This is a genomic window from Bdellovibrio bacteriovorus, from assembly GCF_001592735.1.
Classification (GTDB): Bacteria; Bdellovibrionota; Bdellovibrionia; order Bdellovibrionales; family Bdellovibrionaceae; genus Bdellovibrio; species Bdellovibrio bacteriovorus_D.
On the sequence record NZ_LUKE01000002.1, the window covers coordinates 1 to 57671 of the forward strand.

At 45.5% G+C, this 57671-nt stretch carries 58 protein-coding genes and 1 tRNA gene (1 of these 59 running past the window's edge); 23 read left to right on the forward strand and 36 right to left on the reverse strand.

Annotated elements, in window-relative coordinates; all coding sequences use genetic code 11:
• Positions 1–431: 431 nt before the first annotated feature.
• Positions 432–935, reverse strand: coding sequence for a pyridoxamine 5'-phosphate oxidase family protein (locus AZI86_RS10515; RefSeq protein WP_061835152.1), 504 nt, complete (start codon positions 933–935; stop codon positions 432–434).
• A gap of 151 nt (positions 936–1086) precedes the next feature.
• On the opposite strand from AZI86_RS10515, the gene AZI86_RS10520 reads away from it, so the two are divergent.
• Positions 1087–1599 (forward strand): peroxiredoxin, encoded by a 513-nt coding sequence (locus AZI86_RS10520; protein ID WP_061835153.1) that lies wholly within the window; start codon positions 1087–1089, stop codon positions 1597–1599.
• Here AZI86_RS10520 and AZI86_RS10525 read toward each other — a convergent pair whose 3' ends face one another.
• Both AZI86_RS10525 and AZI86_RS10530 read right to left on the reverse strand, forming a co-directional pair.
• Complete coding sequence (locus tag AZI86_RS10525) at positions 1600–2133, reverse strand: lipocalin family protein (RefSeq protein WP_061835154.1); 534 nt, start codon at positions 2131–2133, stop codon at positions 1600–1602.
• A gap of 87 nt (positions 2134–2220) precedes the next feature.
• Positions 2221–2706 (reverse strand): hypothetical protein, encoded by a 486-nt coding sequence (locus AZI86_RS10530; RefSeq protein ID WP_061835155.1) that lies wholly within the window; start codon positions 2704–2706, stop codon positions 2221–2223.
• A gap of 199 nt (positions 2707–2905) precedes the next feature.
• Between AZI86_RS10530 and AZI86_RS10535 the strand changes: the two genes are divergently transcribed.
• Positions 2906–5041 carry a hypothetical protein gene (locus AZI86_RS10535; protein ID WP_061835156.1) on the forward strand — a complete coding sequence of 712 codons (2136 nt, stop codon included), beginning with the start codon at positions 2906–2908 and terminating at the stop codon, positions 5039–5041.
• Between the two features lie 51 nt (positions 5042–5092).
• Here AZI86_RS10535 and AZI86_RS10540 read toward each other — a convergent pair whose 3' ends face one another.
• From AZI86_RS10540 to AZI86_RS10565, 6 genes are all read right to left on the reverse strand, one after another.
• Positions 5093–5713 (reverse strand): hypothetical protein, encoded by a 621-nt coding sequence (locus AZI86_RS10540; RefSeq protein ID WP_061835157.1) that lies wholly within the window; start codon positions 5711–5713, stop codon positions 5093–5095.
• Positions 5714–5835: 122 nt separating this feature from the next.
• Positions 5836–6921, reverse strand: a complete 1086-nt coding sequence (locus tag AZI86_RS10545) for a reprolysin-like metallopeptidase (protein WP_081111881.1) — start codon at positions 6919–6921, stop codon at positions 5836–5838.
• Positions 6922–7011: 90 nt separating this feature from the next.
• Positions 7012–7761, reverse strand: a complete 750-nt coding sequence (locus AZI86_RS10550) for a lysophospholipid acyltransferase family protein (RefSeq protein ID WP_061835159.1) — start codon at positions 7759–7761, stop codon at positions 7012–7014.
• A gap of 72 nt (positions 7762–7833) precedes the next feature.
• Positions 7834–8241, reverse strand: coding sequence for a nucleoside diphosphate kinase regulator (gene rnk, locus AZI86_RS10555; protein WP_253715876.1), 408 nt, complete (start codon positions 8239–8241; stop codon positions 7834–7836).
• A 290-nt stretch (positions 8242–8531) separates the two neighbouring features.
• Positions 8532–8804 carry a hypothetical protein gene (locus AZI86_RS10560; protein WP_061835160.1) on the reverse strand — a complete coding sequence of 91 codons (273 nt, stop codon included), beginning with the start codon at positions 8802–8804 and terminating at the stop codon, positions 8532–8534.
• Positions 8805–8827: 23 nt separating this feature from the next.
• Positions 8828–9376 carry a hemerythrin domain-containing protein gene (locus AZI86_RS10565; protein ID WP_061835161.1) on the reverse strand — a complete coding sequence of 183 codons (549 nt, stop codon included), beginning with the start codon at positions 9374–9376 and terminating at the stop codon, positions 8828–8830.
• Positions 9377–9729: 353 nt separating this feature from the next.
• On the opposite strand from AZI86_RS10565, the gene AZI86_RS10570 reads away from it, so the two are divergent.
• The 3 genes from AZI86_RS10570 (at position 9730) to AZI86_RS10580 (ending at position 11407) form a co-directional block, all read left to right on the forward strand.
• Positions 9730–9909 (forward strand): hypothetical protein, encoded by a 180-nt coding sequence (locus tag AZI86_RS10570; protein ID WP_061835162.1) that lies wholly within the window; start codon positions 9730–9732, stop codon positions 9907–9909.
• Between the two features lie 68 nt (positions 9910–9977).
• Positions 9978–10190, forward strand: a complete 213-nt coding sequence (locus AZI86_RS10575) for a hypothetical protein (RefSeq protein WP_061835163.1) — start codon at positions 9978–9980, stop codon at positions 10188–10190.
• A 32-nt stretch (positions 10191–10222) separates the two neighbouring features.
• The gene (locus AZI86_RS10580; protein ID WP_157684683.1) at positions 10223–11407 is read left to right on the forward strand and encodes an MFS transporter; all 1185 of its coding nucleotides are present in this window, start codon (positions 10223–10225) and stop codon (positions 11405–11407) included.
• Between the two features lie 7 nt (positions 11408–11414).
• Here the strand turns inward: AZI86_RS10580 and AZI86_RS10585 are convergent, their stop codons facing one another.
• Both AZI86_RS10585 and AZI86_RS10590 read right to left on the reverse strand, forming a co-directional pair.
• Complete coding sequence (locus AZI86_RS10585) at positions 11415–12242, reverse strand: SDR family NAD(P)-dependent oxidoreductase (protein WP_061835165.1); 828 nt, start codon at positions 12240–12242, stop codon at positions 11415–11417.
• Between the two features lie 162 nt (positions 12243–12404).
• Positions 12405–13064, reverse strand: coding sequence for a JmjC domain-containing protein (locus AZI86_RS10590; RefSeq protein ID WP_061835166.1), 660 nt, complete (start codon positions 13062–13064; stop codon positions 12405–12407).
• Positions 13065–13460: 396 nt separating this feature from the next.
• On the opposite strand from AZI86_RS10590, the gene AZI86_RS10595 reads away from it, so the two are divergent.
• Complete coding sequence (locus AZI86_RS10595) at positions 13461–14480, forward strand: hypothetical protein (RefSeq protein ID WP_061835167.1); 1020 nt, start codon at positions 13461–13463, stop codon at positions 14478–14480.
• Positions 14481–14560: 80 nt separating this feature from the next.
• On the opposite strand, the gene AZI86_RS10600 is transcribed toward AZI86_RS10595, so the two are convergent.
• The 4 genes from AZI86_RS10600 to AZI86_RS10615 form a co-directional block, all read right to left on the reverse strand.
• Positions 14561–15526, reverse strand: coding sequence for a S8 family peptidase (locus tag AZI86_RS10600; protein ID WP_061835168.1), 966 nt, complete (start codon positions 15524–15526; stop codon positions 14561–14563).
• Between the two features lie 81 nt (positions 15527–15607).
• A complete protein-coding gene (locus AZI86_RS10605; RefSeq protein WP_061835169.1) occupies positions 15608–15877 on the reverse strand; it encodes a hypothetical protein in 270 nt (89 codons plus the stop codon).
• Positions 15878–15918: 41 nt separating this feature from the next.
• Complete coding sequence (locus AZI86_RS10610; protein WP_061835170.1) at positions 15919–16293, reverse strand: hypothetical protein; 375 nt, start codon at positions 16291–16293, stop codon at positions 15919–15921.
• An 87-nt stretch (positions 16294–16380) separates the two neighbouring features.
• On the reverse strand, positions 16381–16572 hold the full coding sequence (locus tag AZI86_RS10615) for a hypothetical protein (protein WP_061835171.1): 192 nt from the start codon (positions 16570–16572) through the stop codon (positions 16381–16383).
• Positions 16573–16842: 270 nt separating this feature from the next.
• Between AZI86_RS10615 and AZI86_RS10620 the strand changes: the two genes are divergently transcribed.
• Positions 16843–17106, forward strand: coding sequence for a SemiSWEET family transporter (locus AZI86_RS10620; RefSeq protein ID WP_061835172.1), 264 nt, complete (start codon positions 16843–16845; stop codon positions 17104–17106).
• On the opposite strand, the gene AZI86_RS10625 is transcribed toward AZI86_RS10620, so the two are convergent.
• Both AZI86_RS10625 and AZI86_RS10630 read right to left on the reverse strand, forming a co-directional pair.
• Positions 17090–17554, reverse strand: a complete 465-nt coding sequence (locus AZI86_RS10625; protein WP_081111883.1) for a DUF4112 domain-containing protein — start codon at positions 17552–17554, stop codon at positions 17090–17092. The genes AZI86_RS10620 and AZI86_RS10625 overlap by 17 nt on opposite strands.
• Before the next feature lie 21 nt (positions 17555–17575).
• Positions 17576–17842: a hypothetical protein gene (locus AZI86_RS10630; RefSeq protein WP_061835173.1), complete on the reverse strand. Its 267-nt coding sequence runs from the start codon at positions 17840–17842 to the stop codon at positions 17576–17578.
• 227 nt (positions 17843–18069) lie between these two features.
• Between AZI86_RS10630 and AZI86_RS10635 the strand changes: the two genes are divergently transcribed.
• Positions 18070–19125, forward strand: coding sequence for a hypothetical protein (locus AZI86_RS10635; RefSeq protein WP_157684684.1), 1056 nt, complete (start codon positions 18070–18072; stop codon positions 19123–19125).
• 76 nt (positions 19126–19201) lie between these two features.
• Here the strand turns inward: AZI86_RS10635 and AZI86_RS10640 are convergent.
• The 3 genes from AZI86_RS10640 to AZI86_RS10650 form a co-directional block, all read right to left on the reverse strand.
• Positions 19202–19277: transfer RNA gene (locus tag AZI86_RS10640), tRNA-His, on the reverse strand.
• A gap of 52 nt (positions 19278–19329) precedes the next feature.
• Positions 19330–20301, reverse strand: a complete 972-nt coding sequence (locus AZI86_RS10645; RefSeq protein WP_253715878.1) for a hypothetical protein — start codon at positions 20299–20301, stop codon at positions 19330–19332.
• Entirely contained in the window at positions 20282–21043 is a 762-nt protein-coding gene (locus tag AZI86_RS10650; protein ID WP_253715881.1) for a glycosyltransferase family 2 protein, read from the reverse strand. Before AZI86_RS10650 ends, AZI86_RS10645 begins: the two co-directional genes overlap by 20 nt.
• Positions 21044–21147: 104 nt before the next feature.
• Here AZI86_RS10650 and AZI86_RS10655 point away from each other — a divergent pair, with 104 nt between their 5' ends.
• Positions 21148–21774, forward strand: coding sequence for a hypothetical protein (locus AZI86_RS10655; protein ID WP_061835176.1), 627 nt, complete (start codon positions 21148–21150; stop codon positions 21772–21774).
• Between the two features lie 2 nt (positions 21775–21776).
• A complete protein-coding gene (locus tag AZI86_RS10660) occupies positions 21777–22820 on the forward strand; it encodes a rod shape-determining protein (protein ID WP_061835177.1) in 1044 nt (347 codons plus the stop codon).
• Here the strand turns inward: AZI86_RS10660 and AZI86_RS10665 are convergent.
• Entirely contained in the window at positions 22817–23782 is a 966-nt protein-coding gene (locus AZI86_RS10665) for an aminotransferase class IV (protein WP_061835178.1), read from the reverse strand. The two genes, AZI86_RS10660 and AZI86_RS10665, sit on opposite strands and share 4 nt — an antisense overlap.
• Before the next feature lie 130 nt (positions 23783–23912).
• Between AZI86_RS10665 and AZI86_RS10670 the strand changes: the two genes are divergently transcribed.
• From AZI86_RS10670 to tsaA, 4 genes are all read left to right on the forward strand, one after another.
• Entirely contained in the window at positions 23913–24668 is a 756-nt protein-coding gene (locus tag AZI86_RS10670) for a carbonic anhydrase (protein ID WP_061835179.1), read from the forward strand.
• Between the two features lie 35 nt (positions 24669–24703).
• Positions 24704–26779, forward strand: coding sequence for a methionine--tRNA ligase (gene metG, locus AZI86_RS10675; RefSeq protein ID WP_061835180.1), 2076 nt, complete (start codon positions 24704–24706; stop codon positions 26777–26779).
• Positions 26780–26931: 152 nt separating this feature from the next.
• Positions 26932–27558: an RNA methyltransferase gene (locus AZI86_RS10680; protein ID WP_253715884.1), complete on the forward strand. Its 627-nt coding sequence runs from the start codon at positions 26932–26934 to the stop codon at positions 27556–27558.
• Positions 27543–28310 (forward strand): tRNA (N6-threonylcarbamoyladenosine(37)-N6)-methyltransferase TrmO, encoded by a 768-nt coding sequence (gene tsaA, locus AZI86_RS10685; RefSeq protein WP_061835502.1) that lies wholly within the window; start codon positions 27543–27545, stop codon positions 28308–28310. Before AZI86_RS10680 ends, tsaA begins: the two co-directional genes overlap by 16 nt.
• Here the strand turns inward: tsaA and AZI86_RS10690 are convergent.
• Complete coding sequence (locus AZI86_RS10690; protein WP_061835182.1) at positions 28303–29778, reverse strand: SpoIIE family protein phosphatase; 1476 nt, start codon at positions 29776–29778, stop codon at positions 28303–28305. The two genes, tsaA and AZI86_RS10690, sit on opposite strands and share 8 nt — an antisense overlap.
• A 24-nt stretch (positions 29779–29802) precedes the next feature.
• Between AZI86_RS10690 and AZI86_RS10695 the strand changes: the two genes are divergently transcribed.
• Positions 29803–30585 carry a hypothetical protein gene (locus tag AZI86_RS10695; RefSeq protein ID WP_061835183.1) on the forward strand — a complete coding sequence of 261 codons (783 nt, stop codon included), beginning with the start codon at positions 29803–29805 and terminating at the stop codon, positions 30583–30585.
• On the opposite strand, the gene AZI86_RS10700 is transcribed toward AZI86_RS10695, so the two are convergent.
• The 5 genes from AZI86_RS10700 to AZI86_RS10720 are packed head-to-tail and all read right to left on the reverse strand — an operon-like array spanning position 30586 to position 35014.
• Positions 30586–31188 carry a hypothetical protein gene (locus AZI86_RS10700; protein ID WP_061835184.1) on the reverse strand — a complete coding sequence of 201 codons (603 nt, stop codon included), beginning with the start codon at positions 31186–31188 and terminating at the stop codon, positions 30586–30588.
• Positions 31185–32912: a hypothetical protein gene (locus tag AZI86_RS10705; RefSeq protein WP_061835185.1), complete on the reverse strand. Its 1728-nt coding sequence runs from the start codon at positions 32910–32912 to the stop codon at positions 31185–31187. The genes AZI86_RS10700 and AZI86_RS10705 overlap by 4 nt, the downstream gene beginning before the upstream one ends.
• On the reverse strand, positions 32909–33496 hold the full coding sequence (locus AZI86_RS10710) for a PEGA domain-containing protein (RefSeq protein ID WP_061835186.1): 588 nt from the start codon (positions 33494–33496) through the stop codon (positions 32909–32911). Before AZI86_RS10710 ends, AZI86_RS10705 begins: the two co-directional genes overlap by 4 nt.
• Positions 33489–34229, reverse strand: coding sequence for an OmpA/MotB family protein (locus AZI86_RS10715; RefSeq protein ID WP_061835187.1), 741 nt, complete (start codon positions 34227–34229; stop codon positions 33489–33491). The genes AZI86_RS10710 and AZI86_RS10715 overlap by 8 nt, the downstream gene beginning before the upstream one ends.
• A complete protein-coding gene (locus AZI86_RS10720; RefSeq protein WP_061835188.1) occupies positions 34229–35014 on the reverse strand; it encodes a motility protein A in 786 nt (261 codons plus the stop codon). The genes AZI86_RS10715 and AZI86_RS10720 overlap by 1 nt, the downstream gene beginning before the upstream one ends.
• 157 nt (positions 35015–35171) lie before the next feature.
• On the opposite strand from AZI86_RS10720, the gene AZI86_RS10725 reads away from it, so the two are divergent.
• Genes AZI86_RS10725 through AZI86_RS10745 form a run of 5 tightly spaced genes read left to right on the forward strand, consistent with a single transcriptional unit; the run spans position 35172 to position 44635 of the window.
• Positions 35172–39530, forward strand: a complete 4359-nt coding sequence (locus tag AZI86_RS10725; RefSeq protein ID WP_061835189.1) for an IPT/TIG domain-containing protein — start codon at positions 35172–35174, stop codon at positions 39528–39530.
• Positions 39527–41095 (forward strand): hypothetical protein, encoded by a 1569-nt coding sequence (locus AZI86_RS10730; RefSeq protein ID WP_061835190.1) that lies wholly within the window; start codon positions 39527–39529, stop codon positions 41093–41095. Before AZI86_RS10725 ends, AZI86_RS10730 begins: the two co-directional genes overlap by 4 nt.
• Positions 41092–42741 (forward strand): twin-arginine translocation signal domain-containing protein, encoded by a 1650-nt coding sequence (locus tag AZI86_RS10735; RefSeq protein ID WP_061835191.1) that lies wholly within the window; start codon positions 41092–41094, stop codon positions 42739–42741. The genes AZI86_RS10730 and AZI86_RS10735 overlap by 4 nt, the downstream gene beginning before the upstream one ends.
• The gene (locus tag AZI86_RS10740; RefSeq protein ID WP_061835192.1) at positions 42738–43514 is read left to right on the forward strand and encodes a hypothetical protein; all 777 of its coding nucleotides are present in this window, start codon (positions 42738–42740) and stop codon (positions 43512–43514) included. The genes AZI86_RS10735 and AZI86_RS10740 overlap by 4 nt, the downstream gene beginning before the upstream one ends.
• Positions 43511–44635, forward strand: coding sequence for a hypothetical protein (locus tag AZI86_RS10745; protein ID WP_061835193.1), 1125 nt, complete (start codon positions 43511–43513; stop codon positions 44633–44635). Before AZI86_RS10740 ends, AZI86_RS10745 begins: the two co-directional genes overlap by 4 nt.
• 11 nt (positions 44636–44646) lie before the next feature.
• Here the strand turns inward: AZI86_RS10745 and AZI86_RS10750 are convergent, their stop codons facing one another.
• From AZI86_RS10750 to AZI86_RS10760, 3 genes are all read right to left on the reverse strand, one after another.
• Entirely contained in the window at positions 44647–44949 is a 303-nt protein-coding gene (locus AZI86_RS10750) for a KH domain-containing protein (RefSeq protein WP_061835194.1), read from the reverse strand.
• 119 nt (positions 44950–45068) lie between these two features.
• Positions 45069–45701 (reverse strand): hypothetical protein, encoded by a 633-nt coding sequence (locus AZI86_RS10755; RefSeq protein ID WP_061835195.1) that lies wholly within the window; start codon positions 45699–45701, stop codon positions 45069–45071.
• Entirely contained in the window at positions 45688–46857 is a 1170-nt protein-coding gene (locus tag AZI86_RS10760; RefSeq protein WP_061835196.1) for a hypothetical protein, read from the reverse strand. The genes AZI86_RS10755 and AZI86_RS10760 overlap by 14 nt, the downstream gene beginning before the upstream one ends.
• Before the next feature lie 140 nt (positions 46858–46997).
• On the opposite strand from AZI86_RS10760, the gene AZI86_RS10765 reads away from it, so the two are divergent.
• Genes AZI86_RS10765 through AZI86_RS10775 form a run of 3 tightly spaced genes read left to right on the forward strand, consistent with a single transcriptional unit; the run spans position 46998 to position 50007 of the window.
• Positions 46998–47774 (forward strand): TIGR02147 family protein, encoded by a 777-nt coding sequence (locus AZI86_RS10765; protein ID WP_061835197.1) that lies wholly within the window; start codon positions 46998–47000, stop codon positions 47772–47774.
• Entirely contained in the window at positions 47774–48817 is a 1044-nt protein-coding gene (locus tag AZI86_RS10770; RefSeq protein WP_061835198.1) for a hypothetical protein, read from the forward strand. The genes AZI86_RS10765 and AZI86_RS10770 overlap by 1 nt, the downstream gene beginning before the upstream one ends.
• 38 nt (positions 48818–48855) lie before the next feature.
• On the forward strand, positions 48856–50007 hold the full coding sequence (locus tag AZI86_RS10775; RefSeq protein ID WP_061835199.1) for a hypothetical protein: 1152 nt from the start codon (positions 48856–48858) through the stop codon (positions 50005–50007).
• Here the strand turns inward: AZI86_RS10775 and AZI86_RS10780 are convergent.
• From AZI86_RS10780 to AZI86_RS10805, 6 genes are all read right to left on the reverse strand, one after another.
• Positions 49929–51161, reverse strand: a complete 1233-nt coding sequence (locus AZI86_RS10780) for a permease (RefSeq protein WP_216635906.1) — start codon at positions 51159–51161, stop codon at positions 49929–49931. The two genes, AZI86_RS10775 and AZI86_RS10780, sit on opposite strands and share 79 nt — an antisense overlap.
• 190 nt (positions 51162–51351) lie before the next feature.
• The gene (locus AZI86_RS10785; RefSeq protein ID WP_253715886.1) at positions 51352–51954 is read right to left on the reverse strand and encodes an exopolysaccharide biosynthesis protein; all 603 of its coding nucleotides are present in this window, start codon (positions 51952–51954) and stop codon (positions 51352–51354) included.
• Between the two features lie 84 nt (positions 51955–52038).
• Entirely contained in the window at positions 52039–53184 is a 1146-nt protein-coding gene (locus AZI86_RS10790; RefSeq protein ID WP_061835201.1) for an alpha/beta hydrolase, read from the reverse strand.
• Positions 53165–53674: a hypothetical protein gene (locus tag AZI86_RS10795; RefSeq protein WP_061835202.1), complete on the reverse strand. Its 510-nt coding sequence runs from the start codon at positions 53672–53674 to the stop codon at positions 53165–53167. The genes AZI86_RS10790 and AZI86_RS10795 overlap by 20 nt, the downstream gene beginning before the upstream one ends.
• Entirely contained in the window at positions 53671–56079 is a 2409-nt protein-coding gene (locus AZI86_RS10800; protein ID WP_061835203.1) for a DUF1402 family protein, read from the reverse strand. The genes AZI86_RS10795 and AZI86_RS10800 overlap by 4 nt, the downstream gene beginning before the upstream one ends.
• A gap of 298 nt (positions 56080–56377) precedes the next feature.
• Positions 56378–57671, reverse strand: partial view of a sodium-translocating pyrophosphatase gene (locus AZI86_RS10805; RefSeq protein WP_061835204.1) — the 3' portion only. The gene runs 776 nt beyond the window's last position; the window shows 1294 of its 2070 coding nt (coding positions 777–2070); its start codon lies beyond the right edge, outside the window — the gene reads right to left on this strand; its stop codon occupies positions 56378–56380.

The window sequence follows — 57671 nt, forward strand, 5'->3', positions numbered from 1 at the left end:
TCAGTTTTCAAAGAGCGAATTCTTACTCATCATTAATGTTTCGTAATGACGAGGTAGTGTTTTTAACTAAGCCGTTAGGCCTTGTCAACACCCAAAAAATCTTTTTTCAAATTATTTTTAAAATAGTTTTAAAAAAGATTTCTCGCGTTTCTTACGCACCAAAACGCAAAAGCACCCGCTCGAATACAAATCGATTAAGGTAGCTTCTACATCACTTGTTTGGATTCAAACTCGTCGGCGGAAGAGACACGGTTATAAGGGAACTGGGGTTCGGTTGGCAAGAATTATTTATGCTTATATTAATCGCAATAACATGGCGCTCTCGCCGCAGATTTAGGCAAATGCGTGATTTGAGGGTGTTTTTGCCTAAAATAAAGGCCCTATCTCTTTTACAAGACGGGCCCGGATACAGCCAAAGGCGATTTAATTTCTTAATTGAGGTGCACTTTATGGTGCTCTCCCAGAGCTCGGGGGTCTCCAGTAATATAAGCTTTCGCAAAGGCGGCCATTTTAACAACCGTAGAAGACGGAGAATCCCAGTACTCGGCATCCGTCACATCTATCTTTAAAAGAGCGATGTTCGGATCATCAATGCCGCCAGAGAACCACACCTTGTAAGCTTCGCTCCAAAGCTCCTCAAGCTTCGCTCTGTCTTCAACAAGAGCGGCCTTCCCAGAGATAGAAACGTAATGTCCCTTCGGCGAGGCAAAGCTTGCATTTATCTGCGGTTGGGATTGAATATTTTTAGCTAGCTCACAAGAGCGACCAATAATGAACCACAGGTCGCCATCAAATTCCACGTCTTGAGTGGTTAGAGGACAGCTCTGCAAGGAGCCCTCGGCATTCGTGGACGTTACCATCGCAAACTTGATGTCTTTAATGATCTCACCTAGCTTCTTAATATCTTCAATAGCAGTCTGATTTGTTGCGATCATAAAACCTCCCCCTTTAGAACAACTTAAAACAGGGTGGGAAGAAATCAAAGACGCCTTGTCTTGTGAAAAACCATAAGAATTGATGTTATAAGGCAAAGATTCTTTCCTTTGGAGTTGAACTTAAAGCCCAAAGACTTCTACAATTTCTTTCATGAAAAACATTATTTTGACCACATTATTTAGTTCTCTTTTAGCAACCTCTGTTTTTGCCAAAGATCTGGCGGTGGGCTCAACGGCTCCGCTTTTTAAGGCCACTCTTCATGATGGGAAAAGTTTTGACTTAAGACAGCGCCGCGGTTCTTGGACCGTGCTTTATTTCTATCCTAAGGCTGGCACTCCTGGTTGCACCAAGCAAGCTTGCGCGTTTCGCGATAGCATCGACATCATCCGTAAAGAAGGTGCCGAGGTTTATGGTTTAAGTGCCGACACCAAAGAGGCTCAAGCCGCTTTTCACAAAGAGCATAATTTGAACTTCAGCTTAATCGCCGATCCTCAGGGAGAAGTGGTCAAAATGTACGGCAGTCAGATGGAAGGCAAAGAGATGTCCAAACGTTGGACTTTCATTTTGGATCCCGCCCTAAAAATTCGCGCTATTGAAAAAGACGTGGATCCAGCTTTGGATGCTGAACGTGTCGCTAAAAAAATCGCAGAACTTAAAAAGTAATCACCACACCTGCGGAACTTTGCGCAGTTTTGAAACATCAAAACCCAAAGCTTCCGCACGACTGACAAGCCGGGTGTAAATCTCTTCTGGCATTTTTGGCTGACGTGACATGATCCATACATACGAGCGATCTGGCACGCCAACAAGACTGTAAGAGTAATCTTGAGCGACATCTAAAATCATATAATCAAATTGCAGTGGCCATATCGGCCGCACCTTCCATTCAGAGTTGGAACGCCCATCGGAAATCCACGCTTCTTGTAAAAATGAAGTCACTTGCCCTTCAGGACTGGAGTGATGATGACTGTAGTCGATGTAAATTCTTTTTTCAGCGTCATCCCAACGATAAGACTCTATGGCGTTAACCGCCTCACGTTCGATCATAGTGGGGATATTGGCAATCACATACCAATCACCCATATAGCGATGGATCTCTATCGAGGTGCTGGGTTTAAGTTCTTTATGTTCTTGCAAAGAAGACGTCGCGCATCCCAAGATCAACGACGACATCACCAAAAGAGCCATCAGTTTCATATTCAAAATAATACCTGAGGAGATGAGTTCCTTCGAAGAAATCCAAGGGAATTCAGACTTAGGCCCTAACGCTCAGCTGCAATACTTTTATTTAACACATTCAAAACTTAAATCTGAATACACGGTGGCCGCAGTGCCTTCCGTTTTACCCAGCTGAGTTTTGAGAATTTTGTATCCGGTCATTTTTCTTTCGCGACAGAATTGCCCCATCACAGCTTCAATATTTTCCTGGGACGCTTCACCTTCAACTCGGACCGTTCCTCCTGCAGGAGACGTCGTATTTGCTGAAAGGATCTTGATTGAAGTCGCTGCCGGGGCTTCGCTGAGCTTTGATTTTTCAGTCTCTACCTGTAGGTCTCTTTTTTTCTTTTCGATGCGTTCTTTCAACGAAACAAAGTTCGGATCGGTCTTCCCCGCCTCTTCAATACACTCAAGTTGTTCTAAGGAAAGATCTTTCAAATAATAAGTGTCAATATCGATATGACATTGGTTCACGGCCTTTTTATTGGCTTTATAGCTCGCGCAAGAACTTAAGAATAAAAACAACGGCAAGAGCAGAACAAGATTTCTCATGGAGTCTCCTTACTGTTGATTTAACGATAGTGAAAAATCCGGGTCAAGGAGTGCGCTTTATCACCCCGACCAAGTATTTCACGCCTAGAAACAATATTAGTCACTGAGACTTGGGGGTCTCAATATGAAACAGTGCCCGCGATTTAGATGACTTTAAGTGGGCCTTAGCTTTGCACCATAAGGCCTTAAGGAGTCATTTATGAAATTCAGGGAAATCAAATGGTTCGTGGTCATTCAAGCCCTTGCTGCCCTGTTTGTATTTTGGGGTGCTCGCGCTGAAGCCCAAAGCCAAAGCGGTGAACGACGCCAATTCCTTTTTAATTTGGGCTTTGAGGATTATTCCAAGCAGATCCGCGAGGCTTTAGATAAAGGCGCTTTTGAGCATGAACTCAACCGTCGCCAGATGAATCGTAACGCATTAATGTATGAGTCAATCAACGCGTCCCGCGAATTATCTATTTTTATTTGGAACGCCTTAGACTCTCAAAACTTAACCGAGCAAAAGCTGGAAGTCCTGAGCCAGTTCACAGCCAAAATGCTGGCTCTAAAGCCTTTGGCGCCAGAAACAGACTTCCCCATCGAGATCATGGAACTTGCCGACAATGAGCGCGATATCGAATTGGCGAAGTGGCTTGATAAACAACGCCGCCTGCAAATGGAAACTCACACTCGCAAAATAGTGGCTGATATCGGATTTCTTTTAGCTGAACCAGGAAAAGAGCTTTCGTCTCAAGAACTTTCCAAAGTTTATAAATTAGCTTCCGTCATCGTGGAGCGCACCTATTTAGACGAACTTATCGGCAACACCCGATTTTTTGGTCGCAGTCTTTTAGCGCTTTTAGCCCGTGAAGAAAAGATCGGTCGCTTGGTAGCCAAAGATACTTTAGCTCGCGTGGGAGCTCTGTTAAAAAAAGCCTATGGTCTAAGAGTTGAGAATTTTATCGGCGACACCATGGTGATGGACGGTAAAGACGGCGATAAATTAGTAAAAATCAAGGACGGCACGCAGATGTTAACAAAAAACCTTTCTGCTGAATCATTGACGATTTCTATTGCCGCAATTCCTAAGAATCTTATTTTGCGCTGGAAAGCTCGTTTTAAAGGTTTAGTGGGGAATCCTTTATCTTCTCCGTTTTACGTTTCGGCACATGATGTAGCCTCGGGGATTACTTTAAATCATCGCGTGCGCGATTTAGTTTCACAAAGCGATACCATGATTGAAACCGGACTTTCCCATATCGTTTATTATCAAATAAAAGAAGATCCCCGCACCGGCATTAAAATGCCACGCGTGATTCACAACTATCCAAGTGCTGTGGCCGATGCTTCGGAAAAAACAGCCAACACGGGCGGTGTCATCATCACTTATCCTGAGCAAGTGATCGATCGCTCCCACCATTCTCAAGTTTATTTTGCACACTTCAATGAAGAGCGCTTTAAAACCGAGGCACAAAAATATATCGCGGCTCACGGGTATTCGCCGGAGTTCTTTAAAGACACCATTCAGTTAGAGCTTTCAGCGGACGGAACACCAACAAAATCCGAAAATGCGGTTTCTAAACCTTGGAAGACAAAAATTTCTGAAAATGATTTCCGTGATCTTCATGCTGAAACTGATGCCAAGGTATGGAGCGAGAAAGTCCTAAAGCGCTTTACGAAAACATTAGAGAATTTTTCGTTACGAGGTGTCACCTTTCATTGGCCGGACCCCTATGATTTTTATATCTTAGACTCTGCTTATTGTTCACAAACCGGCGAAATGGCCATGCAGGAAGCAGTGAATTTACCGCTAGAAATGCAAAAATCATCTTGGCACTGGGGTTTAAAGGCCTTGGCTAAGATTGGTGCTTTGGGTGAATACTTAGAAAAATCAGAGCGCTGGGCCGCCTTAGGAAAGAAACTAAAATCTTTGCCCGGCGTTGAGAAATCTTTAAAGATCACTCAAATCCGCATTATGGCTCCGTCAAATCTTGTGATTCAAAAATACATGGATGGCGAACGCATCCCCTTGCGCAGCTTAAACTTAGAACAAAGATTTTCGACTTCATATGGAAGCTATCGTGAGTTTAACGAAATGCGTGTTCGTCAGCTAGAAAATATTTTGCCCCGCTCAAACCCCGAATTTAAGGTTCTTGAAACTAAATTCATTGATCCCGTTCGCAGCTTTGCCGCTTCGGTCCGGGACATTGAGTATTCATTTGTGATGAGAGCTTCGCGAGGATTAACGACTCATATCGATGTCAGCCATATTGCGGCTGAAGGTGGTCGTTTGGGAGATCAAAATCTCAATCGATATAATCACGGCCTATTACAATGTAAGCGTGTGTTTCAATAATTAATAAACCCACGAGATATCTCCCGTGGGTTTATTTTTAACTGCTAAAAACTAATAACAGAATTTTGCGCCTTCTTTAGGACTGCAACCTGGCCAATTTAAGCTTTGGCATGAACTGTTTCTTTCCGTTTTCCAGCTGCCATCCGCTGTACAGTACTGCCAATATTCACTGTTAACATCGGCGGCCTGGGCGTTGAACTCGCGAGTCATCGCTACCAGCAACGCACGACCTTGTTTTTCAGACAGATCGAGTTTTTGTGAAGCTGTTTTCACACTTTGTTCTGACGGTGGTTGGTGATTCACCATGGCTTTAAAGTCGTCGTCATTTAAACCTAGCGCGCGGAACGGTGTCAGACCTTGGGTCTCTGCTTTAGCAAAAGCATCCACGAGTTTAGCCGCTGTTGCCGTTGGGATTTGGTAACGAGATGCCAGATCACTGGCATCAGACGCGGCCGTGGCATTTGCTTGCTCCATATCCCCCCAGCATCCCCAACGATCACAACGGTGATGTGGTGGACGGCGATGACGGTGATGATCGCCATGATGATGACCGCGACCAATACCGATCCCGATACCCACGCCGATAGCACCCGCCCCGATTTCACGAGCGGTACAGCCCGTTCCGAAAATACCCGCACAAATAACCAATGCATAAAGAATCAAATTTTTCATATGAAAAATCCCCTTTCAAATTGGCACCAAGTAAACCCGACAATGAGGTGTCTGACGAGAAGACTTTTAACAATTTTTTGCGCGGGGTTATCCTAGGGGATGCAAAGATTTTATTTTCGCAATTAACGAAGGGCGGGGCTTAAGCGCAGCATCTGCTTTTGTTGCTTAGAGAAATGCGGGGTTTCATCATGAATTCCCGGATCCATCATGTTAGCACCAGTGATGATTTCAGAGGTGTCATCCAATTTATCATACACCGCACCGATTCCGTAATAGCCGTCATCTTTGGTATGAAACAATCCCAAGTAATGGCCAATTTCGTGAGCTAAGATTTTACCTTGGTTTTCCAAACTGATTTCATCTCCACGTTGATCGGCATACATTGAAACAAAGCAAGCATGTCTTGTTTTTAAATCAATAGCCCCACCAATACACGCCAGACCATTAATAGGCTTATTCTGGTATTGCATGGAAGGCATCATGTACACATTGACGGCATCCGATTGGTTTTTAGACTCTGCAATGGCGACCATTTCAGAGGGCAAATCCATGGGTTCTGGTGTTTTTTGAGCGAGCATGGTGATTGAAAGAGTTCTTAAGTTTAATCCAGCTTCAGCAAGACTTTCTTTGGCCCGAGCGATGACTTTTTCAACATGTCCCTTTTCTCGCGTCCAATAACTGTCTGGTGAAATAAGCACTCGAATATCGACATTGTTTTTTGCAAGCTCTTCTTGAGACTTCACGACAATTTCAAAAGACACCGATTTCATCAACGGCTGATAGTGAGTGAGTGTGCGCATCTTCCACAATCCGGCCCGAGGCGCCCCGAGGATGGGGTTATTAGGAACCAAGGTAGAACTCATACCTTTAATGACGGCCAAGGTGCGATTAAGGCTTAAAACATTTCTTAAGATGGGTTGACTGTATGGTGTCAGTTTTTTTCCCGAATCACTTTGCACAAAGTACGTTCCATCCGGTGCAATCAAATCTGTCACTTGAATAAATTCTTCAGGAGAACTAAAGGCGTTGATCTGAAAACTGGCTGTGTTTGCGGGTATTTCAAAATCCACCCACTCACTCACCCAGTAGGACCCTTCTTTAACAATTTTGATGTCTTTTATGTCTTGGTAGGTGGCCGCTAGAACGAAAGAACTTTGCAGTCCGAGGGTAAGTATAAAAATATATAGAATTCTTGCAATCGACATCATGGCCTATGATTAGCAATTCCAGGTCCACATTTAACGGCGCTCTAGAGGGCCTTTAATCCTCTTTAAGCGCTGGTGACCATTAATGTCTGGTCAGGGTTGCAAAATTGGAACTGCGACCGAATCTTCTAGCAATTTAGAGGGCATGCCTTCTTCGCACCATTGCTGAATAAATGTCGCATCTTGAGGGGCATCCGAGATATACCGGGGACTCCCAAATTCAACCTCCACTTTCAAAGGAGCCCCCTTCATCAGCGTGAAAAGATGCAAAACTAAATTGTCCTTATCGATATAAGCCGCTTTTCTAAGTGGCGCATACATTATGCGGATGGGTATGACTGGAATTTTATATTCTTGAGCTATTTCAAAAACACCGCGACGCCAAGATTCGGACTTCACGATTTTCGTGGTGCCAGAAGGAAAGACGGCGATACTTTTTCTTTCTTTAATAATGGCTTGCGCGATAGATTCTCGCACGGCTTGACGGGATTTTTTGCATCCGCGCCTTACAAAGACGGTTCCAATTCTTTGCGCGGCTCTGCCGATCAAAGGCCACGCGGCGACCTCGGCCTTACTGACAAAACTGGCTTGCGGAACTTTGCACATGATCACTGGAATATCCAGATAGCTAATATGATTACTAACGAAAATGGTGGGAGTTTTCTCTGCCGCCGCCCCGGGATTTTTAACTTGGATCTGAAGTCCTAGATGTGTCGTGAGCTCGCGCATGTAGCGGGTTTTAAGCTGCTCGTAATCAGCCCCTTCGATATCGGAAATTTTTAGATATCGCATAAGCTTCGAAAAGACGTGAATGGTTTTTTTGGATTGATTCAAAAAATTCATAGGCTCTCCTCACGAAGAGCCTATTACGAATTCATTTCTTTAAATGACAAGATTTTGTTAGGCCGTCAGATCTTAAAGATCCCAATCGCCCGCGGCCTCGGGTTGGTAACGAATGCCGGTGACTTGAAGTTCACGCTTTTGTCCGTTGGGCATGGGCCACTGAATTGTTTGCCCCACTTTTAATCCAATCAAGGCAATTCCCACCGGAGCCAAAATAGAGACTTTCCCCTTGGTCACATCGGCGTCTTTAGGAAAGACTAACGTGATCTGAGACTCTTTATGGGTGTCATGGTCGACAAACTGCACGGTCGAGTTCATGGTGACGACATCATGAGGCACTTCTTTTTGAGGCACCACCGTCGCCCGCGCAAGTTCTTCTTCTAAAACTGCCGCATTGCTACTTTCTGTGTGCTGCAAAAGAAGCGCTAAACGTTCGTAGTCTTGATCTGTAATAACTAAAGATGAGTTTTGAGCCATCATAAGGACCTCCTTAAAAAATACTGTGAATCAATTGTAAAAAAAACCTGTGAGCTAAGTCAGCCGTAGCTGACTTAAATAATAGAAGCCGTCACCCGATCAAGAAATCGCGTGTGAGCGGTGAAATTAGAATGAAGAAAGGACTTTGAACACTTCATCAGTGATGAGTCTATCGAAAAACTCCGAAAAAGACAAAGGCCAATCGACTTTGGTCTCAAAAGAGTTCCTTGTGAAGAGTTCAATAATGGGCGGCAGGCGTTAGATAAAAAGGGCGGGTTAGACCGCCCTTTTTATTAATGTAAATTTGCGATCCCCTCACCCTTAAATGGGTTGGGGTCTTTTTTATTAAGCTTTGTATATCCCCAATAAGCGCCGGCCGCTAGAAGTCCTAGCATGCTGGCTCTTGGAAATCTTTTTAGCAAGAATCCCCCAACCATCATCGCTGCCGGCGTTTTCCAGTCAAAGCTATTCACAAGAGATGAATTTGACGTTGAAGGATGGATATCCGATGCCATTGATGGAGAAACGAATCCGCGAGTGCGTGATAGTTTTTCGCTTGTTTTCATTATTATCCTCCTAAAATGCGATTCTAATGTTTTTGTTCTGAAGATGGTTGTTTTGATTCATGAGGGGAATCAAGACCACCTTGCTCTAACATTTTCGTTTTTAACATCAAGAAGTTTTGGCCCAATTGCATACGCTCAGCTGGCTCCGAATTCTTCTTGAAGTCCGGAAGCAACTCTTCTTCTTCCTCTTCAATGTGATGCTCTACGAGTTCAGCTAACACTTTTACGCGCGCGGACCAAAGATCTTCGTCTTCCGTGCGCATGATTTCTTCGACCATCTGATCAGCTAGCTGATGTTCCACATCGCCTTCAAAGCCCTCCTCACGAAGCTCCTCTTCTTTCTTCATGTAAGTATAAAGTGTTTGTTCTTCGGGTTTGGCATGGGAAATTAATAGCGGAGCAAATTCCGCAAAGGCTTCGGCTCTTTCAGCTTGGTCTTTATCGCTGTCTTTCATGATCGCGATAAGACGTTTTAAAGGCTTATGGTCTTCTAAGATGATATTTACAATATCAGATTCCATCGTCATTTTTTTAGACTGTTGAGAATGGGATTGGGTGTTTTGGTTTGGCATATATCCTCCATGTAAGTTCATACAGGTATATAGCAAGCGCAATGCCAAGCTCCACGAAAACGTATTGAGAAAGATCCGTCCTGACGGTGCAAAATTCCCCTGCGTGAGAGATTTTTTCCTCTGACGCATGCCTTGATCAAGGAGGCTGTATCTTTACACGGAATAAGATCTTTATTTGTCCAATATGTGTGACTTGTCGATAAAACGAGGAGTTTTAAATCAAGTCTCCTCGAGACATCTTTCATTTGCGAAAGCATTATCATGTGCGCATCGCGACTTGATAGAAGACATGTTTATTTTTTTTCAAATGAGTTTAGCGTTGTGAATACAAAGCTTTAAAAAGGAGGCTCAAAATGGCAAACAATCAAAACAGCCAAGGTAACCAAGGAAATCAAAGCAACCAAGGCTCTCAAGGCCAAAACCGCAACCAAGGCAGCCAACAACAAGGCGGTCGTACATCTGGTGAACAAAGCCAGGATCAAAACCAATCTAGTGGTGGCATGGGCTCGAATAAAGGTTCAGGCCAACGCTAATTAGTGAACGTGTTCCCTGCAGGCTCCTAGCAATCTCCTTCATTGTGGGGCCTGCTCTTTTAAGATATATGAAACTGCTTCTTTCAGACGGTCCGAAAATAGAAATAAACGATAAAGACAGCTTTACCTGCTTTGAAGTGAATAAAAAGAACTCTTTGTCGGAACCTGCGGAAATTTCTAAAACCGAAGTGCTTCGCTTACTTGCTGAAGGTGAAGAATTCCATACTTTGTATCGCGTCGGCTGCACCTGGGAAATCGGCGATAAACTGGATTGGGGTTGACCCCCATTCCCTGTCTCTTTACTATCTTGGCGATGACGCATGCCCGTTTTTCTCACAAGACTTTAATTCTTTTAGCTTACATTGGTTTTATCAGCTTAGGTCTACCGGATGCGGTTCACGGAATCGCCTGGCCCCGGATTCGACCGGAGTTTGATTTATCCCAAGTCGGACTAGGTTCGATTTTAGCTTTCGGCGGCGCGGGTTACCTGCTGTCTTCATTTTTTACCGGCAAAATTCTTTCACGCATGCATGTGGGAACTCTTTTGGGTGTGAGCACAAGCTTTGTGGCGTTGGGACTCTTAGGATATGGCTTTACGACTTCGTGGCCCGTATTTTTAATTTGTGCCTTTCTTATCGGATCAGGTTCGGGCGCCATTGATGGCGGTTTAAACTCTTATGTTTCAAAGAATTTTTCAGCCAGTCACATGTCATGGCTGCATGGATGTTATGGTATCGGCGCGACTCTTGGCCCGATTATCATGACACAGTCCTTAGTGTTCGGAACTTGGCGCCACGGGTACCTCATTTTGGGATTATGCATGACCTCGTTGGCGATGGCCTTTGCGTGGACACGATCCATCTGGGAAATCCCGGCGACATCCCCTGATAAAGCCAAGCCTGAATCTGCACCCCCTGCGACTTTATTTGAAGCCCTTAAAAGCAAGAGCGTGATCTTACAAGCTCTTTTATTTTTCTTTTACGCCGGTGTTGAAGTCACCGTGGCGCAGTGGAGTTTTTCTTTAAATACCGGCAGATATGGCATGTCCATTGAACTGGCAGGTTTGATGAGTGTGGCGTTTTGGGTAAGCCTCACGGCCGGCCGATTCTTGATGGGTTTTTTAGTCGCCAAGTTGGGTATTGATCACCTTTTAAATTTTTCCTTTTTAGGAGCTTGTGCGGGGGCGGTGCTGCTAAATGTTCCGCTGGTAATAGCCAGCACGCTGGCGCACGTGGTGTTAGGCTTTAGCCTGTCGGCCATTTACCCTTTGTTGATGTCCATCACTTCACGTCGGGTGGGTCTGCGCTTAACTGATTATTCCATTGGTCTGCAAGTGAGTGCCGCAACTTTGGGAATCATGATTGTTCCTACGATTGCGGGACTTATTTCGCAAAATATCGGTTTGGTGGGAGTTCCGATCGTGGTGGTTGTCACGGCTGCCGTCTTGGGATCTTTACATCTGTTAGCAAGAAAACCCGCGCGGGGAAGCGCGGGCTAAACATGCTTTAACGTTTCTCAGGTGAATTCGGTTTTGACATCTGCCCATGCATTTTGGTTGCGACAGACTGAGGCATCATCTTTGCCGCCGCGGTTTGGATCTTATTCATCATGGATCCCGCGACCACCATATCATCGCCACGCATAAGAGCTTCATAACCCTGTTTGGCCACTTCTGCCGGGTCATCCTTTTTTGAACCTCCGACTTTAGTATCTTGCATTCCGGCACGCTCAAAAAATTCAGTTTCGGTAGGACCTGGTAGCAAGGCCGTTACGGTGATTCCTTTATCGGCATTTTCTGCACGCAAGGCTTCAGAGAAATGTTGGATAAAGGCCTTGGTACCTGCGTAAACCGCTTCGTAAGGACCTGGCATAATTGCCGCAACAGAGGAAGTAAATAATATCTTACCCTCCCCGCGTGCGATCATGTCTTTTAAGACGAGCTTAGCTAAATGCACCGTTGAAACAACGTTGAGCTGGATCATATCGATTTCGGCCTGAAGATCTGTTTTATCAAAGCTTGCGCCGCCGACACCCACTCCCGCATTAATAGCGATGGCATCTACCGGGCAGTTGATGGATTTGATTCGCGCGTAAAGATTCTCCACGCCATCGAAGTCTTTAAGATCGGCTTGCATTACATGTACGAGACATCCGTGCTCACGAAAGGCCACCGCTGCTTCATGAATACGGGCCGCTTCGCCGGTGACTAAAATGTCATATCCGTTTTGGGCAAATTGCATCGCCAACTCATAACCGATCCCACTTGAGGCCCCGGTGATAACCGCGAATTTTTTTTGAAATTTTGCGTCTTGATTTTTATAAAGCTCGCCCATTTTTGCTCCTTGCAGATGTTGTATTTAAGGGTGTTTTGTTAAGGCGCTGTCTTTTTTTAATTTCATCAAGCTTCCTCGCGATAGAAATGATCTTTTGCTCCTCAACAATTTTAAAGTCGATGTAAGACATTCTTCCTCCTTGATAAAAACACATCCTGCAAGTTACAGACCTGCGTTTAGAACTCCGACGGAGATGTGAAAAGATTCTTCTAAGGATTTTGCCTTATGCCAAAATCCTGCGGGTATATAAAGCCAATCGCCCGCCGCAAGCTGACAGCGGATCTCCGGACCGGTCGTGTAATCCGAAAGCAAGAATTGCAAAGGCAATTTGGTTTGAGGAATAAGGGGAAGTTTGGGCGCTCTTAGGCAAAATTCCTTAACGCCTGCGGTTTGAATAACAAACACGTCTTCTTCATCATAGTGCCAATCAAAACCTTCACACCCTGCGGGAGTGGCGTACATTTGGACGTCCACTTGGCCCTTAAAACGTTTTTGAAAACACTGAGCAATCGCTTTGATGGAATCATCAGCAAGCTCACCATGTCTGATCACGGCCGAATAACCTTTTTCAAATACGGCTAAGAAATCATCATAAGACATTCGGCCCGATTGAAGATCTTTATGCAAAATCCCTTCTTTCACCGCCCAGCAGTTGTCGTGGGTGTTTAAAACGTCTACTAGATTATGCCAATGGAAAACGCCTTTGAATGCATGGGCCGTCCCGGGCATCGCTAAAGGCATACGACCAAAAAAGTCCTTTTGAAAATATTCAAAATCCATCCGGCCTAAAAGTGTATCGATGACAGCGAGTGACTTGTTCATGAACGAATAATTCCTGAAGCTTTCAGAGTGTCGCAATTCATTTGTGTATTCTTAGGCCGATGTAACTTATATCAATCCCGCCGCGATGAGTTTTTAGACCAAAAATCCATGGCCAGCCGCGTATGAAGACGGGATCAGAATGCGACCATTGTGGAGGGAGCTTGATCGCTTAGTCTCCTAACCAGAGACAAAACGTCTCCACTTGAAGTTCTTTAAAAGCGAAAACTGTTGGAATTTTAGACAACCATGAAAATTGATCAGCATAATTGGCGGAACTTCGGAGCCATAAAGCGCCTAAGCCTTTGAGACCTAAAACTTTTTTTCAAAATGCCAAAATTCGTCATAGCCAAAAGGTTTAAGTCTGATAAGTTCAAGTGGTTTTCTTTAGGAGGATTAATGAAAAATAAGATGTCACTTTTAATCGCGGGCTTAATTTTAGCTGCGATGCAAGCTGGAGCGCAAACGAGCTCTTCGACTTCTGCAACAACTTCAACAACGACTTCGACTTCAAAAATCGGAGATCTTCAAAAACCCACAGAAAAAATGAAAGATATTGATGAAGAGATCACTGATGCCCGCTTGCGCGCGTCTTTGGGATCAAAATCGAAATGGTCCTTAAAGTCAGACCTTTCTTATTCGGGTGGATCCGTCAATGACCCTATGGGTTCAATCCGTCCTAATTACCGCGCCTCTGCCACCGCGGAAGCTTTAACTTACCTTTCGGGAAATATCGGCGTTAACGTTCGTGTTGGTGATAAAGACAGCATCAGCTTTGGTAGCGGTCTTACAATCAACGACCCATTCCATGGCGATATCACAAAACCAGCTGCTGACGTTCGTTCAGGAAGAAAAGCGGATGCCGTTCTTCCTCGTTACGAAATGTCGACTCCGTATGTAAGCTGGAGTCGTGGTTACAAAGCAATGGGCACACAAATGAGTTCAAGCCTTTCTTTAACTTACTACACGGATGAAGACACTCGTGATAACCAAAAATACACAGGAAGCGTTTCGTTTTCTCAAGTATTTCTGGCAAATTTTGGCACGACCAAATGGAATGGTGGCGTGAGTGTAAGTTTGGGTAAATACGTATACTCTGGCGCATTGACTGACGAATATTACGTTAATATGCAATCAGCAGGTAAGTACAAACGTTCTGATATCTCTGCGGGTCTATTCCCTTTCATGCAATACACTTTCAACGACAGATATTCTTTCAGAACGGTGTTTGGTTACTTCCAGTTCTCTAAGTACGAGATCGACGATCGCTACTTACAATTAGAACCCTACCAATCCGTTGGCGTAGGTATTTCTATCACTCGTGATATTTATCTTTACCCGAATATCCAGTTCACTCCGAAAGACATCCGCGACGACAGAACGAACGTGGCTCTTTCCACGAACATCAACTTGTTCTAATCTGAACAAGCTTATGCATTGAACTAAAAAGGCACCCATAACGGGTGCCTTTTTTTATTTCTCAATTTGTATGAATCTAACTATTTTAAATTTGCAAGAGCTTTAGCGACATTCAAACGACCTTGAGAGCTTACCGGGAAGTTGCCGACGTCGACTCCCGCAAGTAAGGCAGCTTTAATTTCGGCCACCGTCGCTGTCGGCTTATGACTCCACAACAAAGCCGCGGCACCCGAAACAAACGGAGTGGCGATATTTGTTCCATCCATCACCACGTAATCATTGCGAGGGCCGGTGCTGTAAACTCCCACGCCGGGTGCTACGATATCTACAAGCGCTCCATAGTTTGACCATGAAGGATATTGATCTAAGACGTTGGAGGCCCCAACAACAATCATATTCGGCAAATGAAAGCTTGCGGGGTAACTTGGAAAACGCCCCAGGTCATAGCCATCATTGCCGGCCGCGGTGACAAATAAAACATCGGGATGTTGCGCGATCACGTCATAGAATTCTTGAACATAAGGCGCTCCTCCCCAGGACATATTCACGATCTTCGCCCCCCGATTGATCACATAACGAATCGCCATCACCGCATCGGCGATGCGGCCGCTATTGCCTTGATCCAAAAAGATAGCCTGAACCAGTTTGGCTTCAGGGGCGATTCCTTGGATACGACCTTGAGAGCTATCAGCCACCATGATACCCGCCAAATGAGTCGTGTGAATGCTATAGGTTGACGGCGGTCGGAAGTTTACGAAGTCCCAACCGTAGATATCATCCACGTATCCATTCCGATCATCATCAACCCCGGGGCGACCGTTAAATTCAGCCTCGTTCACGGCCAAGCTTTGACGCAATTGCGGATGTTGATAGTTCATATTTGAATCAACAAGACCAATAAGAACACCGGCACCTTTGATTCCTTGATTCCATGCGGAAGCGACTTGGATTTTATCCTGTCCCCAGTTCACGTTCATAGAATCCATACCTGGATTAGCAAAGACTTGAGCCGCACAAAGAAGAGCACCAAGAATAATAAACTTCATAGATTCCCCCTATTAAGACCTTATCGTTGTCAAGGACACGGGGTTGTTCAAGACATAGCTAGAGGCGTTACCCCCCTGGCTTTACTTTTCTTTTGCGATGATGGTGGCGGTGATAAAAGTTCCGCCTTTGACCGATTTGAGATTAAGCGCGATTTCTTTTGTGCCATCTTTGATGGTCAGCTTTGATTTTTTGGTTACAGGTTTAGGCGAAGTGAATGTGCATTCATCCATGCCTTTGCTGGAAAGAATTTCTTTGCCTAAGACGTTTTTATAAACCGGCGCCAAGGAAGTGACCTTCCAGTCCGAGATCTCGCCGATTTTCTTACCTTCATCAAATAATATCATGGCCATAAGAATTCCTTAATATGCGGCTATGATAACTGACTTAAATATTAGTAACAACGAATCTCTGAGTCCCCGATTTCGGCAATCGCTTTATGACGCCCCTTGGGAACAATCACTCCAACGGTATTGCCGCCATCACAAGCGTCAATCACCGTGCGGTAATACGTAAAGACGTCCCCTGTTGCGACTTCTTTCACTTGGGCGGTGCGATAAGCGCCGCGACATTTGTATTTTGTAAAATCACGGAAAAACTTTTCATTGGCCCAAAATAAATCCCGCGTGATGCGCCCTTGAGTTTCTGGCGTTACAACAAAACGCGGATCTTGTTTTAATTCGTAAATATACATTCCATCAAATGGACAGACCGCAAAACTAAATGAAGAATATAGAAGAATAGAAAGAGCGGCACCTAGCAGCTTCATCAAAGCCTCCCGTATAAATTGCTATCCTAGTTTATAGCGAAGAGGCTTCACTCTTTTCATTTAAAACTTGTTTTTGTAAATAATCATTTAAAACAGGCGTCCCGACATTAACATCAAGTAAGCCATGCGTTCTTTATCTAGGCGTGCTCGCAAAACTTCAATTTCGACATCGTGAATTTCGGCATTTGCGGGTCTCGCGTCGACGGATGTCTTGGGCAAAGAAAATGGCGACATTAATATAACCGCGCGAATAATTTTAGAAAGAATATTTGATTTCATTTTAGGCCTCCCTGGCGTTTCATGTTTCTGCCAAAAAGGTATTGCAGCGAAAGTGCCAAGAGAGATTTTGTGTATTTTCAATAACTTAAAGCGATTTCACCCTGCCGGTTTCTCGGCAATGCCGAGTTCTCGGTGGAACTGTTGCCGAGAATCCGGCAGGTTAATAAATCAACTCATCTAGAAATAGCGTATTTTTATTACTTGATAAACACATGACTAGGGAGTCGAAATCCAAAAAAATAACGTTAACGAATTCAAAGGAGATGTATTTTGGGTTTTAATGACATCCTGGGTTGGCTGGCTTCACTGATCTTAGTTTTCACGATGATTTCGCAAATCAAAAAACAAATTCATCATCGCAGTGCCGACGATGTTTCATACGCTCTTTATGTGGGGCAGCTGCTTTCGGGTCTGGGGCTGGTGCTATACTCTTACAACTTAAAAAACTATGTTTTTATTTTTTTGAACGTGGTCATGATGGGCGTTAATTTTACGGGGCTTTACTTTACCTACAAGTTTAAGAAAAATTCATAGAAAGAAAAGAGATCATCAGCCATAAAAGATAAAATCCACCCGCCACAAAACACCCAATCAAAGCGAAAATAATAAATAGCACCACAAAAACCCACAGACGACTTTGCCATTGGGTTCTGCGCTGATCAAAAGTGAAGCTTTGCAAAAGTCGCACGTTTTTTTGATTGGCTTTCCACGCAAAATCAAAAATCCATCCTAATACTGGAACCACATCAAAAACATTATCAATAAGAACATTTAAGCCCATGCGAGCAATAATCACGGGCGGCGCGCCCATCGCAGCGGCACGAAAGATGATGTAAAAAGAAAAGCTTGAGGTGACCAAATCCCCCACCCCGGGGATTAATCCTAAAATTCCGTCCCAGCCAAAGCGGAACCCCAGAGGTCCCCGAAAGCGTGTGTCCATTTGGTTGGCGATGTATTCTAAATCTTGGATTCCTTGAGCCATCGATGTCCCTTGGGAGTAAACTTATTCCATGCGTGCGATTCGTTTTAGGGAATCAAGCTTGCGACGCAGGTCATACACGCGTTCGCGAGCGACTTCGATATTGTCTTCAATGGAGAGTTCATCATCGTAGAGCAGACCAAAGTGCTCGGGAATTTCATCCATAGAGCGAGAGGCTCTTAGAAATCCGATAAAACGGACCACGTCTAAAAGTTCGTCTTCGCAAAATTCGATTTTGGCGTGGATGTTATTATCGCTGTCTTTTTGGGATATCATGGATTGATTCGGCATTGCGTACCTCCGATGAGAGGGATATTGGACCAAAATCTGGAATTAATAAATTCTTCTAGACCTTCGCTGTGCAAATACATTGGAAAAGAGATAACGATTTCCAAACTAAGAACGAGCCCCCTGAACTGCCGAGTGGGTGCCCGCGCATTCTTTTATAAACAATATATTGTTATATTCCTTAAGTACTTTTACCATTACAATATAGTCATAATCAGAAAGGACTCACCTTGGATCAAGGAAATCTAACCTTCTCAGAAAGAATGATACTCAAAGCAGCGAATTTCCCAAATAAGCCTTTGATGTTTTTAGCAAGACTTTACGTAAAGCCTTTCCTGGGACGACAGGAAGATTTAGATAATATACTTAAAACATGGTATCAGACTCATGCAGAAAATACCGGCCTGGTTTTGTCTTCTCAAAATCATGAAATTGTGGATGTTTACCTTAAAAACTCAGGCGAACAGACCAAGGTTATTATTCACACTACTCCTGCATTCGCTGCAGGAATTAACGATGCAAATGCAATTCCCATGGTGGCAACATCTCTTCGTGGGCTAATTCAGCGGGGCTTAGTCCGCTATCACGGCCTTCTTAATCCTCGCTTCACGCCTTTGGCGGGCACTCCAGCGCCAAACAGCAATCTTGTGACCTTGACGGCCTTGTTGGAGATTTTCACCAACTTCTTGGAGCTTAGCTCTGATTTACCCAACTTTAGGGAGCGAATTTTTTCAAGACACGACCTAAGAAATATATACGGTCTTCACATAGATCCAACACCTCCGACCGCAACTATCAGTTATTACATCCCCTCCGTGAAGATTACGGCTGATTTACTCATCAAAGCTTATCTGATGAACAGCATGAATTTCGTGCGGTGGCTTTCAGTGAAACGCTTCAAAAAAGATAAAGTCACATATGAACATCACGCCTTAGAAATTGCGGGTGGTTTTTTTATCCAAAACACGATCGATTCCGACATTATAACAACAACGGGAAGGGAATTTATCTGGACGAGCACCGAAAAAGACGTGACTCTTATTCCAGCAAATTTAAATCTTCAGAACTTTTACGAAAGGATTGAGACGGTACTTGCCAATCCAAAACTTTACTCACCCTCCGCCTTCAACTGCGAGAGCTTTTGTCATCAGGTAATGAAGGGAGAGTGCCGATCTTTACAAGTAGAACAAGCGGTGAAACGCCTGAACCCTGTCAACATAATCCGCAGACTTAGAATCATCAAAAAGTTCCAAAAATTCATTGAACAAAATAGGATGAAACCTTAAATACTTGTTTTTATTGAATTGCGCTGAGTGATAAACAGTAAAATGAGAAGAGCCGAGCCCATATAGAGAAGAAAATTGGGGTGACCGACGGGGCTTGAACCCGCGACACTCGGAATCACAATCCGATGCTCTACCAACTGAGCTACGGCCACCACAAAAGAGAGATCTTTATATTAGTCTTGCGGACGAAGTGCAAGAAAGAATTTAATAATCACAAGGGGCTACAAGGGGCTGAGCTTGGCAAATGCTGCTGGCTTTTTCGGCATCTAAGAGCGTCACTTCGGCCCATTGACCATTAGCGTTACAGCGCTGGCGAACGCAGGAAACCCCGGAATTGGAAGCCAAACAGCGCTTCTTTTCCTTTTTAGGGTTGTTCTGGCAAACCCAAGCACACTGATTGAACTTCGCAAAAGGGCTACTGCAGATAAAGCCCTCTTTTTTAAACTTAGCCTCGGCCGCCTTGTGCTTTTTCTCGCTGGCGGCTTTTTCAGCCTGAATTTTTTTTTCGTTTTCGGCCCGTTTATTAAGTTCGCTCGCATCCACGGCCGTGATCGCAGTCAAACGACCTTTCGGGATCTTTTTACCTTTTAGCAAAATATCGTAAGCAATCTCGCCCTCTTCCAAAACTCCTTGAAAGCCGACCTGCTGACCTTTTTGGACTTTCACGCTTTCTTCGGCATTCATGGCTGAAAAAACCATGCTGCCTTCTAACATCTTAACGGAGGCGAAGGCCTTGGCCGGGTTCATCGATAAAACGTAAGCCCCGGGGGCCGCGATAAACTCAAAAAGATCCGAACGAAGAGCCGTGTTATAGGCCGCTGGCTTTTGAGGATCTTGTTCCCAAAAAATATCCCCGGAACGGATGAATAAAACGGGTGCTTCCCCGCCTTCCCATGAAATGGCCGGAATCGAAACTTCACTTGAAGCCAGAACGCTAAAGCTGCGAGAATCATCTAAAAGAACTTTGGCAAAACCCGTTGCCGAAGTTTGGATCACGGCTTTTTCACGCAGAACGGTCTTCTTTTGCACGACCTCTTTTTTTCCGTCTTTCCCAGTCAACCACACCTGTCCCTGGAATTCGCTGATCAACGGATACTTGGGAGGAGCCGCAAAAGCCGACACCCCTACAAAACCGATAAAAACAAAAAGTACTACTTTAAGATCTCTTTTGAACACGCTCAATCTCCCAAAGCTTTGCCCATTTTAAAAATACGGAATAAGCCGCACTGACGGAAATTAAAAAACCTGGAAGGCCATCTAAAATACCGGCCTTAAAAAAGTAGGTTTCCACAAACTTGGTTGCGGGTTTTGTAAGCAAATTAAAATAAGAAAAACGACGTCCCTTGTCTGCCAAGCCTTGAGCTCCCAAACTGGAGTAGCGGTTGTTGGTCTGAACTTGGTCCGCCACATCATCAAAGACCCAATGATGTAAATCATGTTGAAATTTAAGCTGCCTCTTCACTTCTACTTTTTCGTGTAAAGCAGCGGAATTCCATTGTGATTTGTCTTTATTAAACATGCGCAATTGGTAGTCGGGATACCATCCACCATGGTTGATCCAGCGCCCCAAGTAATAAGACCGCCGCGGAACTAAGAACCCCGCCTCGGGATCAAGCCCAGAGAATTTCGCGATGATTTCAGCCGCCAGCTCTGGGCTGAGAGCTTCATCAGCATCTAAGGAAAGTATCCAGGGATTTTTTGCTTGAGCCGTGGCGAAAGCTTTTTGAGGACCAAAGCCTTTCCACTTTTCATTGAAAACGCGGGCGCCCATTTTGGTGGCAATTTCAACGGTGCGATCCGTCGAGAAACTGTCCACCACCACCACGTCATCAACAAAGGGGCATGAACGAATACAACGCTCGATATGGGCTTCTTCATTGAAAGTGATGATCACTAGGGAAATTGGCAATTTCGTCACCCATCCAGATTCTCTTTGGATCAAGGTCTTGTCAAACGATTCGCGACTCGATACCATTTTGCATAGACAGATACTTTTAAAAAGTCTTTGAAAGGCGCTACGTTATGAAATTTGCTAAATCCCTGGTGTTAGGTGTCTTCTTAGCTTCGACAATAGCAAACCAAGCCCATGCTTATTTAAGCATTGCAGAGTCTGGCGAAATTTTGCCTGCAGGAAAATATCAAGTCGGACTTGAGCCCCAAGTTCTTTTGAACCGCGGTGGCGGAGCGAACTTAAATGTTTTCTTAGACACTTCCTTTAACGAATCCACCAGCGGCCGCATTACGATGGGCGCAGGCTCTGTGGATTTTAATGCTTTTGCGAGTGTAAAATGGATTCCCTTTCCTGATGTCGACAATCAACCGGCAATGGGCTTACGCGCCGGTGGCGGGATTGCTCGCGATGAAGATGAAAATATTGTGCAGCTACAACTGGCTCCGCTGATCAGTAAAAAGTTTGGGACGGAGTACGGCCTGACAGTTCCTTATATTGCGATTCCTTTTACCTACTTAAATATGGATAAAGAAAACGTCACGGCCTCCAATTTAGCTTTGGGCAGCGAGTGGCACCCCGTGGACTGGCAATACGGCGTTGTCGGCGGAGAAATTGGTTTTGAACTTAACAAGTCTTATTCTTATATTTCGATTTTTGCGACATTCCCATTTGATGATCAAAAAGGTTTCGGTAAGTAATTATGTTATCTTGGTTCTTTAAAGACGAAGCTGGAACAGCCGCAGATCTTTATGTAGATCTTGGCACCGCTAATACGCTGATCGCCGCTCGCGGCAAAGGGATCATTTTAAATGAACCTTCACTGATTGCTTACCAACAAACAAGTCCCGGAAAAAAACGCGTGATTGCGGTCGGAACGGATGCCAAAGAAAAATTGGCAAACAACCCTGGCAGCATTTTCCCGCAAAAACCGATCCGTGATGGTGTTATTGCCGACTTTGACACCACCGAAGTGATGTTAAGACATTTCTTAAGTCAGCCCGGCGTAAAATCGGCCTATTCCCGTCCACGCGTTGTGGTGTCATTACCTTATGGGGTTACGGAAGTGGAGAAGAAAGCGGTCATCCAATCTTGCAAGGCCGCGGGAGCCAAAGAAGTTTATTTGATTGATGAGCCCATGGCGGCAGCCATTGGGTCCGGCTTAAATATCAAATCGGCTGAAGGCAGCATGATTATCGATATCGGCGGAGGAACCACCGAAGTCGCCGTGATTGCTCTTGCCGATATCGTTTATTGCGAAGCGGCCAGAGTCGGCGGTCATAGAATTGATGATGCGATCATTGATTATTTCCGTCGCTATAAAAAAATCATTATTTCTGAATCCACCGCCGAACACTTAAAAGTAACTATCGGCACCGCCGTTCCGAAGAAAGATATTCGAACTGAGACCATCACCGGCCGTGATGCCGAGACCGGAATGAATAAAAACATGGAAGTCAGCTCTGAAGATGTGGGATTGGCGATGAATGGCAACATTCAAGAAGTTATCAATGCGATTCACAAAGCTTTAGAACACACGCCGCCCGAGTTGGTTTCAGATATTATCGAAAACGGTGTTGTCCTAGCCGGAGGCGGCGCTTTGATTCGTGATTTTGATTTACGCATTCAAAACGAAGTGCGCCTGCCCGTGAGAGTGGCGGAAAATCCGTTAACCGCCATCGCCAAAGGTGGCGAAGCGGTCTTAAGCGATCCAGAATTGCTCGACAAGATTCAGCTAGAAGTCTAAATCGCGGTGGCCTTCGGGCCGCTTTTCATATCTTCTCGTAAAAGACTTAAAAGCTCTTTAGCGACGGGACCTTGCCGTCCCTCGCCGATTTTTTGTCCTTCGTACTCGGAAACGGGCAACACATCTAAGGTTGTTCCGATCATCATGGCTTCTTTTGCCGTTTGTAGATCTTTTTCCGTGAGATTTTTTTCAGAAATGGATTTGATTTTTCCAGTCTTTAAAAGGCTGTCCGCCAATTCTAAAGTGCGAATCATCGTGGTGCCCTTCAAAATCTGGCGAAGCTCGGGTCTTAAAAGATTTCCGTCTTTATCAACGATCACGATATTTTCAGTGCTGCCTTCAGTTAAAAAGCCTTGATGGTCGATACCGATTGTAAAATCAAGATGGCGATCCACACTTTCTTTTTTCATCATCACATTGGGCAAATAATTGCAGGTTTTTATTTTTGCAAGCCAGGACTCTTTGGGCGGAATTTTACTTTTCCCGATCTTAACACCGTCTTGATATTTTTGATCCGACAACCGCGTAAGATGGGTCACCACCAGATACATTTGCGACCCAATGCTGTCATAAGGGTTGGTTGAAAAATGACCCGGCCCGCGAGAAATATAAAGCCGCAAAACCGCATTCTCGGTTCCTGACACCTTCGTGGTTTCAAGTAACACATTACGGATGTTTTCTAATGGCATGGGTAACGGGAGACCAATAATTTGAGCCGAGGACTCTAAACGCTTTAAGTGTTCTTCCATCAAGTAAACCTTGCCATCAACCACTTTAATGGCTTCAAAAACACCATCACCCCGATGAACCAAATGATCATCAATCGGAACCATCATCATTGCAGGGTCCTTGATAATTCCGCCCCACCAAGTGCTATACATGGCCAAATAGGTTTTTTGCGCAGGATAACTGTGTTCAGAGATCTTTTTTTGGATGTCAGAGGTCGTTAATACAGGAATCACCGCTTTTGCTCCTTCATGGGATGATCTATTCTAAAACTCTAGCAAGAGGTGGCAAAAGTTTTTTTGTTTTTAATTTGACCTCCCTCGATAGAGGTCCTGACAATAGAGGTGTCTTATTCACGGAGGAAATATGTTAAAAATTATCGTCATGGCTTTAGTGGCCGTTTCTTTAAGCGCTTGCTCAAGCTTTACCCGCAGAGCACCACAACAATCAGATGAAATGAAAGTGGTCCTCAAGGACAAAGATGGAAACATCAAAGAGGCGTCAGGACTGCCTGCGACTTCAAATGGAAAAGAAGTCACCAAAATCGCCCCGGACGAACAAGTCGCTGAAAGCAAAGCCGCTTCCGAAGTGAAAGAAGCGGTTTCAGCGGCGGCCGACCATATTGCGGCCACTCATGGCAAAGAAACTCAAACTCGTAAAGTTGGTAAAGTTCCTGCTTACAAAGCCTTGGGGTGGTTAAAAAACGGAAACACGCGTTTTATGAAAGGCCGCTTCCGTGCGGACGGCGTTTCAGCTAAAGATCGTGCTCGCTTAGCGGGGGCCGAAACTCCTCACGCGATCGTGGTGGGATCTAGTGATTCTCGCGTTCCGCCAGAAATCATTTTTGACCAAAAACTGGGCGAGATCTTTGTGGTTCGTGGTGCGGTGGCCGCTTCAGATTTAGGCCTGCTTTCAAGTGTTGAATACGGCGTTTTGGATCTTGGACCTAACTTGATCGTGGTTTTAGGCAATAATTCGAAAGATTCTTGGGAACATGTCGATCGTTTAGCCCAAGAGCTTCAAGATCGCTCTGATATCGTGCGTGACGCTATTGCTTCGGGAGATGTAAAAATCGTCACAGCCATGTATAACCTTGAAACGGGCCGCGTAGACTGGCGCTAAGCCACTCCGCCCCAAGTTTTGAAAGGTTTTTGCTCATGACTGCCAAACGTAAGATTCTGATGACCTGTGCTTTACCCTATGCCAATGGATACATCCATTTGGGCCACTTGGTAGAGTATCTGCAAGCCGATTTCTGGGCGCGTTTTCAGACCATGCGCGGTCATGAGTGCACTTTTATTTGCGCTGATGACACTCACGGCACCCCGATCATGGTGAAAGCGCGTGAACAAGGTATCACGCCAGAAACTTTGATCGCCAAAAGTTACGAAGAACACACCAAAGACTTTGCTGATTTCCAAGTGAAGTTTTCCCGATACGGCTCTACCAATTCTGAAGAAAACCGTCTTTTGTGTGAATATTTTTATAAAAAATTCGTTGAGGGTGGTCACACACGCACTCAAGCCATCCAACAACTTTACTGTGAACACGATAAGATGTTCTTACCGGATCGCTTTGTGAAAGGAACCTGCCCGAATTGTAAATCCAAAGATCAATACGGTGATTCTTGTGACGTGTGTGGGGCGACTTATGCGCCCAGTGACATGAAAGACGTTCACTGTTCTTTGTGTGGCACCGCACCTGTTTTAAAAGGCAGTGAGAGTATTTTCTTTAAACTGAATGACTTTAAAGCCTACCTTGAAGAATGGATCCCGAAACATTGCGCGCCGGAAGTCGGCAAAAAAATGCTCGAGTGGTTCAGTGCGGATCTTTTAGATTTAGATATTTCGCGTGATGAGCCGTACTTTGGTTTTGCGATCCCGGGCACGAACAACAAAAAATTCTTTTATGTTTGGGTGGATGCTCCAATGGGATATATGTCCACGACCGAACAATGGGCAAAAACCCATGGCAAAACTTTAAAAGACATCTGGCAAGATCCGGATCGCGAGATCTATCATTTCATTGGTAAAGATATTGCCCGCTTCCACACGATTTTTTGGCCCGCGTTCTTAAAAGCCGCCGAGTTCCGTTCACCGAATCAAGTTTTCGTTCACGGTCACTTGATGGTGAATGGTGAAAAAATGTCTAAATCTAAAGGGACATTTATCGCCGCTAGAACTTATTTGAACCATTTAAATCCTGAATATTTACGTTTTTATTACGCGACAAAATTGACTTCATCCGTGGATGACATTGACTTGAACTTGGAAGAGTTCGTCAATCGCGTGAATTCAGAGCTTGTGGGTAAGATCACGAATCTTGGCTCCCGCGGGGGCCAGATGTTAAAAAAGAAAATGGACGGCGTGATGTCGACTCCGGATTCTGAAGGGCTTCAACTGCTGGAAGCAGCCCAGAAAAAAGCGGAGGTTATCGCGGGATTTTATGAAAACCGTGATTTCGCGAAGGCTTTTGCGGAAATTCGCACCTTGGCGGATGACGCCAATAAGTACTTTGACGAAAAAGCTCCGTGGAAAACTTTAGAAGCAGATCCTGCCGGAACTAAGCAAGTCATCACGACGACTTTAAATATTTTCCGCATGCTTGCGATCTTTATGAAGCCCGTGTTGCCAGAGTACACTCTGAAAGTGGAAAAACTTTTAGGTGAAAAAGACTATATCTGGGACGATGCTCAAAAAATTCTGACCAATCGCCCTATTAACGACTATGAGCACTTAGCGACTCGTGTAGAGGCCGACAAAGTGAAAGCCATGGTGGAAGAAAGCCGCAAGATCAATGAAGAGATCGCAGCGGCTAAAGCGGCGAGTTCAAAACCCGCAGCTGCGGCGAGTGCGCCCACAAAATCGGCAAAGGCAGAGCCCGTCGATCCTAACGCTTACGCGCCCGAGATTGAATTTGCAGATTTTGAAAAAGTCGATTTACGTATCGGGCATATCGTTGAGGCTGAAGAAATCAAAGAGGCCGACAAATTGCTTCGCTTAAAAGTCGATATCGGTGGTGGACAGATTCGTCAGATTATTTCTGGAATCAAAGCGGCTTACAAGGCGGAAAGCATGGTGGGCCGTCAAGTTTTGGTGTGCGTGAATTTAAAACCACGCAAGATGAAATTTGGTATGTCTGAGGGCATGATTTTAGCGGCCGGCACAGGTGGCAGTGATCTTTTTGTCCTGTCAGCAGATGCAGGTGCCAAAGTCGGTCAACGCGTGAAGTGATGCTCAACGCTCAAGATAAAAAATCCCTTGAAGAAATTCATAAGCTTTTTTTAGAGCTTGAAAAATCCTCAAGGGATTTTTCTTTTTCAGGCCCCCTACTTTCAGATTTAAAAGAAAAGATAAAAAATCTAAACAAGAGCGCTAACGACGATGTGTCACGCCTTAGTGATTTGGAAAAGCACTTAGTGCCCGACATGACATTAAAGCATTTTTCAGGATTTGCGGTGCCCTTTGAGCGTTTGCTGAATAAGAATCTGCAAGACGATGATTTTTTAATTATAGAAAATGATCGCTCTGCCATCGAAGTGGCAGAGAAATTACCACTGGTCTTTGTCTTAGATAATATCCGCTCAGCCTTTAATGTGGGCTCGATCTTTCGCACGGCCGAGTGTCTAGGAGCCAGCAAAGTGTATCTTTGCGGTTACACCCCGACGCCTGAGCAATGGAAGGTTGAAAAAACCGCTATGGGCACGCAAGAGTACCTTGAATGGGCGGAAGCTGGGAAACTTTTAGAGTGTTTAGAAGAACTGAAAGACGAAGGCTATCGCATTGTGGCCTTAGAGACGGCCGCCACCGCGCTTGATCTTTACGCGCCCTTTAGTGCTGAACCCACCGCCTTTGTTTTAGGGAATGAGCGCTTTGGCTTAGATGCTGAAATATTAAAAGTGATTGATGAAGTTCGCATCATTCCTTTGCGCGGACGAAAAAATTCCCTGAATGTGGGAGTGACGGCCGCGATTGCGGGATTTGAATGGATGAGACAGTGGCGCACAAAATAGAAATCGAAGCTATTGGAACTTTTAAATCTGACCAAGTGCAACCCTATGAAGCCGGAAGACAACCTGATGAGTTTCATTCCGAAGGTTGCATCGAACTTTTTGCAGGCTCTAATTTTGAACAAGCCTTAATGGGTCTAGAGGGGTGTGAATACATCTGGGTTCTTTTTCAGTTCCATCATAATCCAAATTGGAATCCGATGGTGCTGCCACCTCGCGGACGAGATACTAAAATTGGCGTATTTGCCACCCGCTCCCCTTACCGTCCGAATGGTATTGGCATGAGCTGCGTGCGCGTGGAGCGCATTGATAAATTAAAAATCTATGTGGCGGGAGCAGATATCTTAGATGGCAGTCCGATCATTGATATTAAACCTTACGTGGCCTATGCCGATTCTATTCCGGGGGCGGAGCCTGAATGGCTAAAAAATGCCGAACGATTTGAAATATCTGTGAGCCCGTTGGCCGAAAAAAAGATTTCTTGGCTTGAAAGCCACGGCGTCTCACAGTTGCGAGGCTTTATTCGTCATCAATTAGAATATGAACCCACCAATTCGAAAAAGAAGCGAGTCAAAGCCCAGGAAAAGGACTATATCTTAGCTTACCGCACTTGGCGCGTGCAGTTTCAGATTAAAGGAACCTTGCTTGAGGTTTCAGATGTCTTTTCGGGATATTCAGATCACGACCTGAAATTAGAAGAAGATACCTACAGCGATAAAGATCTTCACCGCCTGTTTTTAAAGACTTTTATTTAAATTCCACCATCATCCAGGAAAAATCATCGTCGACGGGATGAATCGAGCGCATATCTTTAAGTCGCGAGGCAATATGCTGAGTTAATGAGGGGCCTTTTTTAGTCAGTGATTCTTTAAGAAGTTTGATCATCCGGCGATCGCCTAAACTCTTAGGTTGCCCCTCTGCGGGTCCAATTTTCATTTCTGGCACCCCGTCGGTGTACACGAAAAGCCAATCGCCTTTTTTTATAACACATTTATTATCCGTAAAAGAAGTCTGACTTTCGCTGCCCAATAAGGGACCGGCATCCCCTAAGATAAATTCACTGTTCCATTCTCCGGAAGATTTATTCAATAACAAAGGCGAACAGTGGCTGGCATTGGAGTAGGTACATTCGCCCGTCGTCATATCTATTTTTGCTAAAAAGAAAGTCATCGTTAAACTTCCTTGAGCGACCTTATATAAAACCTTATGCAGATTTTCTAGCATCCTGGCCGGAGAAATCTTGGGATCGTCTTCAAAAACCGAGAATACGGCGCGACTCACGCCCGTAAGCAATGCCGAGGACAGCCCGTGACCGGTGACATCCCCGACGCCCAAATAAAGCATATCACCTCGCCGAAAATGATAAAGCCAGTCCCCGCCGCAGCCATGCAATTGCTCACTGTACCCTGAGATAGAATAATGCCGCTCATCCACGTGAAGTTCAGGAAAAAAACTTTTCTGAACTTTTTCGGCAGTGCGAATCTCTGCATCCATGTAAGACTTTTTTTCTTTAACTAAGATCAAATCTTCGATGTTTTTAGCCATCGAGTTAAAGGCATTCGCCAATACTTCGATTTCTTGGGCACCCAGTTTATGCTTAATACGCGCTTTAAGATTTCCCTGACCGATATTATCAACTTCTTTCGAAAGAACTTCTAACCCCAAAGTCAGACGATTTAGTACTGCGGAAAAAAGCAAAAGACCGAAGGTTAAAATTAAGATCGTGATGATTCCCACGCTGAGCGCTTGAAACGCCATGGATTTTTGAATTAGAGATACGGGGGCCACGGATAAAATCAATCCCACGCCGGGAACTTGATTGTAACCTAAAAACACCTCGCCATCGGCAAAGCTGACATCGTTAAAAAGTCCTTCACTGCTGCCGCCACTAAGAACCTGACGCAAACGATCGCTTTTCAAAAGAACATCATCATGCTGGGACTTGGAATAAGAGTCTTGAAAAAGGATCTTGCCATTTTTATCAATCAACATCGTTCGCGACCACTCGGGCACGCTGAGCTCTTCGTTTAAAATTTGGGGGATTTTAGAAAATTCCGCTCCCTGAATGGCGCGACTTAAAAAACGATTTTTTTGCAAGATAAGATCAGTGATCATTTCCTTTTTTTCAGTGAACTGTGATTTCAGAAAAATCACCCCACTGGTTAAGACCGCAAAAACCAACAGGACTGAAATCAATATTTTAATTTGTGAATTGAGTTTCATCGCGGAATCCGTTTTACTAAAAGAGTGAAAATCACCAAACTTGATATACTTCTTACAACACTTTTGGTCTTTGAGTCGTCGGCTTTAGCCGTTTTGCATTCCAACCAAAAATATTTTTTTGCAGGCAGTGCTGAAAGTCAAGACTTAGCTTTAGTCACAGAAGCCACGAACGGTGATCTTAGACCCTTTGACTCGCTCAACTTCTTCCCGGTGGAATCAGGACAAACCGTGCGAAATGGTGATCTTCTGCGTACCCGTGAGGCCCCGATGATTATTGAAGTCTTGGGAGATAACACGGAAGTCATTATCAATCCTTACTCCCTTGTTCGGGTGACCTTACACAACCAGAAGATCCAAATTGATTTGCGCCATGGTAAATACACTTTTAAAGCGCCAGCTCTAACATCAGCCCCCATCGAAGAGTCTAAAAACAAAGACCAGAAGCCCGAAGAAATAAATTCGGAGGTCCAGGATAAAGTGCCCGACAAAGGAAAACAGTTTTATCCAGCCCCCGGCAGTGTCCTTTTGTATCTTCCCGGAGCCACACTCAAAGTCATCTTAGAGGCTCGCTGTATTGGAGAGTGCCGAGTTTCCATGAGCTTTAATAATGAGCCTTATCTGAAGCCATTTATCTATCGCCCCATGGAGCCCATTCAAATTTCATTAAATGGTCTAACGGGGCAGTTTCACTGGACCCTGCAAGCTGATGACGGAAACTATAAAGGTGATTTTGAAGTTCTTCCTTTTAACAAAGACACAATGAAACAGATGTTGGACGCAGGCAAAAACGTTGAAGTCGTTTATTAATTAAAAAACGTAGTTAAGACCCATCCAAAAAACATTTTCTTTGATTTGCACGCGTGGATCACTGCCCGCAAAACTAAACGCCGAGGTTGAGACTTCCATATTAAATTCAAAACTTGAATTCAGTCTTAAATCCCCGCCAAGTCCGATATTGATCACGTTATAGTCCCCGGACAATGATTTTGTCGGATCTAAGGATTCTAAATCCGCCCCTAGATAAAATTGCCTTTTTCCGTAAAGCGTCGACACATAAGGATTCCAATTTCTTTGAAAGATGTATTCGCCCCAGTTTTCTTTCTGCACAACGCGAGAGGCGCGGTCTTTTAAATAAATCCTTCCTAAAAGTTCTAGACCGGAAATGGGAACGCCAGAAGAGTTTAAGTCAAACTGCGCCATGTAACCAAAGCCGAAGGCCAAGCGGTCATTTAAAAAATGCACATACTGAAAGTTAAACCCACCCGTACTGACCGCCGAGCCTTTATTAGTACCGGTATTTTCATAAAGCCCCGCCCCCGTGCGCAAGACTATTTTGGAAAAAACTTGTAAATTTTCAGCGTGAACCGCGTATGGAGACAAAATAAAAAGGAGTGCTAGAAAAATTCTCACGCCGCTGACGCCTTTCGATCCATGGACACGAGCCCTAGCGTTGGCAATACGGGTAACTTCTGATTCATATGAGCTCTTAAGGCGTCATCTAAAAGATCCCGCGCCATGGCTAAGCTTTGCTCTTTATCTAGTGTTCCGTCACCACGTTGAGCTTTATTAAATAGATCCATAACAATGGATTTTTTAATACCCTCGGGCAAAAGACCGATCAGGAAATCACGATCATTTTCGGGCGAACAAATTAAAAGCGCGGCTAAAGAGTCGTTGGCTTGCATCGCCACAAAGGCTTTTAAAGCCGCGGGCTGAACAGATTTTAAATTTCGCAACGTCCAAATCTGCTTATCCAGCTCACGCTTCAGGGGCGGTTGTTTATCGGCGATGCGATCAATAAAATCCTGATCTTGCCCCAAAGGCATCGCTTTAATCGAGCTTACCAGGGAAAGAATCACTTTTTGTCCCACCCCGTTTTCATCACGCACCGAAGAAATCTGGGCAAAGACACGAGGCTTTAACATCGAGAACTGTGTTTTCACATCTTGGGGCTGAAGCTTTTCACCCTCAATCACGCGGTCCCATTCGTCTTGAGAAATTCTTTGTGCGTTTTTAGATAAAATTTCAGGCGGCAAGGCTTCGAAAACGATTTTCCAGAGCCAGCTCTGACGCTCTTTTAAAGCCAACTCAAACAAGGCTTCGCCGTCTACCCGGAAAAGCAAAGACAGATCTTCGGGAGATAAAACTTCCTCAAGGAAAACGCGACGGTCCATCGTGAGCAGAGTCAACTTTTCCACAGTTTCTCGCGCCCATTGCGATAAAACGAAGTTTTCCCCATGCGGATCTTCTTCCACCATGCGTTTGATACGGTCTTTACCTAAAAATACCGAAATATTTTCTTTTTCATCGGCTTGCAAGTGGCTTAACAACCAACGCAATCCCGCACGATTTTCTGGAGAGTCTTGCAAATAAGAGGTCACGCGGTAGGGTTGGCTTGCACAAAGATGTCTTAAAACTTTCAGCGAGTGAGCCAGATCCGTTTGCGAGTGCTGAGTTTTTTTTGAAGCCAAGGATTTCTTTTCTTTCCCCTTACCCTCTTCTGTTTTTTGCTTCATTGACAACATATTGCTGCTAAATATTTTAGCCGCTTTAGTTATGTAGACGCCGGCTGTCCTAAAAGCTGCATAGATCACCACGCCGATAAAGAATACACAAGCCGCCATAAAGCAGTAATTCAGAATTTCAGTGCGTGTCAGGGGTTTTTCTTTTGGCTCCTCAATTTTCTTTTCTTCGATCACTTTTTTAACTGGCTCTGCAAAGTCCACCAATTGCACGGCAATGACGGGACGATACACCGCAAAGCTGCGACGTAAAATATCTCTGAATTTTGCGATGGCTTTAGAGTCTAACCGACTGGAAATCACGAGGTTGATGTTGGTCGCTTCAATTCTTTCTAGCAGTGGCTTTTCGTTTTCAAAAAATCTTGTCGATGAGTTCATATTGGGAAGATAACCCATATCAAGTTCTTCGGTGATGACCTGAGGGCTATTTCTTAAGCGCATATTCACTTCAACCGCAATATAAGCCGTTTCGCCAAACTGAACGCGAGCGATATTTAAAATATTTTCGCGTATGGAACGACTTAATTCTAAGGTCACGTCCGACTGCGAAAACGCCGTCGAGTGGCTCAAGATGATCATAGCGCTGATCAACCATCGGGTTAATAATCTCATTGCGACCCTCGCTCTTTTTTCAAACGCTCAACAAGACGAGCTGCGACAGCGTCATCCGGATCAAGAGTCAAAGCGCGCTGTAAATTCTTAAATGCCATCGTAGGATTTTTATTTTCAAGATCCAAGGTCGCCTGCAACACATAAGCGGAAGCCACATTAGGATATTCTTTCATAAAATTATTCAGTCGTTCTTGAGCTACCGGAAACTTACCGGAAGCAATAAAGCCTTGAATCTCTAAGATCCCACGCGATAGGCCGTTGACTTGTCTTGAGAAATTTAAAAGCATGCGTTCTTTGAAATATTCCGCTGTGTAAGCTGTCAGATTAAAATTCAAGGTCTGACTTGCCCCCGAATCAACAAACACGTTCTGCGATTCAAAACCAGGTTTACTGATTTTTACGCTCAGTAAGGGTTTAGCAAAGGCTTCTGGATTCATTTCGGGTTTAATATCTAAAGGAGTCATGCCAACAACTTTGTTATTGATTTGAACTTCGGCATTAGCCGGCTCGGTTTCAATACGAAAATGGGCTGTCGCACATGAAGTAAGAAATAAAAAAGACGTCAACCCCAAAAGCTTATTCATTTAAAGCCTCTGCAGATTTGATGATTTTAATAACCACACGACGATTCTGCGCCTGGTTGGCGGGAATATCGAGGCCGTTTGCATCTTTATTGGGGACGATCGGACGAGTATCTCCCCATCCTAAAGCTTTCATCTTATTGCGCGCAAACTTGGCCACTTCAAAAAGATGCAAAATACGACAAGCGCGCAGGCTTGAAAGTTCCCAGTTGGATAAGACTGGCCCCTTGCCGTTTAAGGGGACGTCGTCGGTATGTCCTTCAACCACGATCCCAAAATCACTGGCTTGCGTGGAAATCACCGGAATGATTTTTTCCATCAAAGCCAGGGCTTGAGGTTTTAACTCCATGGAACCCGGATCAAAAAAGAGCGCTCCGCGGAAAGTCACGGTCAAACCCTTTTCTGAAGGTTCGATGACCACTTGGTTTTTGATTTGCGGGTCCGTTAAAACATTTTCAATGCTTTTTTTAAGGTCTTCAAACGGAACTTTGTATTCGCCGCCAAAAAGTAATGTGGTTTCTTTTTTAACTTTCTCAAAAGACTGATCGTCGATCGTGGAAAAGCTTTGCAAAACGATAAAAAAGCCCACTAAAAGCGTCATCAAGTCGGCATAGGAAATCAGCCACCCCTCGCCGTCCTCGGATTCATGAGGCACGCCCTCGTAAGGATTTAAATCCTTCAACGCACGAGGCTTAAGCCTTTCTTTTTTAGTGAAGTCAATTCTTGGCGCCGCCATTATGCCGCCCTCTTCACCGCACTACGCTCTGCCGGAGAAAGATAACTTTTAAGGTATTCTTCCACGAGCAAGGCATGTTGTTTTTCGCGCAAAAGCGCAATCCCGTCGATCACGATTTCCCGCATCTGATGATCGTCTTCATTGAGCTTTGAAAGATTCTCTCCTACCGGAATAAATACAAAGTTGGCCAAGGCGATTCCGTACAACGTCGCCACAAGACCAATAGCCATCGCCGGTCCCAATTTTTTGTAGGCATCCGCAGAGCCCAGGCTTTGCAAAAGGGCGATCATACCGATCGTTGTTCCCATCAACCCAAAGGCCGGTGGAAATTTCGCTAAGACTTTGAAGGTGGAAGCTTCTTTAGTGTGACGTTTAAATGTAACCAAAGCTCTTTTTTGTAAAACACTTTCAAGCTGCTCTCCGGATAAAGCGCCATCTAACATCAGTAACATGCCTTCTTTTAAGAATTCATTTTGAACACTATTCACGCGGTCTCTGAGTTGCGCCGGATTTTCATCTTGGATTTTTGCTAGCTCCACGATTTCATTGATCACCTTTTCGCGACGGTGATCAAACTTACCGAAGAACTTACTCACGATAACTTTAAATGAAGTAAAGATCGTCGCTAGCGGGAAACAAAGCATGGCCGCCGCCGCGGTCCCCCCAAATACGATCAGGATCCCATGAGGATCTAAGAAGATTTCGCGTGCTGTGGTCGCTGTAAATAGCGCCGTTAAAAATACAATCACCGCAACAATGAAGCCAAAGATAGTCGAAAAGTTCATGTTATCTCCTCGCGCATCTTATCGGGACAGTTTTAGTGAGAAAGAGTCTAGAGTCGCCGCTAAGGAGTGTTAAGCTCCATTAAGTGTTCACGATTTGGCGCACACTAAATACCCCTGTATTCTTTAGGGCGAACATTTCGACCCCGATGAATATGACATGAAGAATATTTTTTGCATTTCGGTTCTTTTTGGATTTTGCATAGTGATGACGGGATGCTTGGAAACATCGTCTCTTTCCGGCCAGCAGTCAGCACAGAGTCAATTCAATGGCTGTACTTCCGCTTTCGGATTAAGCAATAACTCTGTCCAAATTAATTTTGAATATCCCTCAAACGCCACCAAAGTTATTGTCTTAAGAAATGGTGTGGAAATCGGCAGCTCTTCATCTTCTTCAACCACATCCGTTATCGATTTTAATTTAACGGAAGGCGTGACGTACACGTATACTTGCACCGCTTACAACGGACCTCGCCCGATTGTGGGATTAAGCCAAGCGTTCGCGGCCCCGATCAATACCAACGCTCCGACATTTAGTGGTATTTCAAGTGTCAATGCTTTGAGTTTTTCTTCGGGCAACGCGACGTGGGCGCCCGAAGCGGCCACGGGAGCGAAAGCTTCTTCTTATAAAGTCTATGCAAATCCCGGCGCCCATGTCGACTGGAATGCAAGTCCACGAGTCATATTAAAAGCCGATGGAAATATTAGCTATAAATTAGAAAACCTGGGTGATGAACTCACCTACGCCGTCGGCGTTCGCGCGTGTACGGAAGGTGGGATCTGCGACAATAACACTCACTTTTTACCACTCACTCTTCCAGATGGCGGCGCGCCCAAAACTTTGGGAGTGTCGAAGGTGTCCGCTTATAATTTGATGGCTTTTTTAGATGCGCCTTGGATGGATTCTCAAGGAGCTATTTTAAAGCGTCAGATCTTTATGTGCAAAGTGAGCAGCGGCACGACGTGCAGCTTTTCTAATATCCCGACAAAAACTTATGCCGTGACGGATCTTGCCGCTCCTCCGACGCAATTGGTTTTAGAAAATATCGAAGAATATGCGGAGTATCGTTTTAAAGTGGTCGACATCGACCCATCTGGAAATTCCAATGCAAGCACCACGATTGCTTCCTTAACCACGGGGGATCTGACGGCTCCGTCCTTTGGAGGAATCACGAACTTAACTCGCGGCACCCCCGCCAATAGCACGGCCGAGTTTTCATTTATCGCCTTACCAAGAGAAGGAACTTCCGATTCTGGCGCAACGACCGGAGTGACATCGTATCTTTTGTATATGAACTCCGCCGATTATCCGGGCACGCCGGCCAACGCTTGTAACAACGCGACTTACTTTAAGAAAATATCTGCTGCCGGTTTTTCCCCCGGCATTGCCACTTATAATCTGACCGGCCTCAAAGAAAGAACGACTTATTCTTTTTGTTTGCGTGCCCAGGACGCCGCGGGAAATACTTCCGCCAACACCACCGACAGCCGCGTTTTAACCTCTGATCTGACCGCCCCTAGTTTTGAAGGAATTCAGTCGATCACCTTTAATACGGGCTCAAGAAAAATCATTATCAACTGGAATGCGACGTCCTCATCGGATCTGCGCAATTATATTTTAAAAATTTGGAAGAACACTCCGACGCCGGCCGTTTCAGATATCACAAGCTTTACCTTAGCGCCAAGTATCACCACACGCGAGTTTACCAGTGCCGATATCGCGATGAATGACTATGACAAAGTTTATGCGGTGGTGGAAGCTTGCGATAATGCCGCGAACTTGGGACTTGCGGGTTTAAATGACAATTGCACTTTAACCAGCGCCACCAACACGAAATCTATCACCCTGCCCGACATCAATCCTCCGTTGGGATTTACAGGTATTAAGCCGAGCCTCACCAGCCCCGCAGAAGGAAAGGCGTTGGTTGAGTGGTACGTGCCGACAGCTTGGACATCGGACTATTACGGGTTTCGTATTTATCAAGTGGACACTAGCAATAACTCGATTTCCTTAATCACATCTTGTTTGTGCGCGACGCCGGGGTCATGCAATAACACCGATAAGCAGTGTTTGGTCTCTGGCTTAACGCCCGCAAAATCTTATCGTCTGCATGTCCGGGCCTTTGACGCCTTAGGAAATGAAACAAATTATATCACACCGGATATCAGTTTTGCGGATCTTAAGATCTCTGACACCACGGCCCCTTCGTTTAACTCCGGCCTTACAATCAATCTTTTAACTCTGAGTTGGAGTGCGGCGACGGACAATCAATTTAATGGCGAAGGGAACACGATCACCTACCGCGTCTATCGCAAAGCCAACGCGACATTTACCAATCCTTTAGATCCCAGCGCCGATGGCAGTACCATTGCTACACTGTCAACTCGCACCTTTACGGACAACACACTTTCATTAGTGGGAACTTACTATTACACCGTCTGTGCGATTGACTCCGCAGGAAATAGAGCTTGTGACGGCAATATCAAGTCTATCACCGTGAATGATATTACGCCTCCCACGATTGGTTCATTTACTAGTACGAAGTCCATTGATGATACTTTACTTAAACGATGGTCATTGTCTTGGACAATTTCTGATGATGTCACCGCAAGCTCGGCTTTACGCACGCGTATTTACCAAAAATCTTCAGCGACGGATGCCGGAGTTCTGGCGACCACGGCCGATACAAAAATTTTGGACCAGGTCGGAACTGTTACTTTGGGTCCCCTCACCGGTGACGCCAATACTTCGCAGTTTATTAATTATCTTTTATGGATCCAGGATGCAGCCGGAAACGTCTCCACCCGAAATATCACGGTCCATTCCGTCAACAATATTGCCATCACGAGTGTTAACTCCACCGTCGGCTCCATTGCCGGAGGACGCACCATCGTCATTAAAGGCAGCGGCTTTTCAAAATCAAGCACGAATGGTTATAGTTCAAGCACCGTGGTTAAGGTCGGAGCTCAAGATTGCAATAACATCCAAATTCTTTCGGATCGATACATCAGTTGCACGACTCCTTCATCGGTGGCGGGCGTGGTCGCCGTGAGCGTGACAAACCCGGAAGGATCTAGCGCCATTTTAACAAATGCTTATACTTATATTGGAATTTCTTCGTCGGACATTTGTGGCAATCCGAGCAGCTGGGGATCGACCTTTGCTGCGGGCGTGGGTTCTGCCGGAAATCCGTTTATTATCTGCACGCCGACACATTTTAATAACATCTTTCAAACAACCCCGATCAACTATGTTTCGGCGAACTATTATTACGCCTTGGGCGACAATATTGATCTTGCATCAAATCCGACAAGTATCAATAGTTGTTCAACCGCCACCAACCTGTTTTTCATTGGAACTTTAGATGGCCGAGGGCATGGGCTTTTAAATAATAACGTCTCGACGACCGGGGCTAACGCGTGCATGTTCCAGTTGGGTCATGGGGGAAACACCGTCACCCTTAAAAATATTTCGTTTTTAAATCACACCTATACGACGACCTATGCCACCGCTTCACAGTCGGTTTATATGGCCCTTTTTGGACTTGCCGGAAATGCGACCATAAACCTTGATAAGGTTTCTGTCTTAGCCACTTTCAATCAACCCTCAACGGCGGCCATGACAGTACGCATGGGCGGACTGTTTCACAGTGCCAATATCATTGCCATTGGGGTTAATGTCACCAATTCGGATGTCGACGTCACATTTTCGACAGCCTCTACTTCGGGAGCTTCAACGGGGGGCATAACAGCCACGCACGGTTACGGCACCCTTTCTGTCGCAGGCTCTCGCGTGGCGGTCACGCAAAATGTTCCCGCCACCTCCCGTTACTACACTGGCGGAATTACTTATTCTCTAGCAAACTCTTTACTCTCAGTCTCTAAGTCGGAGGTGTATGTGAAAGTATCCTCTTCTTCCGCCAATAGCACAGCCGGAAGCCGCCTTGCCGGAGTGATCCCCTATCTGGGTGGAAGCTTGATCGTGGATCAGACGAAAGTTTCTTTTGAAACAAAAAATATATTAGCCGGCTATCAAGGAGGCATTGCGGGACGCGGCAGCGCCTCGGGCTTTGCAAATATCTCCATCACCGATTCCTATGTGGTCGGCAGTATGGACGGCGTTGATATCCGCGGCGCCTTGATTGCAGGAGCCGAGGCCGCAAGCTCCAGTTCCACGGTGACATTAGCCAGAAACATCAGCCATTTGAATTGGAACTATTTTTCTGGCGCACGCTCCGCGGGAGCTTTTTTATACGCACTGGATGGTTCAAGTGCCTATAACGGAACTTTAAATGCTTCTGGAATTATCTATGACTCATTAAAAAGTGACAGCGGTTCTTTAAGCGGATCTGCCACTAGTGTAAGTGCTACGGGATATTCAACCACCGCTTTACATGATCAAACCCCGACCACCAATCCTTATGCCTCCGCAGGTTTTGATTTTACGGCAGGCACCGGTAAATGGAAGTGGTGCTATAGCAATGACAGACCGTATTTAATGTGGGAGACGTGCCAATGAGAATTTTAATCTTCGTCTTGCTCTCAATTTCAGCCTTTGCAAGCCAAGCGCAGACCTTAACTCCTTTGGCGTTTTTTGCACGGTGCTATGGTCATTTAACGGGACAGCCTTTGCCCTTAAATCATGCTTTGCGCGCCCCGCTTACGGCCGGAACTCTTTCTGGCCAACAGGCTTGCGCGGATCTGCTTGATAGTGCGGTGATTGATGGCACTTCCCATCAAGTTAGCAACGCTGAAGGACAATTGGTTTTAAATCGTCTTTATGAATTTCATCGCTCTTGGGTGACGAACGGCGTGTTTGAGCAAATGGAGGCTTATCTTCCCACCCCAGGCACTTATAATATTTTAGATTCGACAGAAACCGCGCTGGCCATCACTTACAATGGTTTATATTCAGGAGCTCGCTATGAAAATGTTCTTAAAGGTGACAAGGGCTATGTCGCTTTAAGAACTCCAGATCCTGCGATCACCGCAAGATATTATTCCACGGCCCACAGCATGCCGATCCGCCGAATCAAGCCCGGCGCCGAGGCTTCTGCCCCTTACGTGCCATTTAAAATCCCCGGTACTTGGAGCGGAAGTGATTACGCGACCAGTGAAGTTCAGCTTTTTCCGGCGATTCAAATCGGCAGCTTAACGGGTATTAAGCTGCAAGATCAGACGGCGAATGTTGCCAACTATTGGCCGGGATTTTCTCGTTTTAATGGCAGTCCTTCAAAAACCGAAACCGCGACCGGAACTGCGGGGATGGCGGTGAATTTTGATTTCTTTAAAAATCAAGGCGGCGGAGTTTTGGGCTTAAATACGAATATATTAATCAACTATGGACACCCCATCGGACAACTCTCAGACGGTGCTTTAAAACTCCCCCGTCGTTGGGTTAAAGAAACCTTGCACACACTTCTTTGTACGGAACTGCCCGCGTTACGGGAAAGCGACGTTCAAGCCTATATTGATTCTCGCACCGGCGATGACGTGGCCCCGTGGAGATCCAGTGCGGCTTGTTTACAGTGCCACACAACGATGGACCCACTGGCTAGCACCGCACGAAATTTAACAATCAGCCAAACCGACTACAGCACACGCACAGTGGTGAACCCCTCCACAAACAAGATCGCTTATAGCTCTTATATGCTTGGCAAGTTCACCGTGAATGACAACTCGGCTTTTTCTTGGTCGTCTACACCCGTCCCCAACTTTCATCGCATGAAACCCACTGGCAAAGTCATCATGCGCACTTTTTCAGGGCGTTTAATTAATTCCACGGTGAATAATATGGAAGAAGCCGGCTCTTTACTTTCACAAAGTGAAGACCTTTATCAGTGCGCCACAAAAAGATATTTTGAACTTTTAACGGGAATCTCGGTCCCCCTTTATGACCGTGGTGATCCGCGTTTTGCGCAAACCACGGCAAGCCTTTCAACGGCCGCCCTTAAGAATCGTCTGTTCATTGAAGGGGTTGCAAAACGATTTAAAGAGTCGCAGTCCTTACGTTCGATGATCAAAGAAATTATCAATTCAAATTACTATCGTGATGCCAATTACCTTGCGGGAGGTACAAAATGAGTTTGAACTCACGCCGCCGTTTTCTAAAACAGTCAGGCCTGGCCGTGACGGGTTTGACTTTAGGTGCGCCCGAGGCTTTAGCATCAGCCTTGGTCAAAAATCTTTTTTCTTCGTCCCGCGCCGAAGCGGCCGATCTAGTTTCACCTCGATATTATTTAAATATCTATGCTGAAGGGGGGCCTCCGCGCCACGTCTTTGATCACTGGCTTCGCACCAATACCGAGGATCCCAATTTAATCTTTAATCCTTCCACGGGCACCGCCTTCACTTACGACAACAATCGTCTAGTGACCGGCACCGAATATAGAACTATCACCCACAACGGCGTTTTAGTTCCGCAGATGTATGCCCATTTAAGTGCGGCGGATCGAGCGGCGTTCTTAGATTCATTTTTAGTGATCCGTGGTTATGGCTCCGGCATCGATGGCCATGGTTTTAATGCGGCTTTGCAAATGCACCCGCTCGCGGCAGCACCGTCGTTATCGGGGCACGTGGCGGATCACACGGCCAGGTATTTTGAGGCCTTGCAATACAGATCTCGTTTTTCATCATCGCGCTTTGTTTCGTCAAAAAACGTGTCTTTAAATTTCTTAACCGGCGAAGATCCTCTGTCGGACTTGTTAAAACCACTTTTAGCATCCACCGATAAAGCACGCGCTTTGCGCACGGGATACCAAGATGTGTTCACCAATGTTCGGGGCTATTTGAATTCTTTAAGCAGCGAGCGCAAGTCCGTGACCATCGCTAAAAAGAGTCTTTCAAACGCCTATGACCTTTTTAAATCAAACATCGCCGATTTTTCTAGCATTTGGCCAGCATTGCTCTCTGAATACCAAACGGTGGTAGAAACAGCGATTCGAGCTACGGGACTTGCGGGCTTTAATGCCACCCTGGATGGTTCGCAAAGTATTGCGGCGATATCTAATGGTGAAGCCTCTAAATATAAAATGAACGGCACTTCTTCGTTTATTATTGGGACCGGAAAAAATCTTTTAGACACCGGCAGCAGTATGACGATGACTCGTTTAATTAGCGGTCTGGCGTTAGCGGATTATTGTATTTCAAATGATCTGACCGGGGCGCTAGAGATCGTCTCGGGAAATTCGTCGGAAGATCTTTTGATGGATCCAACAGGGGGAGCCGTTTCAACCAACATGTATAGCATGCCCAATGACATGCATAACACCACTCAATATGGCACCGTGTTTGTAACAACACTTTACTTCCGCGGTTTGATGGCGGGGCTTTTGCATTTACGTAGTAAACTGATCAGCGCCGGAAAATGGAACCAAACCATCGTGCAACTGGTTTCTGATTTTGGACGACCTTACACCACGAACGGCAGTGGCCATGGGTATGACCAAATGATTTCTTCGGTCTTTTCTGGTGTGATCACCGGAGGCCCTTACGTGGTCGGGAATGTCGCGGTCAGCGCGAAAGGACATGTCGGCTCTGACGGATATGCTGCCCCGATTGAGGGTTACAACCAAAAAGGAAAACCCGATCCTAAGATGATGGCTTCAACCGTTTCAGAACTTATGGGCGTGTCGGACAATCCCTGGAAGAATTTCGCCCAACCCTTGGTGAAACTGAATTCCAACGGAACGCTTTACCTTCCATTTGGGAAAGGAAAGTTGATCGAATGAAAAATTTAAATTGGTCCTTTTATATTTTTTTAAGTGCTTCGATGATTTCGTGCGTCCGTCTAGACCCCACGAAGGTCAGTGTTTCCAAGACGGATGGCAGCTTGGAAGAGCCTTCTATTTCGCCTTCGCCGACACCCTCGCCCTCTGCTCCCAGCGACGATCCTTCAACGGATGAACCCGTCCAAAAGGCGTCTGTGGAAACAAATGGATCTTTGGCGCCCCGTTCTTATGTGTCGCAAGTTCTTAAAGAGGCATTCGGCAGCACGGTGGTCACCGTTACAAACTTAGAAGTGAACCTGGATAATTATATTAATATTAAACCCGGTGCTTTTGGCGTGAGTTGCAATCCTTATTCGACTTACACGGGTCGAGATTGTGGTGGGGTTGGTGGCGATTTTATTTCCAATGCAAATTCCACCTTTGATCCAGCGGCTTCCACGGTTCGTCAGCTCAATACTTCCAAAGTGTGTGAGGTTATTTTAGGACGGACCGAAAATTCTGCTGTTTACGCCATCGCCAAACTTATTGGCGAATACAGTGGAACTTCGGCCACAAGTTACAATGTGAATCTCCTTAATGAGTTGAACGAAGCCAACATCGTAAAACTTTTTGGCGTGTTTTATCGCGGTCGCGATATCACGCCAGAAGAGTTAAGTATCTATGTCGGTATGAATGCCGATCTTATCGCAAAATCCCCGACGGTCGCCAAAGTCGATCGTTGGAGAGCGCTGGCGCTGATGATGTGTGAAAGTCCAGATTGGGGCGTGCTATGAGATATATTGTTTTTCTGATCTTACTTATAACGACAGCTTGCAAAACAGAAAAACAGCAATTCGGGGGCACTGCTGCTTATGTACCGCCGACGTCGGGATCAGGAGGCACTGTCGACGATTCAAGCCTTGCAGTGGAATTAATCAATTCCAATTCCTTAAAGCTTTTTTATTCGGCAGAGCAAACCACCTCTACCGCCGGAAAGATTGATTCCATTTTAAATCAAAAATCACCCGCCGATACGACGACAACATCCTATTACCATCTCATCCCCAATGATTCTAACCTCGGCACATTAGAAAACGGCTGGATTAAAATCAATCCCAGCACGTCGTCTCTTTCTTACACCGGATCCTTGCAACAAGATTTAATCTTTAATGCGGTCACCATTGTGGCCTTAGTCCGTGGGGATTCCCTGGGAGATTTTATATCGTTAGATCCTTTAGACCGCGAAAGCCAAGCTTTTGCGGTGTCTATCGATGGCGGGACCTTGAGAGCAAGATTTTACTCTTCCCCTTCTGATCACTATGAAACAAGCGAAACAGTCACGTCCTCCGGCAGTAATATTATTGTGGCAAACTTTGGGGATGATGTGGGCTTAATAACTTTATCTTTAAATGGCAGTCTGAAGACCAATGCTGTGAGTTTGGGAACACCCACTTCGCCCTTCAGTGTGGCGCGGTTCTTATCCTTGGGCTCAAGCCTGGCAAATCAGGTTTCTTATATCAAAGAGTTGTATTTATTTAATCGCTCCCTGACAAAAAAAGAAATGGGATCCATGATTCGTAAAGTCGCTAAAGATCACAGTATCACTGACATCACTCTTCATCCGGACCTTCAAGCCCCAACGACAACCACACCGACGGGCGATCCCAACTTTGCTCCCGCCAAAGCAGTCTTACAGTCTAGCTGTACTCAGTGTCATGCTTCTTGGGCTTCAGGATCGGCGACCTATTTTAAAAATGTCGGCTTAGTGGTTAAAGGCAATGCCGAAGCTTCACCTCTTTATTATCGACTCAAAAATAGCACAGGGTCGAGTGGACCCAAAACAATGCCGCAAAATAGCACGATCTCAAACAGTGAGGCTGATTTGATCAAAACATGGATTAATAATATGAACTAAGATTCTGGATTTTAAAAAAAGCGTTCTTCGTCTTTGATTTGCAAAATCGCACGAAAACCCTGGCTTCCGGAAATACTTTGGACGATCGTGCGCAAAGATTCAATGTTTTTGCCGCGTGATCCTACCAGGCGTCCAAAGTCCACCTTATCCACATCGACAATAAAAAGTGTGGTGCGTTCCCCTTGCTCAATCTCCACACTCATTTTTTCAGGGTATTTTAGCATGCATTGTAAGATGTTTATTAAAATCGCTTGGATCTTTTTTTTAAAAAATTCAACATCCGGAACAACCTCAGAAATATTTTTTTCACCCATTTAGCACCCCACATGGCGTTTTTATTGTCAGTGAGATTTTTCTTAAAAAAAAGTGAAAGAAGGTGCCGACCTAGCCCTTCCACTCAAGAAGTGTTTGGTGTCTACAAAACACAGGACACTTAAAAGATATAATGCAAACTCCACCGCCAAAAAGAGGAGCGATCAAAATCCAAGGCCGTCCACGTTTGCACAAACGAAAATTTCGGGGCTACCTGAAAGCGCAAACTCAATTCGGGCGCGATTAATTGGTCATTAGCGGCTTCAACCAAAATACTTTGATCTCCAGGCTCCCAATCAATTTTGCGCAGGCGGTATTGCACCCCGGGGCCGATCATAAAAACACGATTGATCCGATAATGCATAAATCCTTGAAAGCCGCCGCCGTACCAAGTGCGCCCCACGCCATCTTCAAAAGCCACATCTTGAAAACCTGTCGCGCCCGCCTCTCCCGCTTCGATATTAATTCCCACTCCCCACTGCCAACGAAGGCGGGTCCAGTTGTATTCTAAGCTTAAACCCCAACCCACGTAGTTCGCGTAACCGTTCGCAGAGTTCGGGCCTTGATAAAGCTGCATGTCTTCATTCCAATGCACATAGTTTAAGCCCAACTCCCAGCGGCCTTTAGCAAATCGAGATATTTTTGGTTTTCCTTTCAGAGGCGCTTTCACACTGGGAGCTTCGGGTGTTGACGGTGAAACTTGCGCGTAAGAAAAGCTCGAAAGAAAAATTAAAATCATTTTACATAGAAACATGCACTTGCCCCTGAATCATCCACGCGTCGGGCTCTCCGCCTTGATCATTGTAAGCTTTTTGTTGGACCGCGCTGCCACGGATTTCCACTCTTTGGAATGGGAAGGTCCATAAACCAATCGCCCACCTTTGACGATCTGGCGATCCGGGAGAAGCACTTTCTTGCACCCGCTCTAAAGAAGTATAAAAGTTGTAACCGCGAGTGAGATTCACCAAGGCCTCAAGATATCCATACACTCCTTGAGAAAGTTTTGAGATACCGACCACGTTTTTTTCTACGAATCCCAACTCCCCTAAAAGACTGGTCCCCTTGGAACCTTCAAATCCCATGCGGTGATGGAGGGCAAAAAGCTTTTCTTCAATGCCGGCGGTGTTTTCAAATAGAGCGCCCGACATGCCGAAGCGATTTAAGCTGGCAACTTCATATTCTCCTTGAAAAGAAAATCCTTTTTGATGCATCTTTTCATTTTTTTGCAAATTGCCGACGAAATAGTTTACCGAGAAATCAAACTGAGATTGAAGCCATTGTAAGACGATGCCGTGGGCTTGGTTTTCTTGACCAAATCCCAAACCTTGCCGATTGTAAGCGGTGTGATCAACGGTTCGTAGCCCATAGACCTTGTCCATCAGACCCACCGAAAACAAGATACTCCGCGTGAGGTAAGTTCGAAGGTAATAGTCCCTTAACACCCAAGAGACTTCCTCTTCATTTCCATAATAGTCTCGGGGGACTTGCAGATTGTTGTAAGTGAAACTAAAAATTGTTTTATAACCGCGATCCCAGGAAAGAGTGGCCCCGAGCTCCATCTGCATATTGATCCATGAGTACTGAGCCATCGAACTTGTGGGAGCTCGCTCGAGATACAATCCCCGATACTTGGCCGACGGTCGAAACCAATACGGCAGCTCCACACCCGGAATAAAACTTGAAAGTGTCGCTAAATCCTCGTCAGACAGGGCTTTAGAGACCCAGGGACGTGCGGCAATTTCTTGAGAAAATAACGCGCGACCGTAATCGGTCAAAGCGCCATTCCCGTTGCTATTAAAATGACAGGTAATGCACGTGGTGTAGCCATAACCGATGAATTCCGGGTACGCCGCCGCAGGAAGACATATCAAGAATAGCCAGAAGCTGACTCCAAAATTAAATAAACTCATCCACTCATGCTAACGATCAAACACCGGTGAGGCAGGTGGATTTCCGATAGGAGTTCAGAAACTGTTCGCCATTTGGCGGTCAAAAATAATTCACAATTAAAGCTTGCAACCATGAGCATGGCTCGTTAAATTTCGCCTCCATGTGGCAAAATGAATTTTCAAAAAGCTTAAGAGAGCATTTCTTAATCTTACAGTCTAAGAACAAAAGATTTTCTCTTCGCGCTTTCGCAAAAAAGCTCTCTATCGCCCCCAGCACTCTTTCCCAGATTATTTCTGAACACGGAAATAAAGAGACTTTGAAAATTTCTGCCGTTCGCGCCGCCAAAATCATGGATCGCTCTGGCATGCGCACTTCCACGCAGAATTACATCCGTGCGTTGATGGGGCTTGATCCCATGCGCACCACCGAAGAATTTCCTCCAGAACACTACCCCACACTGCTGGATTGGTCTTACATGCCGATCCTTTTAAGTTTTTCGTTAGAGCCCGCAGAACGGGCCTTACCCCGAATTGCGAAAAGACTGGGCTTGACCGAAGAAAAAGTGCAAGCCGTGGTTGATGATTTAGAACGCCGTAAACTTTTAATTACCAACAGTGAGGGCGTGCGTGAACCTCACTTTGAAAATCTTCAGACATCGGATGCGATCTCGGCCGAGGTGATTAAAAAGCATCATCAAGAGAGTCTCGCGATCGCCGAGCGCATGCTTTATGTGGTTCCTGCCCCAGAGCGCGATTTCACGTCGATCACTCTGACCGGCAGTTCGGAACAAATTGAAACTCTTCGTAAAGAGATCCGTCATTTCTACCAAAAAATGCAAACCTTGATGGAATGTGCGCCTCGCAACGAAAAAGTCTATCGACTTTCTGTCCAACTATTTCCATTTGACCATATTCCACCTTCGGAGACTCTCAACTAATGAAATCAATTTTTGCGTTGCTTGGTATTTGGATCTTTGCTCAATCTGCCTTCGCTCATTCCGTTTTTGTAGGCAATGCGTGTGAAGTATTAAAACTTAAAGACACATATCTTTTACGCGATTTCTATGAAGATTCTTACTATACATCGGAAGCTCCCGTGATTGCGCAGGGAAGTCTTCGTTATTTGCCAGATGTTGAAGCTTCTCCGATCATTAATATTTCTATTTCTGCTGAACTCTTGGCGCAAAAGCTGGATCAGCTGAGCTTGGTCCATCCCGATTTGCCTTTGTATTTACTGGAAGTTATGAAGTCGTATCACTGGCTAGCGCTGAATCACCGCTTTGGCTTGCTTCAAGAAGACGGTGATTCACTTCCTGCTGAAATGCGCATGACTTTGGCGAATCGCTATTTAAAGACCATCCGAATTTCTTTACCGGTATGGACTCTTTTAGACGAGACGCAAAAAACGGCCGCCGTTTTACATGAAGTCCTTTTCAGTGTCGTGAAAACAGAAACTTCGGGCGAAGTGGCCCTGCAACGCAGCCTTGCCGTCAAAAAAGTGATCGCAGAAATATTTAAAAAAGATTTTAATCCCGCGCTGGTGAGAGATTTTCTGATTAAAAACTTTTCTTTGCCCTTAGAAGGTCCTCTTTTAAAACCTGAAAATCGCGCTTTTCCCGACGAGGTGTCATTTTCTGTTTTACTAAAGTCAAAAAAATCCGGGTTTGAAACTAAAAAATATAAAGTTCAAGATGCCTCCAAAGAAGCGGACCTTACTGCGGCGGTGGTGGGCTTTTGCGGCCAAGAGGTCTCTTCTTTTTCGCAACCGGTTTCTTATAGCTTCATCGCCAACCGCTCCGCGATCGGCATTTCTGAGAATTCATATCCAACCTTAGGCGGAGTGCAAATCGCTTTAAAGCTTTCGCAACGCTCGACCACTTTGAGCCGCGCAGAGGCCTGGTCTTTTAAAAACAGTGACGACTGTCAAAAGACTCTTTATTCGGAGATTGCAAACTGGCGAAATCAACCTACCGATTTATAAGAATCTGCCTTTTTAGTCTTCTGGCTTTGTTGTCGACCATGGCACTCCCGGCTTTGGCGGCAGGACCTTATATAAACTCCTGTGATGTCGTTACGATTAATGGCAAGTACATACTTCGCGATTTTTTTGAAAATGGTGTGACCCCAGCCATTGGGAAAGACACCTCACCGCTACTACAGCTGCTCAAAGAAGATCCCGTCGCCCGCACCGGCGTCTCTGTTAAATTGCTTGCTCACAAGCTTCAAGATTTAGAGCAAGTTCACGCCCAACTTCCTTACTTTATATTTTTAACCATCCATCATCATCAATGGTTCGTGCAGGATCGAAATTTTGATCGTTTGCCAGACAGCTCGCCGATCATTGATGTGACCTCGGAACAATGCCACAGCTTGGTGGCTCGTCAAGGTTCGCAAGTTTACTTTAATAAACCCATCTGGCAACGTCTGGATACCGAACAACAAGTCGCCGTGGTTTTGCGACAGGCCTTTTTAAGTCTGCTCAAGCCCGAACTATTTTCGGCCTCATCCATGCCGCCAGAAACCCCGGTCAGAGAAATTATCGCCGAGCTTTTTAAAAAGAACCTCCGCATCCCGTCTATTCGCGACGCTCTCCATCGCTACTTTCAAATTCCGATTCGTCCATTTTTAGATGATAATTGCAGCCCCAGTAATTTTGTTCCAGGCTCCGTGCACACTTTTAATTTCATCAATTATGCCGAACCCAATTCCATTTCCATCGCCGTTTCCGCGGATCGAAATTTTTATTCACCGATCCTTTTAGAATTCGAAGAGCGTATTGAAAGGCCGGAAAAGAAAAAAGACAAACTCGGTCAAGCCGTGAAAAATGCCTGCACGGCCATGCTCGCCTCCGAAGGGCAAATTGTCATTGAAGCTTCGCGCCTGCCAGGAAAGCTGAGCGAACAGCAGGTGCCCATCCGGTACGGCACCCATTTTTCGCTTTCTATTCAGGCTTTGCACGGCATTTTGAATTTTCAAGCCTATGACTATCCGACGGTTGAAGAATGTTCTAGCTCGTTACTGAAACTTGTAAACAGTTGGATTGATGGAGAGGACTTCACGCCCTCCCCAGATAACGATGCCATCTGCTACAATCAGGCCACTTCGCTTGATGACGCCGCTGCGGCGACAGAGGCGGGAGATGCCGCCGCTTTGCCCTTAGCTAAGAAATAAAGCGGTAAGAAACCCGCCATACGCCCCACGCCCGCAATTGCAAATAAGATTTGATAGCTGATAAACTTTTCGCCAAAGTACCACAAGAGCTTCCCGCCGATAAAAGTTCCCAAGATGATCGCCACGGAGTTTAAAAGATTATAAACCGTGAGCACCGGAACTTTTTCTTCGTGTTTGAGGTCTTTAAAAAAGATCAGGGCTAAGCCCACTTCCACAAAGGCCCACAAAAGGCCACTGACAAGTTGAAGCGCATAAATAAATTCAACTGTCGTGCTCGCCGCCCACAACATGGGCAATGGCGAAATAGTGGCGGCACCAAAAATAAATAAACTTAATCCCGAAGAAGACCCTCGAAATTTTTCAATCGCCATGGTGGTCAGAGCTTTACCCACGAATAAAAGCCCGGTGGCGATCATAAACTGACTATAGTCCATCTTTACTTGCGCCAACATGAAGGGCGTCACGAAAGGTGATGAGATAAAGACAGCAGCCTGAAAGGGAGCGAGTCTAAAAAAGAAGGTGCGCTTTTCTTCGTTGTTCCAAAATACTTTCCATGAAGCCCGGAAGCCCAATTTAGGTTCTTTGCGCCAAATCGGATCAAAATGCTGCCTTGATAAAATCCAAGACGACATCAACCGAGCGCCACAAGCAAAAACGAAAAGCAAAGTAAAGACCGAGGTGAATGGACCAATTTCAACTTTGTTGTGAAGGGCCACTCCCCCACCAATCAAACCAATTAAAACCCCTAGCTGAGTGATGCGGGCACGCTTTGAAAAGAACTTGTTTCCTTCTTCGATATTTACTAAACGCCCCATCCAATAGTTCCACGCCAGTCCCGCCGAAAAACCAGATCCCCAGTACAGTGTGAGAATTAAAAATAACGTCCAAAAATTCGGGGCGTGCGTGGCAGAAAAATAAATAAGCGGTACGAAGGTCAATGCTTGCAATGAACTGACCGCCACCACCCAGTGCTTGTGAGAGCGAACTTGTTGCAATCCTCTGGGAGTGATGAGTTGTAAAATCGCGCCGCTGACAAGGGGAAGACTGGCTAGAACGCCCGCAAAAACTTCGCCCATACCAATAGAAAGTGAATAAGCCGGTAAATAGGTTTCACCCGCCCCAATAACCAACGCACTTAAAAAAGCGTCAATCAAACTTAATCGCAGACTTTTTTCACGTTGGCCCAAGAGCGCAAAATCCTTTATTAGAGAAGATTTCCCGCGAGATAAGGGGAATCTTTCTAAAGTGTAACAGGGCGCTGTTATTGGACATGAAGGAAGTTGAGAAGCTAGACCTTTTTTAAGAAACCCCGACCAGGGTCGAGCGGATATCAATTCAGAAACTTTAGAAAAGCTTGATGGCACCCACGGTCAACGTCGTGAAAAAACTTGCCACGATAAAGCACCAGGCGTAACTCAGCAAAATCATCACCCCGTCTCGCTCCATATAACCGATCGCACTTAAAAGGATGCCAATCACGGGAATGGTGTTGGAAAACGGAATAGGCAATGGGAGCGATAACAAAATCGCGTATACCACCACCAGAATAAGATTGATAAAACGAAACACGGCAAAATCATGCAAGAAAGTCAGACGTGCCGTAACGACCTTCGAGGCGTAGCCCCAGATTTTTTCAGCGACATTTGAAACTTTGATTAAAACTTCAGAAGAGATTTTTAAATGTTCAAAGCGTTTCGGAAGCCAGGGCGGCCGATTTAAAAAAAGAAATACTGCTACGGCCGCAATCAAAAATCCCAGAGGTGTTGAAAGTCCCGGAATCGGGATGGGTTGCATAAACGGCAGACATAAGAAAATCATTAAAAGGGCGTGCCCTTCTTCACCCATGATCGCAAAGACCCGCTGAAGAGTGAGTTCTTCTTTGGCGGCTTCTTCTTGAAGTGCATCCATCACAGCGATGAATCGACTTTTGGGGTTCGGAGTTATCATGGAGTTTATTTTAGAGATTGATGAGCAAATAGCAACAAGGACTCCGAAGTCCTTGTTAGAAAGTATGATGCAAACTGACAATCTCTATTTAGCACCTTTTGCAGGCGTTAAACGAGGTTGTTTTTCAGTTGTCCGTGCTGAAGTCGATGTTTTTTCTTCAGTTTGTGATAGCATACAATTCATCGTGGTGCGCCAGTCTAGCATTCTTAAAGGCGTCATATGACCGCCATTTTTAAACACCACCGTGCGAAAAGGATAACTGGGATCTGCTTTATGAACTTTTTCTGCTAACTCTAAGACCTCGTCCGGATAATCCTTTTCTCCTTGTGCTAAGAGCACGGGAATTTTTTCTTTGCTCACATTAGAATTTTGAAAATCATAGGGAGCACCTCCCCCAATTAAAACCATCCCGGATAATTCTTTGGTGATTTTTTCTTCATTCGCCACTTGCCAACAAGTGCTCACACCTGCCGATCCACAATTCAAAATGATTTTTCCGTTTGGACAAGATTTCTGACGGATATGGCGGATTAATGCAGCCAATCCTTTGGTGTCTCCAAAGTTTTGAATCGTAGGACTATAATAAAGTCCCTCGTTATCTTGAGCTAAATGCTTCATGCGGTTAAACGCTCCACCAAAAATCGTATCATTCATTCCCAGGCCACCGCGCCAGGGTGTCGCACCATGAACCCAGATCGTCGCCCACTTACAACTCTTTGCCGCCACATCGCCCACCTCATAAGTCGACAAAGCCTTTGTCGACTCATCAGGCTGAGCCAAGTCTTCATTGACGGAAACGACAGGGGCTTTGACGTCTTTGTAAATTTCTCGAACTTGTTCTTCGGTATCCGCACTAAAGATTGCGCCCGCCGAAGCTTTCTTTATTTCCGTCACGTTATAAGGAGCTTCTAAACCAATCGAAATTTTTCGTTGCTGAAGACCGTTAAGGTCAAAACGTTCTGGCTTTGCTAAGCCTCGCTTGGGCACGATATCCCGACCATTAACATGCTTCATTTCATCATAAGGCATCTTCATAGACTTGCAAAGGTCTGCGCAATTCGAAGTACGCAGAGGATAATTACACATGACATGCGGTTTTTCTTCGGCAAAGAGTTCATCTTTTGAAGAGGCTTTCAGAGGAACGGTTTCTGCGGCCTGCAAGATCAAGGGAAAGAATAAAAAAGAGCTTAAGACTATCAATATATTTTTATTACTTTTTCTTTTTGGCATTTTTGCCTCCCACCTTCGCAGGTTTTCTTGCCGGTGACTTGTCAAACGTTCCGACGGTGAGCCATTTAGGACCTTGGGATTTTTCAAACAAGCTGCACATCTGCTCTAAGCTCATCACCGGTTCGATGACCTTTCTGCTTAATGGCCATTTTTGTATCGCCTGCTGAACCTGCACGCCCTTCAGATTTAAATACGCCAGCGCCTTAAAGTATCCATTTAGATCATCATCAATAGCACTGCCAGCCACATAGGCGATAAGAGGAACCGCCATCGGTTTTGAATGACGCAGAAGAAGCTCTCCCCAGATCATTTGCACCATCTGCACGCGGTCCATGGTGTTGAGCTCTCTGACGATATCCGACAATGGCATATCGCGATCATAGGGCCACACTTTCGTATCACACCACACCGGCAATGATTTTTTTGTTTGCCCCTGTGCTGACACCGTTCCTAAAAAAATTAAAAAGAGGATGAACGTTATTTTTTTCATTCGGCAAATTTCCCTTTTCGCTCTTTAGGTTTCCTTATAGGGGTGTCGCTAGAACAAGACCCTTGGGTGGTAAAACCGATTTTATCTCCGGGTAAAGACACATCCCTGACAATCCGTGCTTTGGCATTAGCACTTAATAAAGGCATGATATCCGGATCTCCGACTAGAACTGTTGACACGCAAGGCGAGTTCGCCAGTTCCTCTACGGCCTTCACGGTGTTAAGGCGGTTGTAGTTACAACCCTTCAGGATGTCCTCCATCGCCTTCGTCGAAGAAGCCGAAGAGTATATAATAGTACTACCCTGACCTGTTGAAGCATAGGCCGCCGCACCAGTCTCAATTTCCGAGAGAGGGCCATTTACGATGGACTCATAGTCCTGTGGCGACAAATCAATAGCGACTAGCATGTCTAACGAAGTCTGGATGAGACTGCTGGATCGGGTTCCCGTCCCGATAGTGCAATTCACGGGTTGATCTTCTTGCCATTCACGTTCGCCCGTCTCTTTGGCTTTCGCGACCATCCGCACGGAGTTGCATGATTGCACTAAGCCTTCGATGGAACTAGACGAAACCCTCACCATCGTCGCTTTTTCTAAGTCTTTTCTAGTCTTCGCAAAACGATCGTTCAGGCTAGGAACCACTCGTGCGGCGTCTTTGCATTTGGCAACTGCATCGTCATATCGACTTACCAGCTGAGCAATCATCTTTTCTTGAATCGCCGCTTTTTCTTTGGCACTGCGATCCATATCTTTTTTCATGCTGTCGGCCAATTCTTGATCTGCTTTTTTTCTAGCTTCTGGCGAAAGTTTGGGACGCGCGGAAATACCATATTGCTTTGACATCAGGTTTTGGAGAGCTCCAACCCCCTTAAGCTTGCCAAAGTCGGTATTAAGAATTTCGGTGAGATCTTTATAATTGCTGACTTCACACTGAGTGGATTTACACGCATCCAAACTGTCACTGAAAAAAAAGAGGGGCCGAAAGATGTTCTTCGGATCGTTAAAATCTTTGTACTTAAAATTTTTAACAATCTCCGCCTTCTTTGCTTCCGTCTTTTTCAGAATCGACTCAAGCTCGGACTTAGAAAGCTCTTGGAATTCCGGTGGTGTGTAACCGTTGATTTGTCCCTGATAGGCTTTTTTCAAATCCTCATAACTGCCGTAACAATAGCCGTATCCACCTTGACTGGGATCCTCACTGCCCCGAGCGCGCCAATCCACCGGATCGTCGTCATTATTCTTTTTAACCGGCAATAATTGGACTCCCTCGTGACTTGTACCGACCCGCATGGGTTCAATTTTGTCTTTGGTATTGTAAGCTTTTTTGACTTTATCTAAGCAATCCGCCGAAGGCGCTTCGCAAGTGCGTGGCATCACCAAGTCATTTCTTTCCGTGGCGGCATCATCAAGCTGCTCGCGCTTCATCCAACCGATATCGCCGCGATCGGTGCGCACCTGAACCCAGTCTTGCATTTGGCAATCCACGGTGGCGCCAATGACATCTGCAAAAAGCCCTCCCGCAGGAATCGTTTTATATTCTTTGTAAGTAAGACGCATATTGGTCTCACCCACTTGCCCGGCACCGGCCGTTTTACACGTGGGAGGGGCTGCTTTTAAGGTCAAATTATTGTCTTTATTTAAATAGGCAAAAGTTCCCGAGGTTTCAAAAGACTTATTGAGTTTTTTAAACTGACCTTTTTCAGGGCTCCAGCCAATTGTATCTTCGACGGTATCCATGTTCTCTTGGACGAAGTAACCAAAATAATTGGGTTTCGGAAGAGTCCCCGTCTTTTTTGATTTTTCGGCACGCTCTTCATACTTTCCAAGATTGTAAAGAGTTGCCAACACTTCGGGCTTTTTTGAAATATCAATTCCCTGCTTAGCGTAGGCATCTTGCGCTTGGCGAATGATCGCCGCCGCATATTCTGCAGAGCCTGAAGGGGTTAAGAGCAAGGCCTGCACCTCTTCCGGAGTTCTTTCGGGCCGGATACCTAAGGAGGCGATGTGTTTTTCCGCCTCCATGGCTGGAGCTAGATTAATTTGTCCCGGACCTACGGACATACCCGCCTTCGACATCGCCTTCGCACTTAAGGAGCTGTTTTTTGCTAACCAAGATTGCAAGGCATCATCAATCTGGACGTTCAAGGTATTTTCGGTAAGAATGGCGCCCCCCACCGCACGTGGGTCCACGCCATACATTTTAGAATATTCCATAATGGACGGCGCCATTTTTTCGACCATCTTTTTTACGGAAGCTTTCGGCTTTTTTAGCGAGCTATCGTTTTCCTTAAGCTGGCCACAAAATTGATCATAAGAACAAAGCTCATCAAGAGTGATCTTTTTTTCCGCGGCTCCGGAAACAGAAAAGACAGCCATTAAAAATAGAAATAGAATGAAGTGCTTCATATGTGGCTGCTTATCGGAAAAACTAGGCGTCCTCTTAATCTCGACCTTCATCTAGGGGAAATTGAGGTCGCGTGCTCATCAAAGATGTGGGCCATACACCGATTCAATCAGCTGCCGACGCCGGCAGTGCTGTGCATAAGAGATCCGTTTTCCAGCATGACAAAATAAAAAACCCAAGCCGAAGCTTGGGTTTTTCATTTCTTAAGTTGTGATTGCAGAGAGCTGCTTCAGCTACGCTCTGCGGGCATCCGCCCCTTCAGCTACGGGCCGCTGGCCCTACGCTCTGCGGGCATCCGACCTATCCACCAATGGTCGCAACAAGTTGCGCGATTAGCAAAGAGACTACCGACATAACTTTGATCAAGATAGCGATACCTGGACCTGAAGTGTCTTTGAACGGGTCACCGACAGTGTCACCAACGACTGCGGCTTTGTGTGCGTCTGAACCTTTAGGATGACCTGGCAATCCACCCTTCTCAATAAACTTCTTAGCGTTATCCCAAGCTCCACCGGCATTGGCCATATACAACGACATTGTTGCACCAACTGCCAAACCACCCGCAAGAAGACCTGCTAAAGCTTGAGGTCCCAACAAGAAACCAACAGCCACGGGAGAAAGAATAGCGATCATCCCTGGCAAGATCATTTCCCAAAGTGCGGCTTGAGTCGCAATATCCACGATCTTAGCAGGTTGTGGTTCTGCTTTACCTTCACGAAGTCCTGGGATTTCTTTAAATTGACGAGCAATTTCTTTCACGATTTTTTGCGCCGCTTTTCCTACCGCCGTCATCGTTGTTGAACCCACTAGGAACGGAAGGATGGAACCAAGCAAGATACCGATCAAAACGCCTGAGTTTGTGATGTCTAAAGACATTTTCACTAAGCCCGCTTTTTCACGCACATGGTTTACTTCCATGTTGAATGCAGAGAAAAGCGCGAGAACCGTCAAGATCGCTGAACCAATCGCAAAACCCTTACCGATAGCTGCAGTGGTGTTACCAACCGCATCTAATTCGTCAGTGATATCACGAACGTTTTTACCAAGACCTGACATTTCAGAGATCCCGCCGGCATTGTCAGCAATCGGACCGTAGGCGTCCACCGTCATCACAACCGCAGTTCCTGCTAGCATACCGACTGCAGAAAGCGCGATACCGTAAAGACCCAAAGCTTGGTCAGCAACATAGGCCGCCACAACCACGATCAACATCGGAATTGCTACGGATTCCATACCCACAGCCAAACCACGGATAACGCCAGTACCCGCACCCGTTAGAGCTGCTTCAGCAACCAAACGAATTGGACGAGCCGCTGTGTAGTACTCAGTGATAAGACCGATCAAAGCTCCACCAAACGCACCCGCTGCCAAAGCAACAGTCACTGATTGAGAGATCCCGAACATGGGCATCACAATGTAAGACGCAATCGTCAAAAGAATTGGTGGAATGATCAAAGCATTGCGAAGAACCGTTGCGGGCTTGCCGTTTTTAAACGCGCGCGCGGCAAAGATCACAACAATTGAGATCACTAAACCAAGAGTAGAAAGAAGAAGTGGAAGCACCACACCCGTTAAACGAGTCGCCTCAGCATCA

Excerpts from the sequence above, each read along its gene's own strand:
- AZI86_RS10765 (WP_061835197.1), top strand. The coding sequence starts at position 46,998 with ATGTGGCAAAATGAATTTTCAAAAAGCTTAAGAGAGCATTTCTTAATC.
- AZI86_RS10630 (WP_061835173.1), bottom strand. The coding sequence starts at position 17,842 with ATGCCGAATCAATCCATGATATCCCAAAAAGACAGCGATAATAACATC.
- AZI86_RS10595 (WP_061835167.1), top strand. The coding sequence starts at position 13,461 with ATGAAAAATAAGATGTCACTTTTAATCGCGGGCTTAATTTTAGCTGCG.
- AZI86_RS10590 (WP_061835166.1), bottom strand. The coding sequence starts at position 13,064 with ATGAACAAGTCACTCGCTGTCATCGATACACTTTTAGGCCGGATGGAT.
- AZI86_RS10785 (WP_253715886.1), bottom strand. The coding sequence starts at position 51,954 with ATGATAACTCCGAACCCCAAAAGTCGATTCATCGCTGTGATGGATGCA.
- AZI86_RS10710 (WP_061835186.1), bottom strand. The coding sequence starts at position 33,496 with ATGAATAAGCTTTTGGGGTTGACGTCTTTTTTATTTCTTACTTCATGT.
- AZI86_RS10800 (WP_061835203.1), bottom strand. The coding sequence starts at position 56,079 with ATGAAGCACTTCATTCTATTTCTATTTTTAATGGCTGTCTTTTCTGTT.
- metG (WP_061835180.1), top strand. The coding sequence starts at position 24,704 with ATGACTGCCAAACGTAAGATTCTGATGACCTGTGCTTTACCCTATGCC.
- AZI86_RS10605 (WP_061835169.1), bottom strand. The coding sequence starts at position 15,877 with ATGGCCATGATATTATTTGATGAAGGTAAGAAAATCGGCGAGATCTCG.
- AZI86_RS10600 (WP_061835168.1), bottom strand. The coding sequence starts at position 15,526 with ATGAAGTTTATTATTCTTGGTGCTCTTCTTTGTGCGGCTCAAGTCTTT.
- AZI86_RS10525 (WP_061835154.1), bottom strand. The coding sequence starts at position 2,133 with ATGAAACTGATGGCTCTTTTGGTGATGTCGTCGTTGATCTTGGGATGC.
- AZI86_RS10790 (WP_061835201.1), bottom strand. The coding sequence starts at position 53,184 with ATGCCAAAAAGAAAAAGTAATAAAAATATATTGATAGTCTTAAGCTCT.
- AZI86_RS10660 (WP_061835177.1), top strand. The coding sequence starts at position 21,777 with ATGTTATCTTGGTTCTTTAAAGACGAAGCTGGAACAGCCGCAGATCTT.
- AZI86_RS10770 (WP_061835198.1), top strand. The coding sequence starts at position 47,774 with ATGAAATCAATTTTTGCGTTGCTTGGTATTTGGATCTTTGCTCAATCT.
- AZI86_RS10585 (WP_061835165.1), bottom strand. The coding sequence starts at position 12,242 with ATGGGCGAGCTTTATAAAAATCAAGACGCAAAATTTCAAAAAAAATTC.
- AZI86_RS10515 (WP_061835152.1), bottom strand. The coding sequence starts at position 935 with ATGATCGCAACAAATCAGACTGCTATTGAAGATATTAAGAAGCTAGGT.
- AZI86_RS10615 (WP_061835171.1), bottom strand. The coding sequence starts at position 16,572 with ATGAAATCAAATATTCTTTCTAAAATTATTCGCGCGGTTATATTAATG.
- AZI86_RS10720 (WP_061835188.1), bottom strand. The coding sequence starts at position 35,014 with ATGAACTTTTCGACTATCTTTGGCTTCATTGTTGCGGTGATTGTATTT.
- AZI86_RS10715 (WP_061835187.1), bottom strand. The coding sequence starts at position 34,229 with ATGGCGGCGCCAAGAATTGACTTCACTAAAAAAGAAAGGCTTAAGCCT.
- AZI86_RS10535 (WP_061835156.1), top strand. The coding sequence starts at position 2,906 with ATGAAATTCAGGGAAATCAAATGGTTCGTGGTCATTCAAGCCCTTGCT.
- AZI86_RS10540 (WP_061835157.1), bottom strand. The coding sequence starts at position 5,713 with ATGAAAAATTTGATTCTTTATGCATTGGTTATTTGTGCGGGTATTTTC.
- AZI86_RS10760 (WP_061835196.1), bottom strand. The coding sequence starts at position 46,857 with ATGAGTTTATTTAATTTTGGAGTCAGCTTCTGGCTATTCTTGATATGT.
- AZI86_RS10560 (WP_061835160.1), bottom strand. The coding sequence starts at position 8,804 with ATGAAAACAAGCGAAAAACTATCACGCACTCGCGGATTCGTTTCTCCA.
- AZI86_RS10740 (WP_061835192.1), top strand. The coding sequence starts at position 42,738 with ATGAAAAATTTAAATTGGTCCTTTTATATTTTTTTAAGTGCTTCGATG.
- AZI86_RS10775 (WP_061835199.1), top strand. The coding sequence starts at position 48,856 with ATGGCACTCCCGGCTTTGGCGGCAGGACCTTATATAAACTCCTGTGAT.
- AZI86_RS10735 (WP_061835191.1), top strand. The coding sequence starts at position 41,092 with ATGAGTTTGAACTCACGCCGCCGTTTTCTAAAACAGTCAGGCCTGGCC.
- rnk (WP_253715876.1), bottom strand. The coding sequence starts at position 8,241 with ATGATGGCTCAAAACTCATCTTTAGTTATTACAGATCAAGACTACGAA.
- AZI86_RS10580 (WP_157684683.1), top strand. The coding sequence starts at position 10,223 with ATGACGCATGCCCGTTTTTCTCACAAGACTTTAATTCTTTTAGCTTAC.
- AZI86_RS10655 (WP_061835176.1), top strand. The coding sequence starts at position 21,148 with ATGAAATTTGCTAAATCCCTGGTGTTAGGTGTCTTCTTAGCTTCGACA.
- AZI86_RS10745 (WP_061835193.1), top strand. The coding sequence starts at position 43,511 with ATGAGATATATTGTTTTTCTGATCTTACTTATAACGACAGCTTGCAAA.
- AZI86_RS10670 (WP_061835179.1), top strand. The coding sequence starts at position 23,913 with ATGTTAAAAATTATCGTCATGGCTTTAGTGGCCGTTTCTTTAAGCGCT.
- AZI86_RS10575 (WP_061835163.1), top strand. The coding sequence starts at position 9,978 with ATGAAACTGCTTCTTTCAGACGGTCCGAAAATAGAAATAAACGATAAA.
- AZI86_RS10755 (WP_061835195.1), bottom strand. The coding sequence starts at position 45,701 with ATGTTTCTATGTAAAATGATTTTAATTTTTCTTTCGAGCTTTTCTTAC.
- AZI86_RS10610 (WP_061835170.1), bottom strand. The coding sequence starts at position 16,293 with ATGAAGCTGCTAGGTGCCGCTCTTTCTATTCTTCTATATTCTTCATTT.
- AZI86_RS10705 (WP_061835185.1), bottom strand. The coding sequence starts at position 32,912 with ATGAGATTATTAACCCGATGGTTGATCAGCGCTATGATCATCTTGAGC.
- AZI86_RS10625 (WP_081111883.1), bottom strand. The coding sequence starts at position 17,554 with ATGGCTCAAGGAATCCAAGATTTAGAATACATCGCCAACCAAATGGAC.
- AZI86_RS10550 (WP_061835159.1), bottom strand. The coding sequence starts at position 7,761 with ATGAATTTTTTGAATCAATCCAAAAAAACCATTCACGTCTTTTCGAAG.
- AZI86_RS10725 (WP_061835189.1), top strand. The coding sequence starts at position 35,172 with ATGAAGAATATTTTTTGCATTTCGGTTCTTTTTGGATTTTGCATAGTG.
- AZI86_RS10570 (WP_061835162.1), top strand. The coding sequence starts at position 9,730 with ATGGCAAACAATCAAAACAGCCAAGGTAACCAAGGAAATCAAAGCAAC.
- AZI86_RS10520 (WP_061835153.1), top strand. The coding sequence starts at position 1,087 with ATGAAAAACATTATTTTGACCACATTATTTAGTTCTCTTTTAGCAACC.
- AZI86_RS10565 (WP_061835161.1), bottom strand. The coding sequence starts at position 9,376 with ATGCCAAACCAAAACACCCAATCCCATTCTCAACAGTCTAAAAAAATG.
- AZI86_RS10750 (WP_061835194.1), bottom strand. The coding sequence starts at position 44,949 with ATGGGTGAAAAAAATATTTCTGAGGTTGTTCCGGATGTTGAATTTTTT.
- AZI86_RS10690 (WP_061835182.1), bottom strand. The coding sequence starts at position 29,778 with ATGAAACTCAATTCACAAATTAAAATATTGATTTCAGTCCTGTTGGTT.
- AZI86_RS10545 (WP_081111881.1), bottom strand. The coding sequence starts at position 6,921 with ATGATGTCGATTGCAAGAATTCTATATATTTTTATACTTACCCTCGGA.
- AZI86_RS10795 (WP_061835202.1), bottom strand. The coding sequence starts at position 53,674 with ATGAAAAAAATAACGTTCATCCTCTTTTTAATTTTTTTAGGAACGGTG.
- AZI86_RS10530 (WP_061835155.1), bottom strand. The coding sequence starts at position 2,706 with ATGAGAAATCTTGTTCTGCTCTTGCCGTTGTTTTTATTCTTAAGTTCT.
- AZI86_RS10730 (WP_061835190.1), top strand. The coding sequence starts at position 39,527 with ATGAGAATTTTAATCTTCGTCTTGCTCTCAATTTCAGCCTTTGCAAGC.